The sequence below is a fragment of the Leifsonia sp. GW821-FHT13C05 genome, from assembly GCF_058806515.1.
In genome coordinates this window covers 1-56,822 of record NZ_JBXAPT010000006.1, presented here as the reverse complement: position 1 = coordinate 56,822, position 56,822 = coordinate 1, and the positions used below count along the sequence as shown (strand labels likewise).

Here is a 56,822-nt window from a genome sequence, read left to right as displayed (position 1 = left end):
GCCTGCCGTGCTCCGAGTGCTGTCACAGGTAGTCTCCCGTCCAGTGGTGGGCCGATGGATGCTCGGCCGTGGCGAGCGCGTCGGCGAGCGTCCCGTCGAGCGGGTGGATCATGCCGGTCCCGTCCGGCTGCCAGACGGCGTCGCCGCTGACCGCATCCACGAGGGCGTCGAACGGCTGGCCGCCCGGCAGGTCGAACTCGATGGTCGCGACTCCTCCGGCCGCCGCGAGATCGGAGCACACCGTGCGGCCGATCGCGGAGAGGGCCTCGACGCTGCCGCCCGCTTCGAGCACGGCAGCGTCGGCGCCGCCGTGCTGCGTGCCCGCCGTGCGGACGATCGCGTACGCCGCCTCCCTGGCGTCGCGTCCGGTCGCGAGGTAGACGTCGGCGCCCGCATACCAGCCGTATGCGCGCCGCCAGCCGAGTTCGTCGCGCACCGCACTGAGCGGCAGCGCCGCCGTCGCCGCGTCGTGGATGGTGGAGAGGCGTTCCGGCGCGAGGCCGGAGATGGGCCGTCTGCCGATCCCGCCCGGGCGCCCGCCGTCGCCATCCGGGGATGCGAGCGACCCGATTCGGCGTCTGCGCTGCTGGAACACCGCGAACCCCGCGCCGCGATAGACGTGCGGTGTGCCGGTGAAGAGGAGCGCCCAGTCGTAGCCGGTGCGCCTGCCGTACGCCACGGCCTCGTCGGTCAGCATCCGCGCGACGCGCTGGCCGCGTGCCCGCGTGGCGACGGCGACGTTCGCGAGCCCGAGCACGCGCGCGATCCTTCCGCCCGCGCTGCGCAGGCCGTGATCGAGCAGATACACGCTCCCGATCACCCCGCTGCCGTCCTCGGCGACGATGGTGGAGGCGTGCCTGTTCGGATCGAGCTCCCACTGGGCGAGCATCCCCGGCTCCGCGAAGGCCTCCGCCCAGAGCGCAGCGATCGCCGCGTCGTCCGACGTGGATGCTGTCCGCAGCGTCACCGTGCCCGTCATGCCCGCGCTCCCACGGTCTCCGGCAGCGCGCCGCGTGCGACGGCGGCCGCCAGGAGGGCGGTGCGGTACACAGCGAGCGTGCGCTCCCGGCCGACCGGCGCATCCCCGCCCGCCGCGAACCGGACCACCGCCGCGGCGAGCGCCGCGTACCCGAGGTCGGACGCGTCGCCGAGCGCGAGCGTGTGCACACCGCTCTCCGCCACGATCCGCACGCTGTACTCGTCCGGGCCCGGCACACCGCTGACGGAGACGGTCACCGGCACACCGCCCGACGTGCGCGCCCAGACCAGCCCGGCCGACTCGGAGCGCGTGTCGAGCGCGCCGCGCTCCACCGTGCCGCCCACGATCTCGACGCCGTCGCCGCCGGTCACCAGGTCGAGCAGTTCGAACGCGTGGATGCCGATGTTGAGCAGGGTGCCGCCCGCGCCGTCCTGTTCGTCCTGCCAGCGACGCTCCGGCGTCAGGAACCCGCCGATGTCGTGCTGCGCGGCGACCTGGATGCACAGCGGGCGCTCCGCGCGCATCCGGTCGGCGAACGCGACGGCCTCCGGCGCGAACCGGAGCACGGACGAACTGGCCCAGCGCGCGGCGCCTCGCAGCTCCTCGAACCTGCGAAGGCCGGCCGCCGAGGTCGCGATGGTCTTGTTCAGGAAGACCGGCACCCCGGCGGCCGCGCAGGCGGTCGCCACGTCGGCCGCGCGGGCGGTGCGCGGGGTCGCGACGACCACGTCAGGGCGGAGGGAGAGCAGCGCGTCGAGGTCTGCGATGACGGGCGCGCGGAAGCGCTCGGCGAAGGCGGAGAGCCGGTCGGCGTCGTCCGCGTCCCAGACCCCGGCGACCTCGGCGCCCAGGGCGGTGAGGTTCGCCGCATCCGTGAAGGGATGCGAGTGCGCGACCCCGGCGAACGCGACGCGCACGCTCATGCCATCCGTTCCAGGTCGGCGGCGGAGACCGCGTGCAGCAGGCTCTCCCCCGCGCAGAACCGGCCGACCTCGTCGACCACGATGCGTCCCTGCCGCAGCCGCCCTTCGACTGTCCCCGCCGCCTTGTGCGGCACCAGCAGCACGTTCGGAAGCGTTCGCAGTTCGTGGCCGGCGGGCAGCGGCTCGTCGTCGAACACGTCGAGGGCCGCGTCGATCCTGCCGGAGCGCAGTTCGGCGATCATGGCCTCCTCGTCGACCAGCCACGACCTCGCCGTGTTGACCAGTGCCGCGCCGTCCGGCATCGTCGCGAGCTCCGCCGCGCCGATCATCCCCCTGGTCTCGGGGAGCGACGGGGCGTGCAGCGCGACGACCCTGCTCTCAGCGAGCAGCGTGGACAGCGGAACGAGCGTTGCGCCGAGCGCCTCCGCCTCCGCGTCGTCGATGGTGGGGTCTGCCAGCAGCACGCGTGCGCCGAGCGCCCGCAGCATCCCGAGGTAGGCACGCCCGGTGCGCGACGCCCCCACCACGCCGACCGGCGCATCCAGCAGCTCGTGCCTGGCCGGCGCGTCCTCGGCGTCCGCCCACTCTGCGCCGGCGTGCAGCGCGTGATCGAACCGCGGGATGCGATGCAGCAGCGCGAGCGTGAACGCCAGCGAGACCTCGGCGACCGATCTGGCCATGCCCGCGCCGGCCTGCGTCACGGCCACGCCGCGCTCGAAGCACGCCTCGGACACGAACGGCTTCACGCTCGCCCCGGTGTGCGCGATCAGCCGCAGCGACGGCAGGCGGTCGAGCAGTCCGTCGTCGAAGCGCGGTGCGCCCCAGGCGATGACGACCACCTGCACGGTGGCCAGGTCGAACCGGGCTGCGGCGTCCTCGACGGACTCGGCGACCGCGAGACCGTCGCCGGCCAGACCTGCCGCGGCCGCACCGAGCAGTGCGAGGTCGTCCTCCGTGAAGAACTCGGCGCGGAGCCCGGAGGGCACGGCCACGATGACGGACGGGGATGCGGTCATCAGCGCAGCCACTCGTCGCGGTGCTCCGCGATGAACGCGTCGTCGTTGAGGTGCGGGTACTGCCGCCGCACCCGTTCGATCTCCTCCGCCTGCCCCGGCGACAGCGTCTCGTGCTCGTCGAGGCACCAGATACCGTCGAGCAGCCCCTGCTGGCGCAGCATCTCGTGCACCCCGGCGATCACTCCGGCGAACCCGTTGGCCGGGTCGAAAACGGCGGAGTTGAGGTCGGTGAGGTCGGCGGCCAGGCCGCTGAGCTCCGCTCCGGCCTCGCGGTCGCCGTCCGCCGCCCGGTGGGCGAGCGCCAGCACCTGCGTCGCCGCACGCGTGCCGACCGCCCACTGCCCGAGCAGCCCTCCGACGAAGCGCGCCTCGCGCATCCCGGACGGCGTCTCGACGTGGTGGACGGCGGTGAGGTCGGCGACGATCGCGTCGTCGTTGCCGGTGTAGAGGCTCACGGCGTCCGCACGGTCGGACTCCGACACACCGCGCACGAGTTCGGCGGTGCGGTACCGGTCGAACGGAGCGGCCTTGACGGCCACCACCGACGGCAGATCGGCGAATCTGCGCCAGAACGAGCGCGAGAGCACCGGCCCACCGATGGCCTCCTGCAGGTAGAAGCCGACCACCGGCAGCACCTCGCCCACGGCGCGCGCGCGTTCGATCAGCGCGTCCTCGTCCGCCCCGGCGACCCGGGGGCTGAGCAGCACGGCGTGGTAGCCGAGCCCGGCGGCCAGCTGTGCTTCGCGCACCGCCTGGGCGGTGTCCCCGACCACTCCGGCGATCCTGACCAGCGGGCGGTCCGCCTCCCTGTCGAGCACGTCGGCGGTGAGAGCGAGCACCGGTTCGAGCAGTCCGCGCTCCGGTTCGTGGATCTCGAACTGCGTCGTGTGCACGGCGATGGCGATGCCGCCCGCTCCGGCAGCGAGGTAGTAGCGGGTGAGCGCGCGCTGGCGGCGCTCGTCCAGCTTGCGGTGCGCATCCAGAGCCAGTGGATGCGCGGGGACGACCGTGCCGCGCGCGAGCAGTGCGGCGATCTCCTCCGGGAGGGCGGGAGCGGTGAGCGGTGTGCCCTGCACGTCAGAACCTCCCGTCCCTGACGGCCCACTTCGTGGGTTTGCCGGAAGTGGGGAGCCCGCGGGAGAGCCAGTCCGCCTGCCACTCCACGAGCGTGCCGGCCGGAACGGACGGGTAGCCGAACAGCTCGAAGCACCGGCCGGCGTTGTTGAGCAGCGCCGTCGGCGCCTCCGTGCCGTCGAACTGCACCTCGCGGTCGAACAGCTCCCCGAAGCGCTGCGCGACCGCCCGCACGGAGAGCTGCTCCGGCCCGGTCAGGTTGACGGTGAAGACCGACTCGCTGGCGTGCCGCATCGACCGGAGGACCACCTCGTTGGCGTAGCCCTGCCACACCACGTTCGCCGTTCCCGTCGTCAGCGACACCGGCTCTCCGGCGAGCACGGTCGACGCGATGTCCGCCAGCACCCCGTAGCGGAGGTCGATGGCGTAGTTGAGCCGCACGACGGAGACCGGCGTCGCGCGGGTGAGCGCGGCGAACTCGAACACGCGCTCCCTGCCGAGGCACGACATGGCGTACTCGCCGACGGGAGCGGGCGTATCGGTCTCGACCGACCCTCCGCTCGCCGGCGAGACGAACGGGTAGACGTTGCCGGTGGACATCGCGGTGATCGCGCTGTCCCTGTACCGCCTGGCCACCCGGTCGGGAAGCGCGGCGTTGACCTCCCACGCCCAGGATGCGTTGGTCGCCGCCCCGAACTTCGCGCCGACCATGAACACCACGTTCTGCGCATCCGGCAGCGTGGCGAAGTCGTCGTCGGAGAGCAGGTCGAACGGCACGGTCGTCACGCCCTTCTCCTCCAGGCCGCTGCGCGCCTCCTGGTTCGAGAACCGGGAGACGGCGTAGACGATGTCGGACGAGCGGCCGGCCTGGTCGAGGGCGTTGCGGGCGAGCCTGGACAGGCTCGGGCCCATCTTGCCGCCGGCGCCGAGGATGACGATGTCGCCGGACGACTCCGCCAGGTCGGCGACCAGCTCGGGGCGCGGGGTGGCGAGGGCGTCTTCGAGCTCGATCTCTGAGGTGAACATGGCTGCCTTTCCTGCTGGACGGCCGGTCATCCCTTGATGCCCGCCGATGTGACGCCTTCCTGCACGTAGCGCTGAGCCACGGCATAGGCGAAGAAAATGGGGACGAGCGCGACGACCGAACCGGCGAGCATCACGCTGAGCGGCACGTTCTGCTGCTGCAGCGACGCGACGCCGACGGTGAGCGTCCACATGTCGGAGCTCTTGGCCATGATCAGCGGCCAGAGGAAGTCGTTCCAGTGCCAGAGGAAGATGAAGACGCCGAGGGTGGCGAGCACCGGTTTGCAGAGCGGGAGCACGATCGTGAGGAAGATCCGGAACTCGCCCGCTCCGTCGATCCTCGCCGCCTCGAACAGCTCGTCCGGGAGGCCCTGGATGAACTGGCGCATCAGGAACACCGCCTGCGCGTTCGCGAGCGTCGGCAGGATCAGACCCCAGTACGTGTCGACGCCGCCCAGCTTCGCCAGCACGATGAACGTGGGGATGAGGGTCACGTGGAACGGCACCATCACCATCGCGAGGAACGACCAGAACATCGTCTCCTTGCCGCGGAACCGCTTCTTCGCGAACGCGTAGCCCGCCATCGCGGACAGCAGCAGCACAGCGACGACGCTGACCAGGGCGTAGATCAGCGTGTTGCCCACCCAGACCAGGATGTTCTGCCCGCCGAGCACCTGTTCGTACGACGCGGTGGACAGGTTCCACGGCATCAGGCTCGCGGGGAAGTCGACGGCCAGGCCGGGCTTCAGGCTGAGGATCACCATCGCGTAGAACGGGAAGAAGCACACGACGGCCGCGATGGTCAGCCAGATGTAGCGGACGACGAGGCCCATCCTGCTCGGCTCGAGCGCCCGGTACGCACGCCTGCTGCGCGGGATGCGCTGGGTCGCGGCGGTCATTTCTGCCTCCCGATCACGCGGCGCTGGATGAGCGCGACGACGAGTGTCATGACGAACAGGGCGACGCCGATGGCGGCGGCGTACCCGTAGTCGGTGTACTTGAAGCCCTGGTCGTAGAGCATGTAGACGAGCGAGTAGCTGCCGTGCGCCGGGCCGCCCTGGGTCATCACGTAGACCAGGTCGAACACCTGGAACGACGCCGTCGTCTCGATGACGGCGAGGAAGAACACGGTCGGCTTGAGGTACGGGAGCACGATGAACCTGAACCGCGCCCACGCGCTCGCCCCGTCCATCAGCGCCGCCTCCTCCAGCTCTCTCGGCACGTCCTGGAGCGCGGCGATGACGATGAGCATCCCGTAGCCGAACCGGGACCACACGCCCACGATCACCAGCGCGGGGATGACCAGGACGGTCGAGTTCAGCCACGAGCCGCCCAGACCGAGCGGCGTCATCAGCGTCGACCACGGGCCGTCGCTGGAGAAGATCCACTTGAAGATGGCTCCCGCGAGCACCAGCGAGGTGATCACCGGGAGGAAGAAGACCGAGCGGAAGATCCGCGAGCCGCGGAACGCCCTGCGAACACCGAGCGCCATCGCGATCGACAGGGCCACCGAGATCGGCACGGCCAGCACGGAGTAGATCAGCGTGACCCGCAGCGCCTGCCAGAACACCGGGTCGGCGAACATCCGCTGGAAGTTGCCGACGCCCTTCCAGTCGAGTTCTCCGGAGATGTCGTAGTCGAAGAAGCTCAGGCCGACGCCGGCCAGCGCCGGTCCGAAGCGGAACGCCAGGAACAGCAGGAACGCGGGAAGCACGAAGAAGAGACCGATGCGGGCCTCACGCCTGGCCAGGATGCGCTTGGTCAGGCCGGGCGGTCGCCCGGCGTCTCTGCGCTGCTCACGCTGCTCGCGCTGCTCCGGCGGTCTGGACGCCGCCGGGGCCGGTCTGGTCGTTGTCACGGGGATTCCTCCTCCTTCTCGGGGCGGGGATCGCTCCCCGCCCCGAGCAAAGGGCTTGTTACTTGATGAGCGGCTGGGCGGCGGCTGCCGCATCCTTCAGCGCCTGCTTCGGCGTCTTGGTGCCGAGCAGCGCCGCCTGGATCTCCGGTGCGAGAACACCCATCACCGCGCGAGCACTCGGCTGCAGTTCGCCGACCCTGCTGGTCGGGATGGTCTTCTCGATGGCGCTCTGGATGGGGTCGTCGGCGTAGAGCTCGCCGGTCGACTTCAGCGGGGAGAAGAAGTTGGACGCCAGGTCGAACTTCTTGGAGTTCTCCGCGTCGGTCGCGTACGCGGCGAACTCGCCGGCTGCATCCTTCGACGTCGCGCCCTTCAGCATCGCCAGGGAGCCGACGGTGCCGTAGGAGACGGACTCCTTGTCTGTGAGCGGCGGGAGGATCTTGATCGCGTCCTCACCCCAGAACGAGGTGACGTCCGCCGGGCCGGACTGCCAGGTGCACGCGACCTTGTTGCTCGCCAGCGCGGTCTGCTCGAGGCTCGGCATCGTGGAGATGAGGTCCTTCTCGATGTAGCCGTCCTTGGCGAAGCCGGAGATCAGGCTGAGCGCCTTCTCGCCCGCCGCGCTGTCGAAGGCGACCTTGCTTCCGTCCTTGTTGTAGACGGAGCCTCCCGCCTGCCAGAGCAGCGGGTAGAAGGTCATGTTGAGGGTCACATCCGGCGAGCCGAAGTAGTTGGTGACGTAGATGCCCTTCTCCTTGAACTTCGGGGCGAGGGCTTCGAGGTCGTCCCAGGTCTTGGGGTACTCCGTGATGCCTGCGGCGTCGAACGCCTTGGCGTCGCACATCAGCGCGTTGGCACTGGTGAGGATCGGCGCCCCCATCAGCTTGCCGTCGATGGTGATCGACTTCGTGACGTTGTCGAGGATGTCCTTCTTCTGTGCGGAGGGAAGGTACGCATCCATCGGCTCGATCGACTTCTGGTACGTGGAGAGCTGATCCGGGATGAGGTACACCAGGTCGGGCCCCTTGCCTGCCGCGATCGCTGTCGCCAGTGACTCGTCGCGGTTGGCCCAGGGGTAGATCTCGTACGTGACGGTGATGTTCTTGTGCTCGGCCTCGAACGCCTTGATCGTCGAGTCCCAGAAGGTCTTGTGCGCCTTCTCGTCGGCGATGACCGGGTAGATCCACATCGTGACGGTCTTCTTGGAGGTGTCGGACTCGCCGGACCCTCCGCTGCAGCCCGCCAGAGCGATCGCTGCCGTCGCTGCCACGGCGGTCGCCGTGATCATTTTCTTGTACCGCATGCTGCTCCTTCTCGGTGGCGCGACACGGATGTCGCTCGGGTGGGGTGGAACGCTGTCAGGCTCGGGGAACGGACTCCACGGTGCCGTGGTGCCGTGACCGCTCTGCGGCGAAGACGGCGAGATGGCTGTCGAGCGACTCGCGCGGTCCTGACCGGATGTACGACGGGTCGCCGGTGGCGACCGCTGCGACGAAGGCGTTCATGACGCCGCCGTCTCCTCCGCCGTGGTCTCCCCCGGCGTTGGCCGCACCCGTCGGCGCCGTCTCGTAGACGGCGGACTCTCCGGTGCGGAAGTCTGTGACGGTGACCCGCTCCCCGTCGCCGTCGAGCATCCCGTGCGAGCCGAAGAGCTGGGTCTTCCTGTGCTCCTGCTCACTGAACGCGGTCATGACGAAGGTGCCGGCTGTTCCGTCCTCGAACTGCAGGGCGACGACCTGGTTGTCGACGACCGTGTTGTCCGCGGCGTAGACGCAGACGCCGTATGGACCGGTCCTGAGTGCCTCGATCACTCCGGCCTCCGTCGCGTCGTCGGTGATGACGGTGACCGGCCAGACCGCTCCCTCGTCGCGCACGACCGGGAGGTAGAGCTTCTGCGCCGCGTACGGGCAGCTGTTCTGGAGCGGGCAGTCGAGGCACCGGTCCGCGGCTTCCGCCGGACGGTTCTCGTGGCGGAAGTGATGGCGGGAGCCGAAGCTCGCGACACCGGCGATGCGCTTGCCGGTGACGTACCTGATCCAGTCGAGGTCGTGGCTGGACTTCGCCAGCAGCATCGGGGCCGCCAGGTCCTCCCTGCGCCACGGTCCGCGCACGTACGAGTGGGCCATGTGCCACCAGCCGACGGGCTCGAGGTGCTGCACGTTGATGATGTCCCCGAGCACCCCGGTGTCCACGATGCTCTTCACCAGATCGGTGTACGGCATGTACCGCATCACGTGACAGACGCCGAACAGCACTCCGCTCGCATCGACGGCATCGACGATGCGCCTGCTCTCCTCCTCGGTGGGGGCGAGCGGCTTCTCCATCAGGATCGCGTAACCGCGCTCGGCGCAGGCGATGGCCGGTTCGACGTGCTGCCTGTCCTGGGTGGCGATGATGACCGCGTCCGCGATCCGCTCCGGCAGGGCGAGCAGCTCACGCCAGTCGTCGAACTGCCGGATGCCCTCGTCCCCCTGCGAGACGAGCTCGCGCTGGAACGCCCGCGGGTCTGCGACGGCGACGAGCTGCGCCCTCTCGGGGTTGGCGTGGATCCAGCGCGTGTACGACTGCCCCCTGTTGCCGGCGCCGATCAGTGCGATGCGCACCGATCGTGTGCTCTCTGGGGTGTTTTCCATCGCTCCTAGGCCTTCTCTTCATCGCTGCGGCTGTGCCCGGGAGGGTTCGCCGTCGAACGCTCCCACGATAGCATTATTGCTATAGCATGTAGCAAATGAAAGGTCGGGAAGCAAGATTTACCCGCTCGAAACATTGAGAAGGCGCAGAGAGAGATGGCGCGAATCCATCCTCGCGTCCTATAGCTTGTAGCAAAGCATAATCACGGTGGTTCGCAGGAACAGGCCGTCGGCCGGCGTCCGCCAACGGAGGAGAACGATGACACTCGGGAGCGTTTCCGACAGGAACATCTCGGCGAAGGTGGCCGACGAACTGCGCGAGGCCATTCAGAACGGCACGTTCGAACCCGGCGAGAGACTGGTCGAACGCAAACTGGCCGACCGGCTCGGCGTCAGCCACATCCCGGTCAGGGAAGCCCTCGCGAAGCTCGCCGAGGAGGGACTGATCGAACGGACGCCCCGCCGGGGAGCCCGCGTCGCGCTGCTCACCGACAAGGAGCTCGCCGAGATCTCCAGCCTCCGCATCGTGCTCGAACAGTACGTCGCCCAGCGCGTGCAGCAGACCTGGACCCCGAAGACGGAAGCGCAGCTGCGCAAGGTCGTCGACTCGATGGTCGCCGCCGCGGAGCGCAAGAACATCGACACGATGTTCGCCCTCGACCGCCGCTTCCACGAGACTCTCTGGGAGATGGCGGACAACCGCACGCTCCTCACCATCGCCTCCCAGCTCCGCAGCAGGATCAACGGGTTCCTCCGCGCGGCGAACGCCAGCCTCGCCCCCGACGAGCTCGTGGCCCACGCCCGCTCGCACGACGCCCTCGTGGATGCGCTGGCGAGCGGCGACACCGACCGTGCAGCCCAGGCGATGGCCGACCACGTCGAGATCGCCGCGCGACGCATCACGACGAGCGTGGTGGACGACGAGGGAAATCCGGCGAGCTAGCCGTGGGCCGGCCGGCGCCGCTTGCGCGCCGTGCGCGACTTCCGCAGCGCCTCGATGTCGGAGCGCAGCGCATCCATCCGCTGCTGCCGCCCACGCTCGTCGCCGCCGACCGACTGCACGCGCACCGTCTCCTCCACCACAGACGACAACTCCCGCCAGGCGTCCTGGCGGGAGTGCTCGACGATGTCTGCGAGGTAGTCGGGGTCCGCTGCGCGTGAGCGGAGGGCCCGCGCCGTCGCCTTCGCGAGGGCCTCGCGTCTGCGGAGGTTGAGCGAGTCCGCCGTGCGGTAGTCGTGGGTGTGCTCCGCACGGCCGTCCTGCACCTCCGCCCACGCCTGCTCGCGCACGATCCTGGCCTCGGAGGCGTCCGCCTCCTCCGCCAGCCGCAGCACGGCCTCCGCTGCGACCTCGCGGTAGTGCTCGGCGTCGAAGGCGCGGTCGGTGGTGAGGAGTTCGGTCATCATCCGGTTGCGGACGGCCATGCGCACCGCGTAGTCGGCGATGAGCAGCCCCTCCTCGAGCGCGTGCTCCAGGGTGGTGGGCCGCGGCGATTCGATGGCTGCCGCATCGAACGGCCGCATGTCCACCCGGCGGCCCCGGCGGAAGATGCCCATCGAACCCCCTTTATCGCTGCATCCAGTGTGGCACCGGACGCGCGACCGGCGTCAGGCCGCCGGGACGAGCTCCTGCTCCGGCTCCCCGGCGATCGGCACGGGAACAGCCGCGTGATCGTCAGCCGCCGCCGCGATCCGCGATGCCCGCATCAGCACGATCGCCACCACGGTCACCACGAGCGCCCCGGCGGACAGCAGCCCGGCCACGACGAAGCCGTCGCTGTACCCGGCCTCGGTCGGCAGTCCGTCCGCCGCCGTCGACCCGGTGACCAGCGCGGTCATCACGGCAGCGCCGATGGCGGAGCCGACCGTTCGCAGGTTGGCATTCATCCCGCTGGCCACCCCGGTCTGGGTCGCAGGGACGCTCTGCACGACCACGCTGGTGATCGCCGCGTAGACGAGCCCGAGTCCGATGCCGAACACTCCGGATGCGACCGCCACCTCGGCCAGGCTGCTGTGGAACAGGCCGAGCGACACCGCGGCCACGGCCATCAGCCCGGCGGCGATCACGATCTGGGCGCGGAAGCCCACCCACCGGGCGAGCGGTCCGCTGAGGAAACCGGTGACGGCCATCGTGACGAGCATCGGGAGCATGAGCATCCCGGATTCGGCGACGGATGCGCCGAGCCCGTACCCGGTCGAGACCGGCGTCTGCACGAAGCGCGGGAAGAAGGCGAACACCGCGAACATCGATGCACCGACGAAGACGGCTGCCGCGTTCATCGTCCACACCCCGTGCTCGCGCATCAGGCGCATGTCGACCAGCGGCGTGCGGGAGCGCAGCTCCACGAGGATCCAGGCGGCGAGCAGCACGGCGGCGAGCACGAGCAGGCCGATCACGGCCGGCGACCCCCAGCCCCACTGCGCTCCCGTGCTGAGTGGGAGCAGGAGGGCGACGAGCCAGCCGGACAGCAGCACGGCCGACCACGGGTTGACCCCTCCTGCCGCGCGGGTGGGCGATTCGGGGATGAACAGCATGGCGAGCACGGCGCCCGCGACGGTGAACACCGCGGGGACCAGGAACAGCCCGCGCCAGCTCAGGACGTCGGCGAGCGGCCCGGCGAGGACGGTGCCGAGCCCGCTGCCGATGGCGATGATGGAGGCGATCGCGCCGATGGCGGACGGCAGCCGGTGTGCGGGGAACTCGTCGCGGATGATGCCGAAGGCGAGCGGGAACATGGCGCCGCCGAGGCCCTGGATGATGCGGGCGCCGATCAGCACGCCGATAGTCGGCGCGACGGCGGCGACCACGCTGCCGAGCGCGACGGCCAGGAGGGCGAGGACGAGGATGCGGCGCTTGCCGACCATGTCTCCCACCCGGCCGAGCAGCGGGGTGGCGACGGCGGCGGAGATGAGCCAGGCGGTCATCGTCCAGGTGACGCCGGAGGTGGTGGTGCCGAGGTCGGTCTGGATGACGGGCAGCACGGGGACGACGAGGGATTGCAGAGTGGCGAAGGAGCCTGCGCTCAGCGCCAGGACGGCGAAAGTGAGGCTGGGGCGGGTTCGAGACATTGAGTTCTTCCGTTCTCGAGGGATGTGCCGAGATATCGGCTAGAATGGAGGCTGGCTCCGATCGGAGGCAACCTCCGCTTTAAAGACATTAGCGGAGGGCCTCTCCACTTTGCAACCCTTCCGGAGGAGAATTGGCCAGCACCACCCCGACCGCCGTGTCGAACCGCCCGCTCAGGGCCGACGCGCGCCGCAACTTCGACGCGCTGCTCGCCGCCGCGCGTGAGGCGTTCGCGGCCAACGGCACCAGCGCATCCCTCGAAGACATCGCGCGCAGGGCCGGGGTCGGCATCGGCACCCTCTACCGCAACTTCCCCACCCGCGACGCCCTCGTGGAGGCCGTCTACGTCGACGAAGTGGATGCGGTCGTCGCCGCGGCGGAGGCCACCACCTCCCTCGAACCGTGGGCGGCCGTCGAGACCTGGGTGCGCAGGTTCGTCAGCTACATCGGCACCAAGAAGGCCCTGGTCGACGGCCTGAACAAGGACTCCCCCGTGCTGCTCACCTGCCGCACGTCCTTGTACGACGCCGGCGAGCCGCTCCTCGAACGCGCCAAGCAGGCGGGCGAGATGCGCGACGACGCGCAGATCCAGGATGTGGTCCGCATGCTCTCCGGGATCGCCAGCGTCGCGTTCGACGACGACGAACAGCGCGACCGCGTGATCGCCATCGCAATGGACGGCCTCCGACCCCGCTGACCCCCTCCGCGGGCCGTCGGCCGCGGACGTAGCCCTCTAGGATTGGATATATGGAACTCGGCTTCTACGCGGTCATTGCAATCTCGGTGATCGTCGGTGTCGCCGCGTTCGCGAGGAAGCTCGGCGTCGCCGCGCCGATCATCCTGGTCCTGGTGGGTGTCGGGCTCTCCTACCTGCCCGGGGTGCCGGAGATCGAGGTCCCGCACGAGATCATCCTCGACGGGCTGCTGCCGCCCATCCTCTACGCGGCGGCGATCAGCGTGCCGCTCACCGATTTCCGGCGCAACCTCGCGCCGATCGCCGGGCTCTCCGTGATCCTGGTGATTATCACGGCGTTCGCCTCCGGCTTCCTCCTCTACACGATGCTGCCCGACCTCAACCTGGCCGCCGCCGTGGCGCTCGGTGCGATCATCAGCCCTCCGGATGCGGTGGCCGCGACCTCGATCGGACGCAAGCTCGGGCTCCCTCCCCGCCTCCTGACCGTGCTCGAAGGCGAGGGGCTGGTCAACGACGCGACGGCCCTCGTGCTGCTGCGCACCGCCATCGCCGCGGCCGTCGGCGCGCTGGCGACCCCGTGGGCCGGCGTCTTCGACTTCTTCTACGCCGTGGTGGTCGCCCTGGTGATCGGCCTGGTGGCCGGCATCGTCTCCGTCTGGGTGCGCTCCAAGCTGAACGACCCCGTGCTCGACACCGCGCTGTCGATCGCCGTGCCGTTCGCGGCGTTCATGCCCACGGAGGCCGCGCACGGCTCCGGCGTGCTCGCCGTGGTGATCGCCGGCCTGTACACCGGCCACTCAGCGCCGAAGCACTTCACCGCCCAGGCCAGGATCACCGACCGCATCAACTGGCGCACCATCCAGTTCCTGCTGGAGAACGGCGTCTTCCTGCTCATCGGCCTCGAGATCCGCACCCTCGTCGCCGACGTCGAGCACCCCGAGATCCTCAGCGTCTGGGATGCGGTGGGCATCGGCCTGCTCGCCACGCTCGCCCTCGTGATCATCCGGTACATCCTGATCGGTCCCCTCGTGCTCGCGCTCCGGCAACGCGCACGGCTGGCGGAGAACGCCACCTTCCGGGAGTGGCTGATGATCAGCTACTTCCGCGACCATCCGGTGCGCACCAGGCGCGAAGCCTTCCGCAAGCAGCGCCTCGAAGCCCGGTACGCGCGACGCCGCGCCGACCTGGAACAGCTCAGGCAGGAGGACATCGACTGGCGGGGCGGTGTCGTGCTCGGCTGGTCAGGGATGCGCGGAGTGGTCACCCTGGCCGCTGCGCAGTCCCTGCCGGACGACGGCAGCATCCCGTACCGGCCCCAGCTCATCCTGATCGCGTTCACGGTCGCGGTGGTCAGCCTCGTGGTGCAGGGCGGGACGCTGCCCTGGCTGATCCGCCTGCTCAAGATCGAGGGCATCGACACCAAGTCGGACCGCCAGCAGCTCGCCCGCCTGCTCGACGACCTCAGCAACGACGGCCTCGCGGTGCTCGACGACCCGGAGGGCGCCGCCGGCGTCGCAGACCCGATCGACCCCGAGGTGGTCGAACGGGTGCGCCAGTCCTCCTACCTCCGTGCGGAGTCGGCCTGGGAGCGCATCCTGATCAACGACGTCCCGGCAGACAGCCGCCCGCACCAGCTCTACCGCACCCTGCGTCTCGCCGTGGTCAACGCCGAACGCGACAGGCTGCTCGAAGAGCGGACGCGCGGCGCATACCCCTCGCGCATCCTGGAAGAGGCAGAGTCGATGCTCGACCTGGAGGAGACCAGGCTGCAGTCCCGCAACGTGCGGCACTGACACGCGCGGCAAATGCCAACATTTTTTGAATCATTCAAAACAGGCTAGGCTCGTCCGCATGGACACGGCACAGCTCGAGAGCGCACTGCGCGCCTCTGGGCTCCGGGTCACGGCGGGCCGCGTCGCGGTTCTCGGGACCCTTGCCACTCACCCCCACGCGAACGCCGATACGGTCTTCCGCAGCGTGCTCGACGCGCTGCCGGGGACGTCGATCCAGAACGTGCACAACGTTTTGGGCGACCTGACCGAAGCCGGACTCGTGCGGCGCATCGAGCCCGCCGGCTCGCCGGCGCTGTACGAGCGGCGCATCGGCGACAACCACCATCACGTCGTCTGCACTTCGTGCGGAGCCGTCGCCGATGTGGACTGCGTCGTCGGCCACGCGCCGTGCCTCACCCCGTCGGATGCGTCCGGCTTCGCGGTGAGCACGGCCGAGGTGACGTTCTGGGGGCTGTGCCCGTCCTGCCAGGAGCGCGCGGCGAAAGCCCCGTCGCGCGTCGAGTGACGAAGGAGATTGCATGTCGGAGAACTACACGACCACCCAGACCGGTACCCCGGTCGGCAGCGACGCACACTCGCTGACCGCAGGAGAGAACGGCGTCACCGCGCTGCATGACCGCTACCTGGTGGAGAAGCTCGCGCAGTTCAACCGGGAGCGCATCCCGGAGCGCATCGTCCACGCCAAGGGCGGCGGAGCGTTCGGCACCTTCGTGGTCACCGGGAACGTGTCGCAGTACACCAAGGCCGCCGTGTTCCAGCCGGGCACCACCACGGAGACCGTGCAGCGGTTCTCGTCGGTCGCCGGCGAGCAGGGCTCCCCGGACACCTGGCGCGACGTCCGCGGCTTCTCGGTGAAGTTCTACACCTCCGAGGGCAACTACGACATCGTCGGCAACAACACCCCCGTGTTCTTCATCCGCGACGGCATCAAGTTCCCCGACTTCATCCACTCGCAGAAGCGTCTGCCGGGCTCCGGGCTGCGGGATGCTGACATGCAGTGGGACTTCTGGACCCTCTCCCCCGAGTCCGCGCACCAGGTGACCTACCTGATGGGCGACCGCGGCATCCCGCGCTCGTGGCGGCACATGCCCGGCTACGGCTCGCACACCTACCAGTGGATCAACGCGGCCGGTGAGCGCTTCTGGGTCAAGTACCACTTCCACGCCATGCAGGGCAACGAGGAGATGCACGGCGCGGAGGCGGAGGCCATCGCCGGTGCGGATGCCGACTACTACCGCCGCGACCTCTACGAGGCGATCGAGCGCGGCGAGTTCCCCGCGTGGAAGGTGTCCGTGCAGGTCATGCCGTTCGAGGACGCGAAGACCTACCGGTTCAACCCGTTCGACCTCACCAAGGTGTGGCCGCACAGCGACTACCCGCTGATCGAGGTGGGCGTTCACACGCTCAACAAGAACCCGGAGAACTTCTTCGCCCAGATCGAGCAGGCGGCGTTCTCGCCGGCCAACACGGTCCCCGGCATCGACATCAGCCCGGACAAGATGCTGATGGCGCGCGTGTTCTCCTACCCGGACGCCCAGCGATACCGCGTCGGCACCAACTACAACGAGCTGCCGGTCAACGCCCCGGTCGCTCCGGTGCACAACTACTCGCAGGACGGCGCCGGCCGTCACGGCTTCAAGGCCGCGACCGCCCCGGTGTACGCGCCCAACTCGAAGGGCGGACCCGTCGCCGACGCGGACCGCGCCGGTGAGGGCTCGTGGGAGTCGGACGGCGCCCTGGTGCGTTCGGCGGCGACCCTGCACGCCGAGGACTCCGACTTCGGCCAGGCGGGAACCCTCTACCGCGATGTCTACGACGCCGCGGCCAAGGAGCGCTTCCTCGAGACCATCACGGGAGCGGTCGGCGGCGTGAAGAGCGCCGAGATCCGCGAGCGCGCCATCCAGTACTGGACCAACGTGGATGCGACGCTCGGCGCCGCCCTCCGCGCCAACCTGGAGAACGGCGGGACGACCCCGGACGAGTCCGCCGAGTACGTCGGCGTCGCCGGCTAGTCCAGCGCGTCCAGCGCCTCCACCGGAACGGCCCCGGATCGCCTCCACGGCGGTCCGGGGCCGTTCCCGTCTGCGACCGGTGCGACTAGGAGGGCACGACCTCGGCGAGCGCCCCGGATTCGAGCGCGACCCACACCGTGCCGTCCGGTGCGACGGCCAGGCCGTGCGGCTCGGAGTCCGCGGTCGGCAGGTCGTGCAGCGTCAGGTCGCCCGCCGCCGTGGCGTGCGCGAGCTGGTTCGCTCCCCAGAGCGTCGCCCACACGCCGCCGTCGCTGTCCGCTGCCACCGCGTGCGGCTTCGCGCCCTGCGCCAGCTGCACCGTGCTCAGTTCTCCCCGGTGGATGCGCGCCAGCGCGTCCCCGAGGATCAGCGCCACCCACACGCCGCCGTCCGAGGCGACCGCGATCCCGACGGGACCGGACGGGTCGCCCGGCAGCTCGGTGAACGCGATCGCCGCATCCCCTCCGCGCACGTGGCCGACCAGCCCGGCGGCGTTGAGGGTGAACCAGAGGCTGTCCCCCGTCGTCGCGATCATCGACACGAACGAGCCTTCCCGCCCCACAGGGAACTCCTCCACCCTGCCGAGGATGTCGATGCGGCCGAGGGCGTCGGCGCCCAGCTCGGTGAACCAGGCCGTGCCGTCGTCGAGCGCGACCACGCCGAACGGCTGAGCATCCGGAGTCGGCACGGCGACCTCGCCGATCAGCTCGACGCGCGCATCCCGCACCCCGAGGTGCACCAGGCGGTTGCCCGTGCTGTCGGTCACCCACACCGTCGACTCGGTGGCGGCGGCCAGCAGCGACGGCTGCGACCCGTCGCCGAGCGACAGGTAGGCGACCGTGCCGTCCGGGGACAGCCGCCCCACCCTGCCGCCGTGCACGAGCGTGAACCACACGCCACCGTCGCGGGTGACGGCGACGCCGTACGGGCCGTCGCCCGGCTCGCCGACCGGATGCTCGATCACGCGCACCGCCGAAACCTCCGCCGTCACAGCGTCGCGGTGATCGTGCGGTCGTACACCGTGCGGCCGCCGACGCCGATGCGGTCGTCGCCCTCGATGGCGGTGACCAGCTCGGAGCCCTCGCCCTGGCTGATGTGCAGGTCGCGGCCGAGCCGCGCCGTCAGTGCGATGGCGGCGGCGCCGGTGGCCTCGTCCTCGATGATGCCCATCGCCGGGGCGAACATGCGCGAGCGCAGGTGGGCGACCGACTCGTCGATCCAGGCGTACGCGTAGTGCTTGCCCTCGGTGAACGCGTACGCGTCGAGCGCATCCACGTCGGCCGGGGACTCCAGCGGCAGCCACTCGAACGTCGGCGCCCACTCCGCCTCCGCCGTGATCCAGGTGGGCTCGTCCTCCGAGCCGTACGTCACATCCACGATCCCGGCGGGCTCGCGCAGCATCGTGATCGGCGTGCCCTGCTCGGAGAGCCACCAGGCGGTGCCCACGCTCGGGTGACCGGCGAACGGCAGCTCGGCGGCCGGGGTGAAGATGCGGATGGTCGCGACGCGGCCGAGTTCGCCGTCCTCGCTCAGCGCATCCAGGAACACCGTCTCGCTGAAACCGAGCGCAGAGGCGATCGCCTGCTCCCGCCCGGCCGTCGCCGTCGAACTGCGCACGATGCCCAGCTCGTTGCCGTTCGCGCCACGATCGTCCGTGAAGACGCGCACCACCACTACCTCGATCGATTCGTCCATGCAGCCAGCCTCCCACGAACGCGGCGCGTGCGGATGCTCCTGCGTATAGTGGGGGTGCTCGAAGCAGTGAGGAAGCGCATACATGGGCCGGAATCCGACCGTCTACGATGTTGCGACGCACGCCGGTGTGTCCATCGCGACGGTGTCGCGCGTGTTCAGCCGCCCGGACACCGTGAAGCAGGAGACGCGCGAACGCGTGCAGGCCTCCGTGGATGCCCTCGGCTACGTCCCGAGCGGAGCCGCCCGTGGACTCGCCGCCCGCAAGACGGGGGTGCTCGGCCTGTTCTTCCCCGGCCTCGACGCGATGGACGACATCTCCGACGTGCCCATCGACGGCGAGGACGACGACGCCAGCCGCACCACGATCATCCGGGATGTCGGCGGCGTCGCGGACACCAGGCCGCTGAACCTGTACTTCGACGAAGTGCTCCGCGGAAGCGAGCTGGAGGCGTGGCGCAACGGCTTCGTGCTGCTCGTCGGCGTCGGCCGCGGCACCACGTCGGCCGAGACGGTCAGGGAGATGGCCGGCCGCGTCGACGGGCTGGTGGTGCTGGCGGGGAGCGCGAGCGAGGACGAGCTGGCGCAGCTGGCCAGGCGCATCCCGGTGGTCGTGATGGCGGGGGCCCGCGGCGGCGACACGTTCGACCACGTCTCCGTCAGCAACAGCGAGGGGATGCGCGCCCTCGTCGGCCATCTCGTCGACGATCTCGGTGTGCACGATCTCGTGTACGTCGCGGGAAGCATCGACTCGCCGGACGACGCGGAGCGCTGGGACGGCTACCGGTCGGCCCTCGCTGAGCGCGGGATGCCTGCGCCGGACGCCCCGCTGCTCCGCGGCGACTTCACCCGCGACGGCGGCCGCAGGGTCGGCCGCGAACTGCTCGCCTCCGGCACGCTGCCGCGCGCTGTGGTGTGCGCCAACGACCAGATGGCGCTCGGCGTCATCGACGCTGCGCGCATCGGCGGCGTGGAGGTGCCGGCCGACCTCATCGTGACCGGTTTCGACGGCATCGACGCCGGCCGGCTCTCCACGCCGCGCCTCACCACGGTGAAGCAGCCGATGGAGCTGCTCGGCCGCGCGGCCGTGCAGCTCCTGGTGCGGCGGCTCGCCGACCCCACGCGCCCTGCGGGCTCCGTCCGTCTCCCCGTCGAGGTCTACCTCCGCGAGAGCTCCGAGCCCGCCTGACGCCCAGAGACAGCGGGTCAGGCGGCGAGGACGACGCTTTCGAGGAGGAGGTCGGTGACGGTGTGCGGGGTGCGGCCGCCGACGCAGACGAAGAAGACGAAGTCTTCCTGCGCGTCGACCGTGATGACCGCATCCACCGCGTGCCAGACGTCCTCGGGCAGGGCGGCGAGGCTGAGCATCTCGAACGAGCGCCGTTCGGCGTCGCGCGCGGTGCCCTGCACCGTGTAGAACGCGTCGACGCTGGCGTCGTCGCTCGGGTCGGCGAGCCAGCCGACGAGCGGCGTGGCCGTCGCGGCGCTGATCGGGAGGACGGGGAACAGTGCGGCCGTCAGCCGTTCGATCGAGACGCCGCTCGCGAGCCCGGCGCTGCGGGAGGCGTCGAGCGATGAGATGGCGATCCACCGGCCGGGGGCGACGTCGTCGACCACGGACAGGAGGGGTGCGGGCATAGGGGTGTCAGAGATTGTGGACATGGAAGTTCGGGTACTTTCCATTGAATTCACGCCGATTGATGGGTCACGGAGACGCTTCCCTAGCACGTTCCCCCATGCACCGCATCGAACAGACGAAGCGGGTAAACGCTCTCGACGGTGCCGAGAGGACTCCACCGGCTTTTCGGGAAGCCGATGACGTACCCCGACTATAGCGGTCTGTCCTCCATTGTGCGGACCCCCATTCGGGGGCATCTTGCAAAACTTAATGTATGCGCTTACAGTGGTCGGCGTACCAACAAGGATGGTGGCAATGACGCACACGAAACACACCGGCGCCCGGCGCCGGGGACTCGCGATGCTCGCGACGCTGGCCGCGGCCGCGCTGGCCCTCTCGGGCTGCAGCATCAAGATCCAGAGCCAGCAGGACCCGTCGATCCCGGCGGACACCATGCTGCTGGCCGCAGACAAAGGCACTCCGATGATGGAGCGCAACTTCAACCCGTACCTCGTCAACAAGAGGGCGGCGTCGAGCTACATCTACGAGCCCCTCGTGGTCATCAACGTGCTCGACGGCAAAGGCACGCCCTGGCTGGCCTCGAAGATCGATCTCCCCGACCCGCAGACGATCGACTACACCATCCGGAGCGGTGCGACCTGGTCGGACGGTACACCGTTCACCGTCCAGGATGTGAAGTTCACCCTCGACCTCATCAAGAAATTCCCGACGCTCGACCTCAAGGGCGCCTGGCAGCACATCAAGAGCCTGGAGGTGAAGGGCGACCACCTGATCGTGCACCTCAAGGAGGCGGACGCTCCGGCATCCGACATCATCTCCCAGACGCTCATCGTGCCCCAGCACATCTGGAAGGACGTCAAGAACCCGGACACCTGGCGCGACCCGAACCCGGTCGGCACCGGCCCGTACACGCTGGGCAACTTCTCCTCGCAGCAGTACACGATGGACAAGAACGAGTCGTACTGGCAGGCGGACAAGGTCGAGGTGAAGCACCTCGTGCTCCCCTCCGCCACCAGCGAGCTCGACATCGCCACCAAGGGCTTCGACTGGGCGTACGCCTTCATGAGCGACGTGCAGGGCACCTGGGTGTCCGCCAACAAGAACAACAAGTACTGGTTCCCGCCGGGCGGCGTCATCAGCCTGATGCCCAACCTCACGGTGAAGCCGTTCGACAACCTGGATGTGCGCCGCGGCATCGCGCTCGCCCTCGACAGGGACAAGATCGCCGACTCCGCCACCGAGGGCTACATGAAGGCGGCGGGACAGACCGGGCTCATGCTGCCCAACCAGCAGGCTGAGCTCGACCCGAGCATCCCGGACCAGGGGATCATCTCCCAGAACACCCAGGCGGCGCTGGAGGCGTTCGCGAAAGCCGGATACACCAAGCAGGGCGACAAGCTGGTGGATGCGAACGGCAAGCAGTTCGCGTTCTCCATCACCACCGCGAACGGATACTCCGACTGGCTGCGCGCGGTGCAGGAGGTCCGCAAGGAGCTCGGCGCCCTCGGCATCGACGTCTCGATCAAGCAGCCGCAGCCGCCGGGATATCAGGCGGCCATCCAGAACGGCGACTTCCAGGTGGCGATGGGCGGCATGGGAGGCGGCATCATCTTCCAGGCGTTCAACGGTCTGCTCTCCAGCGAGTTCGCCACCCCGATGGGGAAGGCGACCGCCAGCAACTTCGGCAGGTACAGCAACCCGGCGACCGACCAGCTGCTCCAGGAGTACAAGGTCACCACCGACGAGACCGCCCGCCTGCAGCTCAGCCACGAACTGCAGCGCGTCGTCTACGACCAGCTGCCCGTGATCGGCCTCTACTACGGCGGCCTCTGGGGGCTGTACAACGACGCCAAGTTCACCGGCTGGCCGGATGCGAAGAACCCCTACGCTCCGCCGCAGACCTACGACCAGACCCCGCTGCTCGTCTTCACCCATCTGAAGCTCCGGAAGGACGGTGAGTAGGCCGATGGCGTACGCGCTCCGCAAGCTCGGCCTGTTCGTCCTCACCCTGTGGGCGGCGGTCACGCTGAACTTCATCCTGCCGAGGCTGATGCCCGGCTCCCCCACCGACGCCGCCATCGCGAAGCTCTCGCAGAACGGCCCGGTCACCGCCGCCACCCGCGCGGCCATCGAGGCGCAGCTCGGCGTTCCCGGCGGCAACCTCTGGGATCAGTACGTGAGCTACCTGCACCAGGTGGTCACGTTCGACTTCGGTGTCTCGTACACGTTCTATCCGCAGAGCGTGTCCGAGCTGGTCGGCCAGGCGTTCCCATACACGATCGTGCTGCTCGGCATCGTGACCATCGTGGCCTTCGTGCTCGGCACCCTGCTCGGCGTGCTGGCCGCCTGGCGCCGCAACACCTGGCTCGATTCGCTGCCGACCCTGACCGGCACGTTCGCCAGCACCTTCCCGTACTTCTGGACGGCGCTGCTCCTGCTGTTCTTCCTCGGCTATGTGCTGCACTGGTTCCCCACCTCCGGGGCGTTCGGCCCGACGGCGACGCCGGCGTGGAGCTGGGACTTCATCGTCGATGTGGCGTACCACGCCGTGCTTCCCGCGATCACCATCCTGATCACGTCGATCGGCGGCTGGATCCTCGGGATGCGCAACGCCATGATCAACACCCTCGGCGACGACTACGTGACGTTCGCGGAGGCCAACGGTCTCAAGGGCCGCACGGTCGCCATGAAGTACGCGGCCCGCAACGCGATCCTGCCGAACCTCACCGGGTTCGGGCTGGCCCTCGGCGGCGTGGTCGGCGGCTCCATCCTGGTGGAGCAGGTGTTCGGATACCCGGGCATCGGCTTCCTGCTGTTCAACGCGGTGATCGGCCAGGACTACCCGCTCATGCAGGCGCTGTTCCTCCTCATCACCGTCAGCGTTCTCGTCGCCAACTTCCTCGTCGACATTCTGTACGGCGTACTCGACCCAAGGACCCGCCGATGACCACGACACAGAGTTTCAAGTCCATCACCACGGACGCGGCCTCCGCATCCGGAGGGTCGAAGCCGCCGCACAGGCTCGCATTCATCGGGCGAGCGGCGTCGACGCTCTGGTCGAACTGGAAGTCCAGGCTCGGCCTCATCATCCTGGCGTTCTTCGTGCTCGTCGCGATCTTCGCCCCGCTGCTCGCACCGTACGGCGCGACGCAGGACGGCTTCCCCCGCAACGCGGACTCGAGCCCCGAGCACTGGTTCGGCACCACCGCCGCCGGAGAGGACGTGCTCAGCCAGCTCATCTACGGCGCTCGGGTGAGCGTGGCGGTCGGCTTCATCGCCGGCTTCCTCTCCACGGTCGTCGCCGTGCTGATCGGGCTCAGCTGGGGCTACATCCGGGGCTTCGGCGCCGAGGTGGTCAACTTCTTCGTCAACCTCTTCCTCGTGATCCCCGGCCTTCCGCTGATGATCGTGATCGCCGCATACCTGCAGAACGGCGGCCTGTTCATGATCGTGACGGTGATCGTGATCACCGGATGGGCGTGGGGCGCCCGCGTGCTGCGCAGCCAGACGCAGTCCCTGCGGTCGCGCGACTTCGTCACCGCCGCCCGGTTCTCCGGCGACCGGCCGTTCCGGATCGTGTTCAACGAGATCCTGCCCAACATGACCTCGCTCATCACCGGCAGCTTCTTCGGAGCGGCGACGGCGGCGATCCTGGCGGAGGCCGGTCTGGAGTTCCTCGGACTCGGAGACTCCTCGATCGTCAGCTGGGGCACCATCCTCTACTGGGCGCAGAACTCCAACGCCCTCCTCACCGGCCAGTGGATCCTGCTGTTCGCCCCCGGTCTCTGCATCGCGCTGCTCGCGATGAGCCTCACGCTCATCAACTTCGGCGTCGACGCCATCAGCAACCCGCGCCTCCGCGAAGGCCGCCCCGCGAAAGAAAAGAGCGCACGATGAGCGAGCTTCTCGAGGTCCGCGACCTCTCCGTCATCTACGAGTCGGCCGGGCAGACGCCCGTGCAGGCGGTCGACCACGTCTCGTTCACCGTCGGCGCCGGCGAGTTCATCGGCCTGGTCGGCGAGTCCGGCTCCGGCAAGTCGACGCTGGGCTTCGCGCTCACCCGGCTGCAGAAGCCGCCGGCGCGCACGAACGGCGGCGAGATCCTGTTCGGCGGGCAGGACATCCGGGAGCTCGACGCCGAGCAGCTGCGCCGTCAGCGCCAGGGCGGTTTCGCGATGGTGCTGCAGTCCGGCATGAACGCCCTCAACCCGGTCCGCACGATCCGCAAGCACTTCGCCGACATCTTCCGCGCCCACGGCCACGTGCCGAAGGAGCGGTGGGACGCCAGGATGCGCGAACTCGTGGGCAAGGTCGGGCTGACAGAGCAGGTGCTCGCCCGTTTCCCCGGCGAACTCTCCGGCGGGATGCGCCAGCGCGTCTCGATCGCGCTCGCCCTGTCGCTCGAACCCCGCCTGATGGTGTTCGACGAGCCGACCACCGCGCTCGACGTGCTGGTGCAGCACGCGATCATGGACACGATCACCGAACTGCAGCAGTCGGAGGGCTTCACCGCCATCCTGATCAGCCACGACCTGGGCGTCGTGCTCGAAGCGACGCAGCGCGTGCTCGTGATGCACGACGGACGCATCGTGGAGGACGCGTCGAGCAGACAGATCCTCGAGGCACCGCAGCACGAGTACACGCGGATGCTGCTGAGCCACTACGCCGACCCGCGCGCCGAGGTGGTGGAGCTGCCGGGGTTCCCCGCGAGGCGCGATAGTGCAGGCACGACCGGTGCCGGCGCATCCGGCTCAGGCGCGACCACGGCGGTGCGCGAGCGCGACGGCCGTGCCGCGCAGGCGGCCATCGTGGTCGACGGCGTCTCCAAGGTGTACCCGGCTCCCCGCCGCGGCGAGAGCGAGGTGACCGCGGTCGACAACGTCTCGTTCACGCTCGAACCGGGCCAGTCGCTCGCGCTCGTCGGCGCATCCGGCTCCGGCAAGTCGACCATCGCCAAGCTGCTCACCGGCGTCGAGAAGCCGACCTCCGGCACCGTCACCTTCGGTGACGCGGATGTCGCGAAGCTCGGCCGACGCGGCGTGCGCGACCTGCACAAGAACGTGCAGATGGTGTTCCAGGATCCGTATGCGGCCCTCAACCCGCTGCACACCGTCGAGTACGCCCTGACGCGTCCGGTGGTCAACTTCACCGGTCTGCACGGCTCTGCCGCCCCCGCCCGCGTGCTCGAACTGCTCGAGACGGTCGGCCTCGCGCCGGTCGAGCAGTTCGCCTCCAAGCTGCCGCACCAGCTCTCGGGCGGGCAGCGGCAGCGCGTCGTCATCGCGCGCGCTCTGGCCAGCGACCCGCAGGTGCTGATCGCCGACGAACCCGTCTCCATGCTCGACGTGACCCTGCGCGCCGGGGTGCTCGCCCTGCTCGAAGACCTCAGGGAGCGGTGGGGCGTCTCGCTGCTCTACATCACGCACGACCTGCTCTCCGCGCGGCTCGTCACCGACGACATCATGGTGCTCAACGCCGGTCGCGTCGTCGAGCGGGGCAGGACGGCGGACGTGCTGCGGCACCCGTCGGATCCGTACACGGTCGAGCTGCTCGACGCCGTCCCGAACCCGGCCCGCGCCAGGGAGGCGCTCGCATGACCGCCGCCCGGTTCTCGCCGATTCCCGCGTTCGGTGCGCTGCCCATCCCGGACGGCGTCGAGGTGGTCGGCATCCCCGCCGCAGTCGGCACGCTCACGGCGCTGCACGCTCCGGCACGGGATGCGGCCGGCACGGTGCTCTTCGTCCCCGGCTTCACGGGGTCGAAAGAGGACTTCCGCACCTTCCTCCCCCTGCTCGCCGCGCAGGGCTGGGACGTCTGGGCGTACAGCCAGCGGGGCCAGGCGGACTCCGCCGCCCCCTCCGGCATCGACAGCTACCGGCTCGACGCCCTCGCCGCCGACACCGTCGAGGTGGCGCGCCTGATCGCCGACGGCCGCCCCGTCCACCTGATCGGCCACAGTCTCGGCGGCGTCGTCGGACGCGAGGCGGTCATCGCCGCACCGGAGGCGTTCGCCTCGTACACCATGCTCTGCTCCGGCCCCACCGGCTGGCCCGGCCGCCACCAGGAGACGACGGACACCGTCACCGCCTCCGGTTCGATCGGGATGTGGAACCGCGACAACCCGCACACCGTCGGGCAGCCGGACTCCGCTCTCACCGCCGACGAGGCTTTCCTCCGCCTGCGCGCGAAGCGCACGTCGAGCGAGAACCTGCTCGCCGGGGCCGAGATCCTGCGCGCAGACCACGACACGACGGACGCCCTGCGCGCATCCGGAGTCCCCGTCCTCGTCGCTCACGGCGAGTTCGACGACGCGTGGCCCATCCCGATGCAGCAGCACATGGCGGAACGGCTCGGTGCGAGCTACGCCGTGATCCCCGGCGGCCACCACTCCCCCCAGCTCGAAGCGCCGGAGGCCACCGCCTCCGCGTTGGACGCTTTCCTCTCGACCATCCACTGAAACAGGAGAACTGTGCTCACCTTCCCCGACGGATTCCTCTGGGGCGCTGCCACCGCTGCGCACCAGATCGAAGGCAACAACATCAACAGCAACTGGTGGGTGCTCGAGCACACACCGGGCACGACCATCGTGGAACCGTCGGGAGACGCGATGGACAGCTACCACCGCTACCGCGAAGACATGAAGCTGCTGGCGGACGCCGGACTGAACACCTACCGGTTCAGCGTCGAGTGGGCGCGCATCGAACCTGAGCGCGGCTTCGTCTCCCGCGCGGAGATCGACCACTACCGCCGCATGGTGGACACCGCCCACGAGTTCGGCCTGAAGCCGGTGGTGACGCTCATGCACTTCACCGTGCCGCGCTGGTTCGACCGCGACGGCTTCTGGCGGGCACCGGATGCGGCGGACCTGTTCGCGAGGTACACCGAGCTCGCGCTCCCCATCGTCTCCGACGGCGTCGAATACGTCTGCACCATCAACGAGCCGAACATCGCGGCGATGCTCGCGGGTGGAGAGGACGCGGCCAACCTGGTCGCGTACGGCCTGCCGAACCCGGACCTCGGGGTCGCGGATGCGCTGCTCGCGTCCCACAAACGCTCCAGGGAGGTGCTGTCGCAGGTTTCCGGGCTGAAGTCGGGCTGGACCATCGCGACCCAGGCGTTCCGCTCCAACGGAGAACCCGGCTCGGAGGAGATGCTGCGCGAGTACGGCTACCCGCGCGACGACTGGTACCTGGAGCAGTCGGCCGGCGACGACTTCGTCGGAGTGCAGGCGTACACGCGCACGTTCATCGGCCCGAACGGACCGCTGCCGGTGGCCGACGACGTCGAGACCACGCTGACCGGCTGGGAGTTCTACCCGCCCGCCGCCGCAGAGGGCGTGCGGAGCGCGTGGGAGCTGTCCGGCGGCGTCCCGGTGATGATCACCGAGAACGGGATCGCGACCAGCGACGACGAGCGCAGGATCGCGTACACGGACGCCGCGCTGCGGGAGCTGCACGCCACCATCGAGGACGGCATCCAGCTGGAGGGCTACCTGCACTGGAGTGCCCTCGACAACTACGAGTGGGCGAGCGGCTTCCGGCCGACCTTCGGCCTGATCGCCGTCGACCGCGAGACCTTCGTCCGCACCCCCAAGCCGTCGCTGGCCTGGCTCGGCTCCGTCGCCCGCGCCAACGCCCTCTAAGTAAAAATCGAGTCCGGACTTATGCACGCGACACGCCGAGCGTGACCGTGCATAAGTCCGGACTCGTTTGCGTCTAGCTGGCCGGGATGAGGGTGTACTTCGTCGAGAGGTACTCGTGGATGCCCTCCGCGCCGCCCTCACGGCCGAGGCCGGACTGCTTGATGCCGCCGAAGGGGGCCGCCGCGTTGGAGACGAGGCCCGTGTTGAGCCCCATCATGCCGGTGGCGATGGCGTCGATCATGCGCTGACCGCGCGCCAGGTCCTCGGTGAAGACGTAGCCGACCAGGCCGTACTCGGTCTCGTTGGCGCGGGCGACGCCCTCCTCCTCGGTGGCGAACGTGGTGATCGCGAGCACCGGCCCGAAGATCTCCTCGCTCAGGATGGTGCTGCCCGGCTGCACGTCGGTGATCACCGTCGGCTCGAAGAAGTGCCCGTCGCCCTCCGGCGCGTTTCCTCCGGTGAGCACGCGGGCGCCGCGGGAGACCGCATCCCCCACCAGCTCCTGCATGGATGCGACGGCCTTGGCGTCGATGAGCGGCCCGATGGTCACGCCGTCCTCCGTGCCTCGGCCGAGCCGCAGGGCGTTCACCTTGGCGGTGACCTTCTGCGCGAACTCGTCGGCGACGGACTCGTGCACGATGAACCGGTTGGCCGCGGTGCAGGCCTGGCCGATGTTGCGGAACTTCGCGAGCATCGCGCCCTCGACGGCCTTGTCGACGTCGGCGTCGTCGAACACGACGAACGGCGCGTTACCGCCGAGCTCCATCGAGGTGCGCAGCACGTTCTGCGCCGCCTGCGCGATCAGCCGCTGCCCGACCGGGGTCGAGCCGGTGAACGACAGCTTCCGGAGGCGCGGGTCGGCGATGATCGGACCGGACACCGTGCTCGACGTGCTCGTCTGCACGACGTTCACGACACCGGCCGGCACGCCGGCGTCTTCGAGCAGCTGCGCGAAGAACAGGGTGGTCAGCGGGGTGAGCTCCGCCGGCTTGACCACGACCGTGCATCCCGCGGCCAGCGCAGGCGCGATCTTGCGGGTGGCCATCGCCAGCGGGAAGTTCCACGGCGTGATCAGGAAGCACGGCCCGACCGGGCGCTGCGAGACGACCATCGTGCCCGTGCCCTCGGGGTTCTGCCCGTAGCGACCGCCGATTCGCACGGCCTCCTCGCTGAACCAGCGCAGGAACTCGCCGCCGTACGTGACCTCGCCGTTGGCCTCGGCCAGCGGCTTGCCCATCTCGAGCGTCATCAGCAGGGCGAAGTCGTCGCGGCGCTCCTGCAGCAGGTCGAACGCCTTCCGCAGGATCTCTGCGCGGGTGCGGGGCGGGGTCGCCGCCCACGCCTCCGCGGCCGCGTCCGCCGCATCGAGTGCCCGGATGCCGTCCTCCGGCGTCGCGTTCGCAATGCGCTTGATCACGCGTCCGGTGGCCGGGTCGCTGACCTCGATGGGGTCGCGCGTCCCCTGCTCCCAGCGCCCGTCGATGTACAGGCCGTCCGGCACGCGCGAGAGCAGGTCACTCTCCCGCTCGGACAGGGTGGATGCTGTGGTCTGCTCTGCGATGCTCATGCGTTCTCCAATGCTTCCGCGACGATGTCGAGTCCTTCGATGAGGAGGTGGTCCGGGATGCTCAGCGGCGGAAGGAACCGGATGACGTTCCCGTAGGTTCCGCAGGTGAGCAGCACGACGCCCGCGGCGTGGACGGCGGCCGCGACGGCGGAGGTGAGTGCAGCATCCGGTTCGCCGCTCTCGTCGACCAGCTCGATGGCGACCATCGCGCCGAGGCCGCGCACCTCTGCGACGCGCGGGTCGGCATCGCGCAACGCACCGAGCTTCTCGAACAGGATGGCGCCGATCTCGCGGGCGCGCGCGGCGAGGTCGTCCGTCTCGTACGTCTCGATCGCGGCGAGCGCCGCGACGCAGGCGAGCGGGTTGCCTCCGTACGTTCCGCCGAGGCCGCCGACGTGCGGGGCGTCCATGATCTCGGCGCGGCCGGTCACGGCGGACAGCGGAAGGCCGCCCGCGATGCCCTTGGCGGTGACGATCAGGTCGGGCACGATGCCGAACTGCTCGGAGGCGAACATCGTGCCCGTGCGGGCGAACCCGGTCTGCACCTCGTCGGCGATGAAGACCACGCCGTTCGCGGCAGCCCACTCCGCGAGCGCGGGGAGGAAGCCGTCCGCCGGCACGATGAAGCCGCCCTCGCCCTGGATCGGCTCGATGATGATGGCGGCGAGGTTGGAGGCGCCCACCTGCTTCTCGATCATGGTGATGGCACGTTTCGCGGCCTCCGCCCCGGTCAGGCCGCCGTCGCGCAGCGGGTAGCTGAGCGGAGCGCGGTAGATCTCGGGCGCGAACGGGCCGAAGCCGTTCTTGTACGGCTGGTTCTTGGCGGTCAGCCCCATCGTGAGGTTGGTGCGGCCGTGATACGCGTGGTCGAACGCGACGACGGCCTGCTTGCCGGTGTAGTGCCTGGCGATCTTGACCGCGTTCTCCACGGCTTCGGCGCCGGAGTTGAAGAGGGCGCTGCGCTTGGCATGGTTGCCGGGCGTCAGCCGGTTGAGCGCCTCTGCCACCTCGACGTACGAGTCGTACGGGGTGATGGTGAAGCAGGTGTGGGTGAACTGGGCGACCTGCGCGGTGACGGCCTCCACGACGCGCGGCGCCGAGTTGCCGACGCCGGTCACGGCGATGCCCGAGCCGAAGTCGATCAGCGAGTTCCCGTCGACGTCGACGAGCACACCTCCGCCGGCGGCGACCGTGTACACCGGCAGCGTGGTGCCGACGCCCGCCGCGACGGCCTGGGCTTTGCGCTCGGCGCGCTTGCGCGACTCCGGACCGGGGATGGATGTGACGAGCCTGCGCTCCTGAGGGAGCGATGGCCCGCCGAGGACGGCGGAAGGGGTCTCGACGATGCTCATGCTGGAATCGTAAGGACGCGCCCGACGCAGGCCATCAGCCACGTTGTACAATCGCCTCGCCGGTTTTGTACATACTGGCGGATCGGAGTCGCTCGTGCCCGCCACCGTCGCCCAGCTGCTCGCCCGGCAGGATCTCGGGCTGCGGCTGCTCACCCCGAGCGGGGCCGCCGAGCTGGATGCGCGCATCCACTGGGCGCACAGCTCCGACCTCGAAGACCCGACGCCGTTCCTCGCGCCCGGCCAGGTGCTCCTGATCACGGGGGCGCCGGACGACGTCGAGCCGTACGTGTCCCGCCTGGTCGCGCACGGCATCGCCGGCCTCGGCTTCGGCACGGAGGTGGTGCGCGCCGGGACGCCGGACGCCTTGGTCGACGCCTGCACCCGCCACGGCCTGCCGCTGTTCGAGGTGCCGTACCGCACGCCGTTCATCGCCATCGCGCGGTTCGTCGCCGATCGGGTGGCGGCGGACACCTACGCCCGCAACACCTGGGCGCTCCGCGCATCCAGGGCCATCTCGCTGGCGGCGCTCCGACCGGATGCGCTCGGCGCGGTGCTCGCGGAACTCGCCAGGCAGATCGACCGCCCTGTCGCCCTCGTCGGCGCGGACGGCGAACTGGACAGGGCGTATCCGCCCGGCGGACTGTCCACGCAGGATCGCGCGGCGATCACGACGGCGGCCGAGCCGCTGCTGCGGGCGCGCCGCCGCGCGGCGGGGACCGCGGGTGGTGGATCGGGCGACGGGGCGGGCATTCGAGGCGACGGCGCGGGCGGCGCCGCTGACGGATCGGGCGCCACCGACGTCGGCGCGAGCGCGACGTTCGCCCTGCAGACCCTCGGAGCCGCCGGGCGGCTGCGCGGGGTGCTGGCCGTCGGCTCGGCGGGCCTCGACCAGGCCGCGCAGCAGGTGGTCACCGGCGTCGTGGCGCTGGCCGGCCTCGCGCTCGAACAGAGCAGGGCGACGGATGCGGCGCGGACCCGCCTGCGCACCGCGGTGTGGCGGGCGCTGCTCGCCGGGGACAGGGCGCTCGCGGAGACGGTGGCGGAGCCGGTGCTCGGCGCGCTGCCCTCCGGCCCCGTGCGCGTGGCCGTGCTCGGCGGCACGGCCATCGCCTCCGCCGCCGACGTCCTCGAGTCGCGGCCCGGACTGTTCTTCGCCCGCGACGGGCACGACCTGGTGGTGCTCGAAGAGGACGCTGCCCCGTCCGGCCTCCCGGAGCTCGCCGCCCGTTTCGACCTCCGCGGCGGCATCTCGGCGGCCGGACCGCTCACCGAGCTGGCGTCGGCGCTCGCGCAGGCCTCTGCTGCGCGCGACCGGGCGGACGCCGACCGGCCCCTCCGACGCTTCGACGACATCGCCGGCGGCGGGATGCTCGCCCTGCTCGACACCCCGGACGCCCGCGCCGTCGCCACGGCGGCCATCGCCCCGCTCGGCTCGGCCGACGCCGACCTCCCCCGCACCCTCCTGGTCTGGCTCGACCACAACGGCGTCTACGACGTGGCCGCCCGCGAGCTCGGGATGCACAGGCACACCCTCCGCACGCGCGTCGCGGAGGCAGAGCGCATCCTCGGCGTCGACCTCGGCAGCTTCGCCGCCCGCGCCGACCTCTTCGCGGCGCTCCGCGCCGCGCACGCCTGACCGGCCCGACCAGCCTCCCCAGCCCGACCTTCCGGACGCACGACTGAGCGGGGTGGACGGCTCAACGTCCACCCCGCTCAGGGTCATGCTCGGTGTCGCGGGATCAGCGCGTTCCGTATGCCTTCCTTCGACGGATCAGCAGCAGCACGGCACCCGCGAGCAGGAGCAGCCCGCCGATCCATCCCGCCAGCGTGGCGACGGTCGAACCGGTGTTCGCCAGCCCGTCTTTGTGCCCGGCCGTGGTCGACCCATCCCGGCTGCCGTTCGACGATCCACCACCATTGACGGCAGGCGTCTCCGTCGGGTTCGCCGGCGGCTGCGTAGCCGGAGGTGTCGTCACCGGCGGCGGCGTGGTCGGAGGTGTCGTCTCCGTCGGCTGCGCCGGCTTCGGAACCTCGACCGTGTCCGTGTCCGTCGAGCTGCACCGAGCGTCGTCGGCGCATCCGTGCTCGGTGGTCACGGTCGCCGTGTTGACGATCGTGTCCCCGTCCTCCAGGCCGTCCACGACCCGCGCCGTCACGCTGACGACCTGCTCGCTGTGGGCGTCGAGGGTTCCGAGCTCCCAGGTGATCGTCCTGGTCTCCTCGTCGTACGCACCGTCGTCGGTCGCCGAGACGAACTCGACGGTGTCCGGCAGCACGTCCGTGACGACGGTGAGCGGCGCATCCCAGGCCGCACCGTTGGTCACGGTCAGGTCGTACGTGAGGTCCTGGCCGATCGCCACGACCTCTTCGTTGTCGTCCTTCGCGATCGAGACGTCCGGCGTGTGATCGACGTCCTCGGTGCGGCAGTCGTCGTCGACGATGCAGCCTTCTGCGGTCTCGACGGTCGCGGTGTTCGTGATCGTCGATCCGGCCGGCGTCGTGGCGGCGACGGTCGCGTGGACCTGCACCACCCGTCCGCTGCCCGGAGCCAGGTCGCCCAGGGTCCAGGTGACGGTCCTGGCTGCCTCGTCGTACACGCCGTCGTCCGACGCGTCGACGAACTCCAGGTGCTCCGGAAGCGTGTCGACCACGGTCACGCCGGTGGCGGTCGCCGACGACGAACCGTTCTCGACGAACAGGTCGTAGCGGAGGGTCTCCCCGTTGCCGACCGTGGTGCGGTTGTCGTCCTTCACGATGCTCACGCTCGGCGGCGTCCTGTCGACGTCGCTGGCCGCGCAGGCCGTGAGGCAGTCGAACGTCCCGGTGATGGTCGCCACGTTCGCGATCTCCGTGTCCGGAGAGATGTCGTCCCAGACGGACGCCGTCACTTCGAGGATGCGCGTCTCGCCCGGTGCGAGGTCGCCCAGCGCCCAGGTGATCACCCGGTCGTCCTCGTCGAACGCGCCGCTGTCCGTGGCGCCGACGAAGTCCAGCTCGGCGGGCAGTGCGTCGGCGACGGCCACGGCCTTCGCGACGGCCTGCGCTGCGGTGTTGGTCACGGTGATCGCGTAGGTGATCGACTCACCGGGATGCACGACGGTCAGACCGTCGTCCTTCGTGATGGTGACTCCGGCGCGGACGAGCCCGGCATCGAGCGTCGTGACGATGTTCGCCCCTTCACCGTTCCTGACCGGGTCGGCGATGGTCACCGGTGCGGTGGCGACGCCGACGCCCGTGAAATCGGAGTCGGCGGCCGTGTCGGTGCCCGCGTGGTGCGCGGTGAACTCGTACTCGGCCGGCAGCCCGACGATCGCGACGCTCCACGTGCCGAGCGGCACGGTGAACACGTACTCGCCGTTCTTGTCGGTGCTGGTGCGCACCGGTTGGCCGTCCGCTCCGGTGACCGGCTGGCCGTTCTCGTCGCGGAGTTCGAGCGTGATGCCGGGGACGCCGACCTCACCAGCGTCCTGGACACCGTTACGGTTGGCGTCGAGCCAGACGCTGTCACCCAGCTGCCCGGCGACGCGCCGCGCGCCGACGACCGGCGCCTCGGACGCGAGCACCGCTGCCGTGGCGCCCGCGTTGGTGACGCGCGACGTCTGCCAGGCGACGTTGTTGTTGGCGACCGCCGCAGGATCGGTGATCGCGAGGTCGTTCGCCCCGCTCAATGCCGGCGCGATGGTTCGGTACTCGATGTATTCCGGCGTGAGTGCCGGAGCGAGGTCGGCGAAGACCACCCTGAGTGCCCTGACGCTCGCGGGATCCTCCGGCAGGGTCGCCGACCAGTCGGCGTCGCAGCCGGCAGGCAGCGCCTGGCCGGATGGGCGGTCGAACAGCTCAGGACGGCACGGGTTGTTCGACGTCGAGTACTCGATGGTCGCGCCGGCCGGCATCGACAGGATCGAGCCGAACGTCACCTCCCACGCGCTCCCGCGCTCTGCGCCTTCCAGGACGCCGCTGATCGCCGTGTCGCCGACGTGCGGCAGCACGTCGTAGATGACGAGATCCTTGAGCGCGGTATTGTTCGGGTTGGTCACCGCGAGGCGGTAGTCGACGTGGGTTCCGTTCCCGTCGAACGTCGCGTTCGTCAGTCCGCCGCGGGTCCAGTCCGCGTCGAGCGCTCCCTTGACCGTCTTCTCGATGGCGGCGCCGGCGCTGGCGAGGACGGTCCAGCCGACCGTGCTCTCCGACACCATCTCCTCCGTGTCGCCGTTGCCGTTCAGGTCGTCGGCATCCGTCGCCACGCCCGTGCCCTTGTTGCTGAGGGTGTAGTCCATGTCGAACAGCACGGCGCGCTGGGCATCGTCGTTCGCGTGAGCGCCCTCGGTCGCCGCCAGGGTGACATCCGTGTCGAACGTCACCGTCGGCTGGGGGTCTCCAACGCCGAGCGCCGTGCCTTCCGGCCAGGTCCAGGTCAGCGTCCGATGGCTCCGACCACCGATCGTGACGGTGCCCTGCTTCAGCGTCGGCTTGCCGACCGCATCCAGGTTGGTCCAGCTGATGGTGGATTCGTCGAGCTCCAGCCCGATCGGCAGGACGTCGACCAGCATCGGTCGCAGCGGCACCTTGCCGTTCGCGCCGTTGGCGATCGTGATCGTCCAGGACGCGGCGACGCCGGGGCGCAGACCGCTGACATCGGAGGCCGCAACCTTCACGACCTGCGGATCCGGCGACGGGGAGGCGAAGTACTCGGCTGCCGCGCGCGGCGACCCCGTTCCGGCGATCCCGGCGACCGGGCTGGCGCCCGGCGCGAACTCGGCGCCGTAGAACGGCACGTAGGTGTTGGCCATCGTGAGCAGGCCGGTATCGGCGAACGCCTGCGTGTTCACACCGCGCACCGCCCACCAGTCGCCGACATTGTCCTCGCCGATACTGACGATGCGGAGGTCGGTGACCACCTCGCCGACGGGAAGACCGAGGGTCTCCTCGTTCGGCGCACCGCTCGGACGGTGGATGTTCAGGCGGAACGGCTCGACCTTGTCTGCCGGCTTGACGTAACGGTGCGTCTGCGGCATCACGCCGTTCCAGGTGACGACCTCCACCTGCACGAGGTGGCTCGCCGTCCTCTCGTCGAAGCGCAGCTGCTCCGTACTGAAAGCGGGGTTCGTGCACTGGTCGGACGGGATGCTGATCGCACCGGGGAACGACATGCCCAGCGGATCGCTCGCCGGCATGGCGGGCGAGACCGCTTGCCCGCCGACGAGACACGGCATCCGGTCGAGGACGACGGCCGGACGCAGATTCGCGGAGTCGTAGCCGGGGACGTTCCCGTGCCAGTGCGTCAACATCCCCCACTGGTACTCACTCGTCGTGTCCGAGTGCAGATAGTTGTTGTGCGAGGCGTTCTTGTTGGCCACGAACTCGTATTGCCGCTCGCTGTCCGGCGCGAGGAAGGTGTGGTTGCGCTGGTCGAACGCGGAGAGCTTCGTGCCGTCGAGCGCCACGGCGGTGGCCTCCACCTTGTTCTGGAACGCGTTGATCAACTCGCCCTTCGGGATCGACTGGACGAACGTCTCGTCGGAGTAGATCACGGTGAGCTCGCGGACCTGCGTGGGATTCATGCAGTCGTCGCGCGCCGGCGCCGGAGTGGTCCAGGTGACGGTCACTGCGATCGGATCGTAGACGCCGCCATCGGAGGCGGAGACGAAGGTCGTCCCCTTCGGAAGCGAATCGACGAGCACCAGGTCTGTGTAATCGAGCGCGCCGAGGCTGGCCGCGTTCGGGTTGCAGCCGTAGATGGCATAGGTGACCGGTTCGTCCGGTCGCACCAGGGTCTCGCGGATCGGCGTCTTCATCTGCTTGACGACCGTGAGGGCAGACTTCGCCTCGACGACGACCGGCCGCGCAGTGGTGACCTGCGTCGTCACCTGTCCGTCGGGCGCTGCAGCGTCGGCGTAGCCGAGTCGGATGGTCGCCGGGAACGTCGTTCCGGGGAGCGTCGTGAAGTTGGCTACCGGCCAGGAGATGGTGAACTCGCCGCTCTCGCCGGGGCCAAGATCGCGCAAACCGATGGTGAGCGGCGATCCGGTGGCGGAGACGATGTGCGCTCCACCGCCGAGAACCGCTTCGCCGCCGAACGCGGCAGGCTCGCCGTTCGGCCCGGTGCCGCCCGGTGTCGGGACCGTGAAGGTCGGAGCGATGCAGCTGTCCGTCGTCAGGTTGGAGCATTGATAGGCGACCCGGTAGACCGCTTGGCCGCCGGACTTCACGGTGTCGTCGATCGCCTCGATGGTCGCGGACATGGCGGCGGAGGAGGCCAGAGCCGGCAGGGCGGGGAGGGAGGCGGCGAGCAGCGCTGAGAGCGCGATGGCCGCCCACCCGATCCGCTTCTTCCGCGTCCCTAGCCGCGAAGAATATGTCACGTTCATGAGGCATTATTACCACATTGTGGATGCATATATTTCATATATACTGATGTTCGTTGGGGCGGAGTCCGAACCTCCCACCCCTGCGGGTGTACGCGGCACGCGCCCGTACAACAGAATGGACGGATGACTACTCCCCTCTCCGGAACGCATTTCGGCCTGACCGCCGGCGACTACCACGCCACGATCGCCTCCGTCGGTGCATCGCTGCGCACGCTCGAGTACAAGGGGCGGCCGCTCGTCGTGCCCTTCGACGCGGACGAGGTGCGCCCGGCATACCGCGGGGCGACGCTCGCGCCGTGGCCGAACCGCGTGGTCGACGGGAAGTACACGTTCGCCGGGGTCGAACAGCAGCTGCCTCTCACGGAGCCGAACCGCGGTCATGCGCTGCACGGTCTCGCGACCTGGCTCGACTTCGCCGCCGTCGACCGCTCGGCGAGCAGCGTCACCTTCACCGCCACCATCGAGGCACAGGCCGGCTACCCGCACCGCGTCGACGTCGTGGTGGCCTTCGAACTCGACGAGGACGGCCTGCATACCGCGGTCACCGCGACGAACACCGGACACGACGACGCCCCCTGGGGCACCGGACCCCACCCCTACCTGGTGGCGGGCGACGGACGCGTCGACGAGTGGACCCTGACCCTTCCCGCGGCCACCGTCCTCACCGTCACGGAGGATCGCCTGATCCCGGTCGGCCTCGCCGACGTGGCGGCAGAGGGAGACGGCGTCTTCGACTTCCGCGAACCGCGGCCGATCGGCGACACATTCATCGACCACGCCTTCACCGGGCTGCAGCGCGACGAGACGGACACGGCGACGGTCTGGCTGCGCGCCGCGGACGGAAGCGGAGTCGCGATGAGCTGGGACGACGCCTGCCCGTGGGTGCAGGTCCACACGGCAGACACCGACGACGAGGCAACGAACCGCATCGGCCTCGCCGTCGAGCCGATGACCTGCCCGCCGGACGCCTTCAACTCCGGCACCGACCTCGTCGTCCTCGCCCCCGGCGCCTCCACGACCACCGGATGGACCATCCGCGGGATCTGACGCAGGCATCTGACGGAGGCATCTGGCGCAGACGAAGGGATGCCCCCAGCTGAACCCGAAACAGCTGGGGGCACCGACGCGGCGCTAGGACGCTCGCGCAATCCGGACGGTGCCCGTACCCGTTCAGGCGATCCGTCCGTTCGAGGGCCGGATTACTCACGGTCTCGTTTGGTCCATCCTACATGCCGGATGCCAAATTTTACGACGGTGTCCGCGCTATGAAGGCGTTTCAGGTCATCAATGCCCGAAGTCGTCACGCCCTGCCAGGCGCGCGCGCAGCGATCCGAGGAGGAGTTCGACCCCGAGGTCGAAGGCGCGATCGGCCCGCACATCACCCGGCTCGCCAGTGTCGACCAGGCGGGCGAGGGCCGTTCCCTGCCGCGCCCGCCACACCTGCGGAGGGGCGGACAGGTCGAGCCCTGATCCGAGCGCGAACGCATCCAGGATCGCCACGATCACCAGCACGTCGCCCTCGGGGAACCCGGCGTCGAGCAGCGCCTCAGCGAGCGCTTCGTAGTAGCCGAGCACGGTCGCGTCGGTGACCGGCTTGCCGACCAGCAGCGGCAGTACGAGTGGATGCGCGGAGAACATCGCGCGCTGCTCCCGCACCACGTACTCCACCACCGCATCCCAGGCCAGGCCGTCCGGCACCACGATGGCGGCGCGCTCCGCCAGCCGCCCGCGCATCAGCTCGACGATCGCATCCCGCCCGTCCACGTGGTTGTAGAGCGACGACGGCGTGACGCCGAGCTGCCGGGCGAGCGCGTTCACACCGAACGGCTTGCCGGCGTCGACGAGCTCGATGGCGGCGTCCGCGATGCGGTCGGGACTCAGAATGGGCGATGACGGCCGTGGCATCTCTGCTCCCCCTCTTCCGTCGGTGACGTCTCCTGTGCATAATAAACGAACACTATTCGTTTTAGCACGTTCCTCGAACGGGATGGCCCAGATGACTTTCGCACTCGTCCGCGCGACGACCCCGCCCACCTCCCTCGCCCGCGTCGCAGGCAGCCGCGACGACGCCGCTCCCCTGCGCATCGGCGTCGTGCAGCACGCCTGGCAGCCGGACATCGCCGCCCTCACCGCCGAGCTGGACGAGGCCGTCGCCCTCGCGGCCGCGGAGGGAGCGCAGATCGTCTTCCTCCCCGAGCTGACGCTCTCCCGCTACCCGGCGGACACCCTGCCGGACGGCCGGGCGGACGTGCTCGCCGAAGACTTCGAGACCGGCCCGACCCGCGCGTGGGCGGCAGCGGCCGCCGCGGCGAACGACGTCTTCGTGCACGCGTCCCTCTACGAGCGCACCGGGGACGACGACGGACGCGGCCTCAACACCGCCATCGTCGTCGCTCCGACCGATGAGATCGTGGCGAAGACCCACAAGCTCCACATCCCGGTCACCGCCGGATACTACGAGGACAAGTACTTCCGCGCCGGGCCGGCAGAGACGCCGTATCCCGTGCACAGCATCCCGGGCATCCCGGCCAAGCTCGGGCTGCCGACCTGCTGGGACGAGTGGTTCCCCGAGGTCGCACGCGCGTACAGCCTGCAGGGAGCGGACGTGCTCGTGTACCCGACGGCCATCGGGTCGGAGCCCGACCACCCCGAGTTCGACACGCAGCCGCTGTGGCGCCAGGTGATCGTCGGGAACGGCATCGCCAACGGCACCTTCATGGTCGTCCCGAACCGGACGGGCTCGGAGACGCGCCCGGACGGCACGCCGGGCAACACCTTCTACGGCTCGTCGTTCGTGAGCGACCCGTACGGCCGCATCCTCGCCGAGGCCCCGCGGGACGAGGAGGCCGTGCTCGTGGTCGACCTCGACCTGCCACAGCGCTCCGACTGGCTGGAGCTGTTCCCGTTCCTGTCGACCCGCCGCCCGGACACGTACAGTGTGCTCGGCACCGACGGCACCGGCTCCGCGACCGAGGCCGCGGGGACCGCCCGATGAGCTGGCGGATGCCGCACGAGGGCGCCCGGCACGAACGCACCTGGCTCGCCTTCCCGACCGCGGGATACACGCTCGGCGACACGGCCGAGGACGCCGAGGAGGCGCGCAGCACCTGGGCGGCCGTCGCGAACGCGATTGCCGAGTTCGAGCCGGTGTCCGTCGTGATCGACCCGCGCGACCGCGCCATCGCCCCGCGCTACCTCTCCGGGGACATCGAGCTGCACGAGGCGCCGCTCAACGACGCCTGGATGCGCGACATGGGCCCGACGTTCGTGTTCGGCGACGACGGAGAGCTCGGCGCCGTCGACTGGGTGTTCAACGGCTGGGGCGCCCAGGACTGGGCGCAGTGGGACCTGGATGCGCGCATCGGCAGCGTGGTCGGCTCGCTGGCCGGAGCATCCATCGTGTCGAGCGCCCTGGTGAACGAGGGCGGAGGCATCCACGTCGACGGCGAGGGAACCGTGCTCGCCACCGAGACCGTCCAGCTCGATCCCGGCCGCAACCCGGGCATCACGCGCGCCGAGGTGGAGGCGGAGTTCGCGCGCACCATCGGCGCGACCACCACCGTCTGGCTGCCGCGGGGCCTCACCCGAGACTCGGAGCGTTTCGGCACCCGCGGTCACGTGGACATCGTCGCGGCGTTCGCCCGGCCGGGCGTCGTGCTGCTGCACACCCAGCGCGACAGCGAGCATCCCGACCACGCGGTGACGCGCGAGATCCGGGAGACCCTGGAGGCGGCACAGGATGCGGCGGGCAGGCCGTTCGAGATCGTCGAGGTGCCCGCCCCGGCGACCCTCCGCGACGACGACGGCTGGACCGACTACAGCTACATCAACCACCTGCTCGTCAACGACGGCGTGATCGCGTGCAGCTTCGGCGACGACAACGACGAGGAGGCGGCCGGCATCCTCGCCGACGCATACCCCGGCCGTCGCGTGGTGACCGTGGATGCGCGCCCGCTGTTCGCCCGCGGCGGCGGCATCCACTGCATCACGCAGCAGCAGCCAGCCCGCTAGTCGAGCCGGGCTACGCGCGCGCGACGATGGCCGCCGCCGTCTCCCGACCCACCCGGATCGCGCCGTCGACGTGCTGGTATCCCTTGCCTGCCATGTCGCTGCAGGAGAAGTGGATGGGCCCGACCGGCGTGCGCAGATCGGCGCCGTAGCGCGCCAGCCCGCCCATGTCGAAGCTCGCGGCGTACGCGCCCCTCGTCCACTCCTCGCTGCCCCAGTCGCTCTCGTAGTAGACCACCGTGTCGAGCGCCTTCGGGCCGTAGTAGTGCGACAGCGATTCCAGGATGCGCGCCTTCCGCTCCTCCGGAGACAGGCGGAACACCGCATCCGCCGCCTCGTCGGACACGAAGCCGACGAGGGTGCCGCGCTGGTCGCCGTCGTAGCAGTTGTCGTACGCCTCGTGGACGAGCTCGTACGGGCTGAACGCGGTGCCCGAGTATCCGTCCTCGCGCCAGAACGGCGTCTCGTAGACCGCGTGCACCTTGATGACGAAGCCCATCGAGAGATGCTGGTGGAGCTGCTGCTGGAGGCGCGGCAGCGGCGGCTCGTAGGAGATGCGGCTGATCAGCACGGGCGGGAGGGCGAGGATCGCGAACCGTGCCTTCACCTCGACGCCGTCCGCGATGGCGGTCACGCCCTCCTCGTTCCAGCGCATCGTGCGCACGGGCGCGTTGAGGTGCAGGTCGTCTCCGAGGCGCTCCGCGAGCAGCAGCGGAACCTGCTGCAGGCCGCCCTTCACCCGCTTGTCCAGGATGAAGTCGGCGTCGACCAGGTGGGAGAAGCTGCCGGCGGAGGCGGCCATCAGCAGCGCCTGCAGCGCGGAGAACGAGTGGGCGGGCTTGGTGAGCATCGCGCCGGCGATGAACATACCGATGTTGAGGCGGGCCTCCTCGTCGTCGGTCTGGGTCTCGAGCCAGCGTCGGAACGAGATCTCGTCCAGCTCCTCCGCCTGCGGGTGCTCCCAGGGCCGGTCTGGGTCAATCTCCGCCACCAGCGCGTCGAGCTTGTCGATCAGGCTGACGATCTCGTGCTCGGTCTTCGGGGGCACGGGGAAGATCTCGCCGTCGAACGTGCGGCGCTCCCCGGTGGGGCTGATGTAGATGTTCGTGCCGTCGCGGTAGCGCTCGTACGTCTCGAGGCCGAGCTCGTCCAGGGTGGCGATCAGCGCATCCTGGTCGGGTGAGACCCACTGACCGCCGATCTCGAGGGTGACGCCGTCGACGTCGTCCGTCCACAGCCGTCCGCCGACGCGGTCGCGCGCTTCCAGGACGGCGACGCTGAGCCCGGCCTTCCTCAGTTCGGTGGCCGCCGTCAGCCCGGATGCTCCTGCTCCGACGATCACGACGTCGCGTTCGATGCTGCTCATGGTGTGTCTCTCGTTCACCGGGCGCGGCGCCCATCCACTGGCCTGGCCGATGGATGAGCGCCGCGACGTTCGTGGACTCAGCCGCCGATGCGGATGAGCTTCTTGTTGACGAACTCGTCGGCGCCGAACCGGCCGAGCTCACGGCCGGAACCGGAGCGCTTGACGCCGCCGAACGGCAGCTCGGCGCCGTCGGCGAGGACGACGTTCACGAACACCATCCCGGCCTCGATGCGGTCGGCCACCCTGTCAGCCTGGGCCGGGTCGGTCGTGTACAGGTAGGAGCCGAGCCCGAACGGGGTGTCGTTGGCGATGCGCACGGCGTCCTCCTCGTCCTTCGCACGGAACACCTGCGCGACCGGTCCGAAGAACTCCTCCTTGGATGCCGGGTTGTCCTCGGACACGTCGGTGAGCACGGTCGTCTCGAAGAACGCGCCGTTGCGGCCTCCGCCGCGCACCAGGGTCGCGCCGTTCTCCACGGCCCGCCTGACCTGCTCGTCGAGGTTCTCCGCCGCGCGGAGCGACGAGAGCGGCCCGAGCGCCGAGTCGTCGCTGGTCGGGTCGGTGGCTTCCACCTCCGCGAGCTTCTCGGTGAACTTGGTCAGGAACGCGTCGTACAGCTCGTCGGCCACGACGAACCGCTTGGCGGCGTTGCAGGACTGGCCGCTGTTGTCCAGCCGCGCGTCGACCGCGTTCTGCACGGTCGCATCCAGGTCGTCGGTGGACAGCAGGATGAACGGGTCGGAGCCGCCCAGCTCCAGCACGACCTTCTTCAGGTTGCGCCCGGCGATCTCGGCGACCTTCGCGCCTGCACGCTCCGAACCGGTGAGGGAGACGCCCTGGACGCGAGGGTCGGCGATGACCTGCTCGATCTGGTCGTGACCGGCGTAGATGTTCACGTACGCGCCCTCGGGGAAGCCGGCATCGAGCATCATCCGCTCGATCGCTGCGGCGGACTCCGGGCACTGCTCCGCGTGCTTCAGCAGGATGGTGTTGCCGATGATCAGGTTGGGCGCTGCGAAGCGGGCCACCTGGTAGTACGGGAAGTTCCACGGCATGATCCCGAGCAGCACGCCGAGACCGGAGCGGCGGATGACCGCGGAGCCGTCCCCGCCGAGCAGCGTGATCGGCTCGTCCTTCAGGAACTCGGCGGCGTGGTCGGCGTAGTACTCGTAGATGGCGCCGGCGAAGTCGACCTCGCCCAGCGCCTGCTCGATCGGCTTACCCATCTCGCGCACGATGATCTCGGCGAGTTCCTGCCTGCGCTCGACGTGCAGCTCACCGACGCGACGCACGAGGACAGCCCTGTCCTCGACGGTCGTGCTCTTGGCCCAGGTGCGGTATGCGTTGTCGGCCGCCGCGATGGCCGCCTGCAGGTCGGCATCGCTGATGGTGTCGTAGGTCTTGACCGTCTCACCGGTGGCGGGATTGGTCACGGCATAGCTCATAGCGTTCCTCGTTCTCGTGTGGTGGTGCATGGTCGACAGAGACGACACTAGATGCGCGCCGCCGGATGCGCACCTGTCACCCTGGATTGCCGGCGGCCGGGATCAGCGCTTCGCGGCCGCCACGACCGCATCCACGGCCGCTTCCGCTGTCACCGTCTTGGCCTGCGCTTGGGCGTCGGTCGTCTGGTCCGTCGCGATCGTGGTGGCCGAGATCAGCAGGTTGCCCCACACGGCCTGGACGACGGTGCTCACCGCGGACAGGTTCTGCCCTGCAGCCTCGATGGACATCGTCTGGCGCAGTCCGACGGTGGTGTGTGCGGTGGTCGTGGCGGTGGCCTTCGCCGTCGTGACCTTCGCAGAGACCGACTTGCCCGCGACCTCGAACGACAGCGACACCGTGCTGCACTGGTCGAGCACGCTGTCGACGGTGGTGGTCCACGACGCCTTCTGCGCGGAGGTCAGCGGCTTGCCGGCGAAGGATGCGGCCGTCACCGCGCCCGTGGGGGTGCGGAACTGCGCGGCGATCGCATCCTCGGGCACCCCGCCCTGCATCGTCGTCGCCAGCAGGTCGCCGCACGCCTGCGGAGAGTACGTGACGTTCGACCCGCCGAGCAACTGGGCGAGTCCGGCGGCCCCGCCCACCTTCGCGGCGGCGTCCTTCAGCTCGCTGTCGGTGACAAGGGTGCCGTCGACGCCGAGCGCGGTGCCCGCCCTGTCCAGGATGTTCGCGAGATCGCGGGCGGAGTATGTGCGCTCCGAGGCGCTCGCGCCCGCGCTCGGGCCGGTGCTTGCGCCTGGGTCTGTTCCCGCTGTGCGCCCCGTCGCAGAACATCCGGCGAGGAATGACGCCCCCACCGCCAGCACGCACACAACGAAAACGGACCGACGACGTGTCTTCACCAGATTCTCCCCCGCGAGACGAGCGCCGCCGGGTCGCGGCGCACGGACACCTCCACGCTACCCGAGATGCCCGAGATGCCCGGCGGGGCCCTGTATCGTGATTCTCCCCATCGCCACTGATCTGGAGAACGAGTGACCTTTCGTACCGTGCCCGCGTTCCTCCTCGCCGCCGCGGCGCTCGTCCTCACCGGCTGTGCTGCGTCCGGAGAGGGCGAAGCAGCGACCTCAGCGCATCCGGCCCCTGCGCATCCGGCCGTTGCACTGCCCGCAGCCGGCGCCCGGTTCGACTACCAGCTGGGCGGTGCGTACACGCCGCCCGAGGGGGTGACCGTCGTCGAGCGCGACCGCACGTCCGAACCGTCGGGTGCCGGCTACGACATCTGCTATGTCAACGGGTTCCAGACGCAGCCGGACGCGTCGAAGGCGTTCGCGGCCGAGCATCCCGAGCTGGTCGTGCAGACACCGGATGGTCCGCTCGTCGACGAAGGATGGCCGGACGAGTACATCTTCGACACCTCGACAGAGGACAAACGAGAGTCGCTGGCCGCGATCGTCGGGACGTGGATCCGCGGGTGTGCGGACAGCGGCTTCTCCGCTGTCGAGATCGACAACCTCGACTCGTACACGCGCTCCGACGGCGCCCTTTCGGTCACGGACAACCTCGCTCTCGCCGCCGACTACGCCCGGATCGCCCACGACGCCGGCCTGGCGATCGCGCAGAAGAACACGGCAGATCAGTCGGCCTAGCTGAAGGCCGCCGGGTACGACTTCGCGGTGACGGAATCGTGCTTCCAGTTCTCCGAGTGCGAGTCGTACACCGACGTCTACCCCGTGGTGCTGGACATCGAGTACACCGACGAACTCGGCGAGGATGCGTTCGGTCGCGCGTGCTCGAGTTCGGAGCGACCGCAGACCATGATTCTGCGGGACCATTCGCTCGTCACCCCCGACGACGACGGGTACGTGTACCGCAGCTGCTGAGTCGGGGCGGGAGCGTCAGGACCGCGCGAGGAACGGGTCGATCGCCGCCCACGTCGCTGCGGGCGCTTCCAGGTGGGGAAGGTGCCCAGCTGCGGGGATCTCGGCGAACTGCGCACCGGGAATCGCGTGGGCGACCGCCCGTCCGTATGCCGGGGTCACGATCCGGTCGCTCTCGCCCCACACCATCAGGGCGGGATTCCGGATGCCGCCGAGCCGGCCGAGCAGGGCAGGGTCGCTCATCCCGGCACCCGCGATGACGGCCATCGTGCGACCGTTCGACTGCTGCACGGCGCGCTGCGCGTCTGTCGCCAGAGCGGGATCCCGGTAGCCGCGCTCCGGATCGTGCCAGGCGAGCTCGGCGAGGCCGCGGGCGTCGAGGGCGAAGAAGTCCGCGACCGGCTCGCCGTCCACCACCGCCCCGACACCGTCGATATCGACCACGGCGCCGATCAGGCCGGCGTACCGCTCGTCCGCGGCGGCCTGCACCGCCATCTCGAGGGCGAGCCAGCCGCCGATGGAGGAGCCGATCAGCACGACGTCGCGCTCACCGCCGGCGAGCAGGCGCCCGAGGTAGTCGGAGGCGAGGTCGGCGACGGAGGCGATGGAGGGTGGGAGCGGCGTCCCCTCCCACCCCGGGTGCGTCGGGGCGACAGCGTGCATGGTCGGCGCGAGGTGCCCGACGATCGGAGCGACGGTCTGCGGTCCGCCCCCGCCGTGGAGCACGAGCGCCGTGCGCGACGCGGGGTCGCCGGCCTGGACGAGAGGGAGGTCTTCGAACGGGGACATGGTCATCATGCTCCTAAATCAACATGTTTATTTACGGATGTTGATACGCTAGCACTGTGACGACGAACCTGGAAGTGCTCGGCCAGACGATCAAGCGCGCGCAGTACCGCAACCACCGCACGATGGACGCCGCCCTGCGCGACGTCGGGATCAGCCTCGTGCAATGGGACGCGCTGCGCGCCATCGAGCGCATGCCCCACGCCTCCGGGCACGACCTGGCAGTAGCGACCTTCCAGAGCGACCAGTCCTTCGGCACTCTGGCGACCCGCCTCGTCTCCCGCGGCCTCATCTCCCGAACGGCAGGCAGGGGCCGCCGCATCGAGCACGCCCTGACCGACGCGGGTCGCGCGGCGCTGGCGGACGGCTACCGGGTGGCGTCCGGGGTGCTCGACGACCTCTTCGCGCCGCTCGACGAGGAGCAGCGCGCGACGCTGCTCGCGGTGCTGCAGGTGCTGACGACGGATGGGGCGGAGTCTCCGGGGCCGATTCTCATGCGTCGGTGATCAGCCCTCCGGGGCCGCGAACAGCGCATCCGGTTCGAACTCGGTGGGCGCTGCCGGACGACGAAGACGAGCAGGATGGCGCGGTAGAGGCCGAAGCGTCAAGCGAGGGCCGCCGCCAGGTACGGGGCAGAAGCGCTGGCGGCCGCACCGGCGACCTCCTGGGGTGTCCCAACGGCGACGACCGTCCCGCCGAGCTCGCCGGCGCCGGGGCCGAGGTCGACGACGTAGTCGGCGGTGGCGACGACGCGCATGTCGAGTTCGACCACGACCACCGTGTTTCCCGCATCCACCAGGCTCTGCAGGTGTTCGATCAGGCGGTCGGCGTCTGCGCAGTGGAGGCCGGAGGTCGGTTCGTCGAGCACGTACAGGGTGTCTGCGCGCTGGGCACGCTGCAGCTCGGAGGCGAGCTTCACCCGTTGCGCCTCTCCACCGGACAGTTCGGTCGCCGGTTGCCCCAGCCTCAGGTAGCCGAGTCCGACATCCATGAGCGCCGTCAGGGAGCGCATGATCTCGTTCTCGCCGCCGAAGAAGTCATGGGCCTGCTCCACCGACATCGCGAGGATCTCGGCGATGTTCCGGTCACGCCAGGTGATCTCGAGCGTGTCGTCGTTGTACCGGGCGCCGTGGCATTCGGGGCAGACCGTGTACACCGATGGCAGGAACAGCAGCTCGACCATCACTGCACCCTCGCCTTCGCAGGTCGGGCAGCGGCCCCCGGCCACGTTGAAGGAGAACCGGCCGGGCCGGTAGCCTCGCGTGCGCGCCTCAGGGGTCTCGGCGAAACGACGCCGGACATGGTCGAACAGGCCCGTGTATGTCGCGACGTTGGAGCGCGGGGTGCGGCCGATGGGCTTCTGGTCGATGTTGACCACCCGGCGGACGCCACGAAGGTCGCCGGACACGGTGCCTTCGAGCAGTTCAGGGCCGTCGGCGAGGAGGAGGTCGTCGGATTCCGGAGCACTGTCGGCCAGGTCGACCGGGCGGCCGAGGTGGTCCCCGAGCAGCGCGGGGAGCACCTGGCTGACCAGGCTGGACTTTCCCGAACCGGACACTCCCGTCACCGCAGTGAAGGCCCCGAGTGGGATCGAGACCGACACGTCGCGCAGGTTGTTGCGGGTGATCTGCTCCAGCGTCAGCCATCCTGTCGCCGCGCGCGGAGTCCGTGGAGCGAGCCCGCGCCGGCCGAACAGATAGTCCCTGGTCACCGACTCATCGACGTCCGCCAGCCCATCCGGTGCTCCGCTGTAGAGGACGCGACCGCCCCTTTCGCCCGCTCCCGGACCGATGTCGACCAGCCAATCCGCGTGCCGCATCACGTCGACGGAGTGTTCGACGACGAACAGGCTGTTGCCTCGTTTCTTGAGCCCCTCGAGGATGCCCAAGAGGGCGTTCACATCCTGCGGGTGGAGGCCGGCCGACGGTTCGTCGAGCACATATACGACCCCGAACAGCTCGGAGCTCAGCTGGGTGGCGAGCCGCAGTCGTTGCAGCTCGCCTCCGGACAGGGTCGGCGTCGTGCGGTGCAACGACAGATACCCCAGCCCGAGGTCGATGATGGGGCGCAGGCGCTCCATCAGCTCGGCGGCGAGGCGGGCAGCCGCCGCGCGCTTCTCCACCGCCTGGTTCGGGTTCCGCACCAGGTCTGCGAGCCGTACGGAGAGCTCGCGCAGCGGAAGCCGGGAGAACTCGGCGATGTCGAGTCCTTCGAACGTCACGGAGAGCGCCTCCGGCTTGAGCCGCTTGCCGTGACACACCGGGCACACGGCGGAGGTGAGATATTCCGCGACCCGCCTCTTCATCGACGCGCTCTTGGTCGTGGCGAACGTGTCGAGCACGTAGCGGCGGGCGCCCACGAAGGTCCCCTGATAGCTCGGCTCCATCCCTGCGGAGATCGCCCTCCGCGTCTGCTCGGGAGTGAACCCCGCGTAGACCGGGGCGGTCGGGCGTTCCTCGGTGAAGAGGATCCAGTCGCGATCCTCGCGCGGAAGGTCGCGCCAGGGCGTGTCGACGTCGTAGCCCAGGGACACCAGGATGTCCCGCTGGTTCTGCCCGTGCCACGCCGTCGGCCAGGACGCGATCGCCCGCTCCCGAATCGTGAGCGATGGGTCGGGGACCATCTGCTGCTCGGTGACGGCGTACACCCGGCCGATGCCGTGGCATTCCGGGCAGGCGCCCTGCACGGTGTTGGCCGAGAAGTCCTCCGCGTAGAGCATCGGCTGACCGTCCGGGTAGTCCCCGGCCCGCGAGTACAGCATCCGCACGAGACTGGACAGCGTCGTGATGCTGCCCACCGTCGAGCGGGGGCTGCGCCCACCGCGCTGCTGCTGGAGCGCCACCGCCGGCGGCATTCCGGTGATCGAGCCGACGTCCGGGACACCGGCCTGGTCGATCAGACGCCGGGCGTACGGGGCGACGGACTCCAGGTACCTGCGCTGCGACTCCGCGAAGAGCGTCCCGAAGGCCAGGGACGACTTCCCCGACCCGGACACCCCGGTGAACACGACCATCGCATCGCGCGGGACGGTGAGGTCCACGTTCTGCAGGTTGTGCTCGCGGGCGCCGCGCACCCGAACATCCGGCTGAACATCCGGCTGAATCGCGGACGGGTCTTCATTCGTCATGGTCTCCCGACCCCTCCTTCACCGCCGGATGCTCACAGCGTCGACGCCCGAGAAGGCGCGCAAGCCGATCCACCCCATACTCCCCGGGAGGGCGACGAATCGGTAGGGGGAGACCCCAGACCCACGGGGATGCGACCACCGGCGGGAACCAAAAAAGCCCCGAGATGGCGAGATCTCGGGGCCAGTAGCGGGAGCGGGACTCGAACCCGCGACACCACGATTATGAGCCGTGTGCTCTAACCACCTGAGCTACCCCGCCGCTGCCTCCCGCTGTCGTGCCGGGAGGAGGGAGCCCCCTGTGGGAATCGGACCCACTACCTCTTCCTTACCAAGGAAGTGCTCTACCAATGAGCTAAGGGGGCGAAGCCTGCGCAGCTTCCGCTTCGCGTTTTTGGCAACCGTACGAGGATACCATCTGCGCGAGGGTGGTTTGTACACGCGCACGCCCCCGGCCCGGAGTGGCGACCACCCCGAGCCGGATGCCGTGGGTCAGGCCGCGTCGCGCTCCTCGGAGGCGCCGGACAGCGCATCCAGTTCGTCGTCGGTGAGGTCGAGCGTCACCGACGCGAGGAGGTCGGGGAGCTGGTCGAGGGTGCGCGCGCTCGCGATCGGGGCGACGACCGTGGGCTGTGCCGCCAGCCAGGCGAGGGCGACGGATGCGACGGACACGTCGTGGGCGGCCGCCACGCTGTCGAGGGCATCGAGGACGGCGCGGCCGCGGTCGTCGAGGTACTTCGACGCCCCGGCGGCGCGGGCGCTGTCGACCGTGACGCCGTCGCGGTACTTGCCGGTGAGGAAGCCGGCGGCGAGCGCGAAGTAGGGAACGACGCCGAGGTTCTCGCGCTCGGCCAGCGCGCGGTACTTCTGCTCGAAGTCGCGCTCGACCAGGTTGTAGTGCGGCTGCAGGGCGACCGCGCGGTGCAGGCCCTCCGCCTCGGTGATCCTGAACCACTCCTCGATGCGCTCCGGAGAGTAGTTGGAGATGCCGATGTAGCGCACCTTGCCGGCGTCGACCAGGCTCGAGAGGGCGGCGACGGTCTCCTCCAGCGGAACCGTCTCGTCGTCGAAGTGTGCGTAGTAGAGGTCGATGTGGTCGGAGCCAAGACGTTCGAGGGATGCGTCCGCCGCGCGCAGGATGTTGTCGCCCGCGAGCCCCTTGAAGTCGGGGTGCTGGCTGACCTTGGTGGCGAGCACGACATCGTCACGGTTGCCGCGCGCCTGGAACCACTGGCCCAGGATGCGCTCGCTGTCCCCTCCGGTGTTGCCGGGCACCCACGCCGAGTATCCGTCCGCCGTGTCGACGAAGTTGCCACCCGCAGCCACGTAGCCGTCGAGGACGGCGAACGACGTGTCCCGATCGGCCGTCCATCCGAAGACGTTGCCCCCGAGCGAGAGGGGGAAGACCGAGAGGTCGGACGATCCGATGGTGCGGCGTGGTGCTGTCATTCGTATTTCTCCTTCGATGGCGTCGATTGACGGTGCTCTCACGCTAACGCGGAGTGCTGACGGCTATTCCGGGATCGTCTGAAGATGTGGAGAAGTTACGGCGGATGCCTACTGTGGAGAGATGCAGATCTCCGCGCGCCCCGATCGCGCCGACCTGACCGCCGATTGCGCGCGGTGCGTCGGCCTCTGCTGCGTCGCCCTCGCGTTCGCCCGCTCCTCCGAGTTCGCGTTCGACAAGGCGGCAGGCGACCCGTGCGTCAACCTCGACGACGGCCACCGTTGCCGCATCCACCCGGAGCTGCGCGAGCGCGGCTTCTCCGGATGCACGGTCTTCGACTGCTTCGGCGCCGGCCAGCAGGTCACCCAGCACACCTTCGGCGGAGGCGACTGGCGCGAGCGCCCGGAGCTGCGCGGCGAGATGTTCGCCGTGTTCCCGATCATGCGCCAGCTGCACGAGCTGCTCTGGTACCTCGACGAGGCCATCCTGATGCCCGCGGCGGCCCCGCTGCGACAGCGACTGGATGCGGCACGCACCGAGGTCGCGCTGGTCGCCGACTCTCCCGCCCACCGCATCCTGAGCGTCGAGGTGGACGACCTGCGGGCACCCGTCGCCGAACTGCTGCGGGCCGCGAGCCGTCTCACCCGCGAGGCGAACGTCGCCGCTGCACCGCGCGATCAGCGCCTCACCCCCGGCGCCGACCTCGTCGGGGCGAACCTCGTCGGACGCGACCTGCGCGGCGCCGAACTCCGCGGCGCCCTCCTGATCGCCGCCGACCTGAGCGGGTCCGACCTGTCGTACGCCGAGCTGATCGGCGCCGACCTGCGCGACGCGAACCTCCGCGGCGCCGACCTGCGCACGGCGATCTACGTCACCCAGGTGCAGGTCAACGCGGCAAAAGGGGATGCGCGCACGCTGCTCCCCGCAGGACTCGTCGCCCCGTCGCACTGGGCGGTCTAGAGCGCGCCGACCCCCGGCAGCGTCCACGCCGTGAACGCCGGTCCGCTTGAGGTGAACCGGATGCCGTCCTCTCCGCCGGAGACGATCGCATCCCCGACCAGCGGCGTCGCTGCGGCCACTCCACCGAGAGCGGCAGCATCCACCGTGAACGACACGTCGGCCCGCGCTGCCAGCACCAGCACCGACTCATCCTCCGCCTCGCGCACGAAGGCGAGCGCGTCGTCCCCGACGTGCAGCCACCGCATCCCGCCGCTACTGAGCGCCGGGTGCGCGCGGCGCAGGCCGATGAGCGTCGCGTAGAGGTCGACGGAGGCTGCGGCGGTGGTGTGTTCCGTCCCCCACGGCAGCGGCGTCCGAGATGCCTCCCCGTCGATCCCGGTCAGCCCGAACTCGTCGCCGGCGAACACCACGGGGATGCCCGGCAGCGTCACCGAGAGGCCGAGCGCGACAGGCACGGTGCCCGGCCGGGCGTTGGTCAGGAAGCGCGGGGTGTCGTGGGTGTCCAGCGCGTTCATCGTCCCGAGCCTGGTGCGCCACGGGAATCCGGCCGTGAACTGGCGGTGCGCTGCGAACACCTGCCCGCCCGTGTACGTCGGGATGGTGCCGAACGGCAGCCCGAAGTAACTGGATGCGCTGCCCTCCTCCGACAGCCAGCCCCAGACCGGCCTGGTGAAGTTCGCGTACGTCATGGCGCCGTGCCAGGCGTCGCCCTGGAAGTCGCTCGACGCGTCGTTGGTCGACTCGCCCAGCAGGATCGTGTCCGGGTTGACGGCGAGCATCGTGGCGCGGATCATCCGGCGGACCGACTCATTGAGGTCCTGGTCCCCGTACCGCCCCGTCATGTTGGCGACGTCGATGCGCCAGCCGTCGAGGCCGTACGGCTCCTGCAGCCAGCGGCCGACCACCGAGTCCGGTCCCTCGATGAAGCGGCGGCGCAGCTCGTTCGAGTTCCAGTTCAGCTTGGGCAGGCTGGGGACGCCGAGCCAGGAGACGTACTGCGTGTGCTCTTCGTTCAGCCAGAGGAAGAACTCGCTCTCCGGCGCATCCGGGTTGCCGTACGCGGCCGTGAACCACTCGTGGCCGACGCCGCAGTGGTTGGAGGTGAGGTCGCCGATCACGCGCAGGCCGCGCTCGTGGGCGGCGGCGGTCAGACGCGCGAGCGCCTCGTTGCCGCCGAGCAGCGGGTCGACCATCGCGAAGCTGGAGGCGTCGTAGCGGTGGTTCGAGCTTCCCGGGAAGACCGGCGTGAGGTAGATGGTGGTGATGCCGAGGCGTTCCAGGTGGTCGAGGTGCTCGATCACGCCGTCGAGGTCGCCGCCGTAGAACTGCTGCGACCGGCCGGGCGGCACGTCGTCCACCGGGTCGGACCAGGCCGCGGGGATGGCCCAGGCCGGCGCGGGCCGGGAGTCCGCGGCGGCCGAGCGCGCGAAGCGGTCGGGGAACACCTGGTAGAGCACTGTCTCCTTGACCCACGCCGGCGGAGCGGAGAACGCGACGAGCTTGAAGTCCTCGGAGTCGAGCGTCTCGATGTCGTGCACGCCGGTGGCGTTCACCCACACCTTGCCGCCGTCTGCGCGGGAGATGAGGAACCGGTAGCCGTGCACCGGGTTCTCGACGATGACCGGAGCCTCCCACCAGTCCCAGCCGTCCGCGGACGCGACGAGCTGCGCGTCGGAGAACCGCGGCTCGTGGTCGGGGTTGGAGCGGGTGCGCACTGCATCCACTGCTCCCCAGCTGTGCGGGATGCGGAGCCGCACCTGCACGTGGTCGCCGAGCGACGCCTCCTGGGTCGACACGTGGAGCGGCGAGCCGTCGTGGTGGGGCAGGTGGAACGAGGTGGTCATTTGACGCTCCCGGCCGTGAGGCCGCCGACGATGTATTTCTGCAGGAAGAGGAAGAGCGCCATCACCGGAAGCGCGGCGAGGACCGCGCCAGCAGCGAAGATATCGTAGTTCTCGGAGAACTGCTGCGACACGAACTGGAACAGCCCGACCGCCAGCGTCTGCTTCTCCGGCGTGATCAGCACGGTGCTCGCGATGACGAACTCGTTGGTCGTGCCGAGGAACGACAGCAGCGCCACCACGGCCAGGATGGGCGCCACGAGTCGCAGGATGATCGTGAAGAAGATGCGCGCGTGCCCGGCGCCGTCGAGCTTGGCCGCCTCGTCGATGGAGGTGGGAACCGTGTTGAAGAACCCGTACATCAGGTAGGTGTTCACCCCGAGCGCTCCGCCGAGGTAGACCATGATGAGGCCGAGCTGGCTGTCCAGGCCGAGCGCGGGGAACACGTTGCCGATGCCGTCGAGCAGCAGGAAGATCGCGACCATCGCGAGCAGCTGCGGGAACATCTGCACGAGGAGCAGCGTCAGCAGGCCGATACGCCGGCCGCGGAACCGCATCCGGGAGAAGGAGTACGCGGCGAGCGCCCCGAGGAACACGGAGCCGACAGAGGTCGCGATGCCGATGACGAGGGTGTTGCCGAACCACGCGGCGTACGGCTGCTGCGGCAGCTGGAACAGGGTGATGTAGTTGGCCGGGTCGATCACCGAGAACGGAGCGTTCGCGGTCATCAGCGTGCCGCCGGGGCGCAGGGATGCGGAGAGCACGTAGACCAGAGGGAACGCGGAGAAGATCACCATGACCACGCCGACCACGTGCCGCCACCCTGTGGCGCGGAACCATTTCCCGAACGTCGGCCGACGGGATGCTGTCAGTGCTGGTGCGGTCATCAGGTCAGCTCCTCGAGGGCTTTGGTCTGGCGGAAACTGATCGCGGAGATGACGGCCACCACGATGAAGATGATGATCGACAGCGCGCTGGCGAGGCCGTAGTCGCGGTTGGCGCCGACGAAGGCGACCTTGTAGACCATCGAGATGAGGATGTCCGTCGCCCCGACGTTGATGCCGGCGCTCGCATCCTGCGGTCCGCCGTTGGTCAGCATGTAGATCAGGTTGAAGTTGTTGAAGTTGAACGCGAACGAGCTGATCAGCAGCGGCGCGAGCGAGACGAGCAGCAGCGGGAACTTGATCAGCCGGAACGATGCCCAGGCGCTCGCGCCGTCGACGCGTGCCGCCTCCTGGAACTCGTCGGGGATCGACTGCAGCGCACCCGTGCAGACCAGGAACATATACGGGAAGCCCATCCACAGGTTCACGAACAGGATGCTCGCCTTCGCCAGCCACTCGTTCGTCAGCCACGGGATCTCCGCCCCGCCGAACAGCACCTGGTTGACGAACCCGAACTGCGGGTTGAGCATCCCGGCCCAGACCAGGGCGGAGAGGAAGGCGGGGAACGCGTACGGCAGGATCATGGCGATCCGGTAGAACTTGCGGCCGCGCATCCGCATGTCGTTGAAGACGATCGCGAGGAACAGGCCGAGCACGAACGTGGTCGCGACGGAGAGGATGGCGAACGCGAACGTCCACAGGGTCACTCCGAGGAGCGGTCCGCGGATGGACTCGGTGGTGAATGCGCGCACGAAGTTGTCGAAGCCGACCGTGATCTGCCAGCCGGGCATCAGCTGCTTGCCGTTCGGCGCCGTGAAGGCACCCTGCCCGGTGTCCGAGTAGACGGTGCCGGTCTTGCTGTCCGTCATGGTCCCCGCCGCGGCGTCGTAGCTCAGCGTCGACCGGTAGAGGTAGGCGCTGCTGCCGTCCGACGTGCGCAGTGCTCCATCGTTGGGGTCGCTGCTGACGGCGACGCTCAGCTTCGCGATCTCGTCCTGCTTGTCGATCACCTGCGCGAAGTTCAGAGTGCGGTAGCCGGGAGCGGCCACCGCTGTTCCCTCCTCGTCGAGCGTCGCGCCGGACACCTTCTCGAGCGGGGTTTCCGCCGTGCCGACCTCGACGGAGCCGTCCGGATCCGTCACGAGGAACCCGAGCTGCCCTGCGCGCTCGACGACGCTCAGGCGGTAGGTCGGCGAGTCGGGAACCCTGGCCTGCGCGGACTGCAGGAGGGCGGTGACCGCGTCCTCCTTGGTGCTGTTGTGCCCTGTGCCGTAGTTGGTGAACGCGATGTAGCCGGAGTATCCGATCACGAACACCTGGAACACGAGCAGGAAGATCACGCCGGGCGTGAGGTATTTCGCCGGAAGCTTGCGCTTGCCGAAGTAGATCCAGTTGACGACGAGCGTCACCGCGAGCACGATGCCGAACGGCAGCCAGCTCTTGTTGGCGAAGAGGACGAACAGCGCGTAGAGGCTGGTCGCGTCCACGATGCCGAGCAGCAGGATCTTCAGGATCAGCGTCTTCACGCCGACCGACGCCTCCTCCGCGACCCGCGCAGCGCGCAGGGAGCGCTTCGAGCGGGGAGTGGGGTCGTCTCCGCCGTCCGGACGCGACAGCTCGTCGCTGTCCGGTTCAGTTCGCTGGGTTGTCGTCATCGCGCGGCCCTCCTCGACCACGGCGGCGGGGGGGGGGGGGGGGGGGGGGGGGGGGGGGGGGGGGGGGGGGGGGGGGGGGGGGGGGGGGGGGGGGGGGGG

Annotated in this window: 46 protein-coding genes, 2 tRNA genes and 1 pseudogene (1 of these 49 running past the window's edge); 19 read left to right on the top strand and 30 right to left on the bottom strand. The window is 69.7% G+C overall.

All coding sequences use genetic code 11. The features are described 5' to 3' along the window. The 10 genes in view from AC1ROC_RS15780 to AC1ROC_RS15735 are tightly spaced (at most 58 nt apart) and all read right to left on the bottom strand, a layout consistent with a single transcriptional unit that may run on beyond the window. Positions 1–26, bottom strand: partial view of a hypothetical protein gene (locus AC1ROC_RS15780; RefSeq protein ID WP_493001283.1) — the 5' portion only. 1,354 nt of this gene lie to the left of the window's left edge; 26 of the gene's 1,380 nt are visible here — the first part of the coding sequence; its start codon is at positions 24–26; the stop codon falls past the left edge of the window. Beyond that, entirely contained in the window at positions 23–979 is a 957-nt protein-coding gene (locus AC1ROC_RS15775; RefSeq protein ID WP_493001281.1) for a GNAT family N-acetyltransferase, read from the bottom strand. Before AC1ROC_RS15775 ends, AC1ROC_RS15780 begins: the two co-directional genes overlap by 4 nt. Beyond that, positions 976–1,902, bottom strand: coding sequence for a Gfo/Idh/MocA family oxidoreductase (locus tag AC1ROC_RS15770; RefSeq protein WP_493001279.1), 927 nt, complete (start codon positions 1,900–1,902; stop codon positions 976–978). The genes AC1ROC_RS15775 and AC1ROC_RS15770 overlap by 4 nt, the downstream gene beginning before the upstream one ends. Further along, complete coding sequence (locus AC1ROC_RS15765; protein ID WP_493001277.1) at positions 1,899–2,918, bottom strand: hydroxyacid dehydrogenase; 1,020 nt, start codon at positions 2,916–2,918, stop codon at positions 1,899–1,901. Before AC1ROC_RS15765 ends, AC1ROC_RS15770 begins: the two co-directional genes overlap by 4 nt. Continuing rightward, positions 2,918–3,994, bottom strand: a complete 1,077-nt coding sequence (locus AC1ROC_RS15760) for a dihydrodipicolinate synthase family protein (RefSeq protein ID WP_493001275.1) — start codon at positions 3,992–3,994, stop codon at positions 2,918–2,920. Before AC1ROC_RS15760 ends, AC1ROC_RS15765 begins: the two co-directional genes overlap by 1 nt. A 1-nt stretch (position 3,995) precedes the next feature. Beyond that, on the bottom strand, positions 3,996–5,018 hold the full coding sequence (locus AC1ROC_RS15755; RefSeq protein ID WP_493001273.1) for an NAD-dependent epimerase/dehydratase family protein: 1,023 nt from the start codon (positions 5,016–5,018) through the stop codon (positions 3,996–3,998). Between the two features lie 26 nt (positions 5,019–5,044). Further along, entirely contained in the window at positions 5,045–5,914 is an 870-nt protein-coding gene (locus AC1ROC_RS15750) for a carbohydrate ABC transporter permease (protein WP_493001271.1), read from the bottom strand. Next, positions 5,911–6,873 carry a carbohydrate ABC transporter permease gene (locus AC1ROC_RS15745; protein ID WP_247597281.1) on the bottom strand — a complete coding sequence of 321 codons (963 nt, stop codon included), beginning with the start codon at positions 6,871–6,873 and terminating at the stop codon, positions 5,911–5,913. Before AC1ROC_RS15745 ends, AC1ROC_RS15750 begins: the two co-directional genes overlap by 4 nt. Positions 6,874–6,931: 58 nt before the next feature. Beyond that, complete coding sequence (locus AC1ROC_RS15740) at positions 6,932–8,176, bottom strand: extracellular solute-binding protein (RefSeq protein ID WP_493001268.1); 1,245 nt, start codon at positions 8,174–8,176, stop codon at positions 6,932–6,934. A gap of 55 nt (positions 8,177–8,231) precedes the next feature. Further along, entirely contained in the window at positions 8,232–9,506 is a 1,275-nt protein-coding gene (locus AC1ROC_RS15735) for a Gfo/Idh/MocA family protein (protein ID WP_493001266.1), read from the bottom strand. A 256-nt stretch (positions 9,507–9,762) separates the two neighbouring features. On the opposite strand from AC1ROC_RS15735, the gene AC1ROC_RS15730 reads away from it, so the two are divergent. Beyond that, on the top strand, positions 9,763–10,446 hold the full coding sequence (locus tag AC1ROC_RS15730) for a GntR family transcriptional regulator (protein ID WP_168688624.1): 684 nt from the start codon (positions 9,763–9,765) through the stop codon (positions 10,444–10,446). Here the strand turns inward: AC1ROC_RS15730 and AC1ROC_RS15725 are convergent. Next, a complete protein-coding gene (locus tag AC1ROC_RS15725; protein WP_168688623.1) occupies positions 10,443–11,060 on the bottom strand; it encodes a hypothetical protein in 618 nt (205 codons plus the stop codon). The two genes, AC1ROC_RS15730 and AC1ROC_RS15725, sit on opposite strands and share 4 nt — an antisense overlap. Positions 11,061–11,111: 51 nt before the next feature. After that, a complete protein-coding gene (locus AC1ROC_RS15720; protein ID WP_493001263.1) occupies positions 11,112–12,572 on the bottom strand; it encodes an MFS transporter in 1,461 nt (486 codons plus the stop codon). Positions 12,573–12,703: 131 nt separating this feature from the next. Between AC1ROC_RS15720 and AC1ROC_RS15715 the strand changes: the two genes are divergently transcribed. The 4 genes from AC1ROC_RS15715 to AC1ROC_RS15700 are packed head-to-tail and all read left to right on the top strand — an operon-like array spanning position 12,704 to position 17,069. After that, complete coding sequence (locus AC1ROC_RS15715; RefSeq protein WP_168688621.1) at positions 12,704–13,267, top strand: TetR/AcrR family transcriptional regulator; 564 nt, start codon at positions 12,704–12,706, stop codon at positions 13,265–13,267. 50 nt (positions 13,268–13,317) lie between these two features. Continuing rightward, positions 13,318–15,057, top strand: coding sequence for a cation:proton antiporter (locus AC1ROC_RS15710; RefSeq protein ID WP_085368674.1), 1,740 nt, complete (start codon positions 13,318–13,320; stop codon positions 15,055–15,057). A gap of 58 nt (positions 15,058–15,115) precedes the next feature. Then, a complete protein-coding gene (locus AC1ROC_RS15705; RefSeq protein WP_085368676.1) occupies positions 15,116–15,562 on the top strand; it encodes a Fur family transcriptional regulator in 447 nt (148 codons plus the stop codon). A 13-nt stretch (positions 15,563–15,575) separates the two neighbouring features. Beyond that, the gene (locus AC1ROC_RS15700) at positions 15,576–17,069 is read left to right on the top strand and encodes a catalase (RefSeq protein ID WP_085368677.1); all 1,494 of its coding nucleotides are present in this window, start codon (positions 15,576–15,578) and stop codon (positions 17,067–17,069) included. A gap of 85 nt (positions 17,070–17,154) precedes the next feature. Here AC1ROC_RS15700 and AC1ROC_RS15695 read toward each other — a convergent pair whose 3' ends face one another. Together AC1ROC_RS15695 and AC1ROC_RS15690 are read right to left on the bottom strand one after the other, a co-directional pair. Further along, positions 17,155–18,060, bottom strand: coding sequence for a Vgb family protein (locus AC1ROC_RS15695; RefSeq protein WP_493001259.1), 906 nt, complete (start codon positions 18,058–18,060; stop codon positions 17,155–17,157). Continuing rightward, positions 18,057–18,764, bottom strand: a complete 708-nt coding sequence (locus AC1ROC_RS15690) for a PhzF family phenazine biosynthesis protein (RefSeq protein ID WP_085368679.1) — start codon at positions 18,762–18,764, stop codon at positions 18,057–18,059. Before AC1ROC_RS15690 ends, AC1ROC_RS15695 begins: the two co-directional genes overlap by 4 nt. Positions 18,765–18,846: 82 nt before the next feature. On the opposite strand from AC1ROC_RS15690, the gene AC1ROC_RS15685 reads away from it, so the two are divergent. Then, positions 18,847–19,950, top strand: a complete 1,104-nt coding sequence (locus AC1ROC_RS15685; RefSeq protein ID WP_493001257.1) for a LacI family DNA-binding transcriptional regulator — start codon at positions 18,847–18,849, stop codon at positions 19,948–19,950. 17 nt (positions 19,951–19,967) lie between these two features. On the opposite strand, the gene AC1ROC_RS15680 is transcribed toward AC1ROC_RS15685, so the two are convergent. Continuing rightward, positions 19,968–20,399 (bottom strand): hypothetical protein, encoded by a 432-nt coding sequence (locus AC1ROC_RS15680; protein ID WP_493001255.1) that lies wholly within the window; start codon positions 20,397–20,399, stop codon positions 19,968–19,970. 295 nt (positions 20,400–20,694) lie between these two features. On the opposite strand from AC1ROC_RS15680, the gene AC1ROC_RS15675 reads away from it, so the two are divergent. Genes AC1ROC_RS15675 through AC1ROC_RS15650 form a run of 6 tightly spaced genes read left to right on the top strand, consistent with a single transcriptional unit; the run spans position 20,695 to position 28,042 of the window. Then, positions 20,695–22,362, top strand: coding sequence for an ABC transporter substrate-binding protein (locus tag AC1ROC_RS15675; RefSeq protein ID WP_493001253.1), 1,668 nt, complete (start codon positions 20,695–20,697; stop codon positions 22,360–22,362). A gap of 4 nt (positions 22,363–22,366) precedes the next feature. Beyond that, positions 22,367–23,347, top strand: a complete 981-nt coding sequence (locus AC1ROC_RS15670; RefSeq protein WP_085368683.1) for an ABC transporter permease — start codon at positions 22,367–22,369, stop codon at positions 23,345–23,347. Continuing rightward, positions 23,344–24,297 (top strand): ABC transporter permease, encoded by a 954-nt coding sequence (locus AC1ROC_RS15665; RefSeq protein ID WP_085368684.1) that lies wholly within the window; start codon positions 23,344–23,346, stop codon positions 24,295–24,297. The genes AC1ROC_RS15670 and AC1ROC_RS15665 overlap by 4 nt, the downstream gene beginning before the upstream one ends. Next, positions 24,294–25,997, top strand: a complete 1,704-nt coding sequence (locus AC1ROC_RS15660) for an ABC transporter ATP-binding protein (RefSeq protein WP_493001250.1) — start codon at positions 24,294–24,296, stop codon at positions 25,995–25,997. The genes AC1ROC_RS15665 and AC1ROC_RS15660 overlap by 4 nt, the downstream gene beginning before the upstream one ends. Continuing rightward, the gene (locus tag AC1ROC_RS15655) at positions 25,994–26,857 is read left to right on the top strand and encodes an alpha/beta fold hydrolase (RefSeq protein ID WP_493001248.1); all 864 of its coding nucleotides are present in this window, start codon (positions 25,994–25,996) and stop codon (positions 26,855–26,857) included. Before AC1ROC_RS15660 ends, AC1ROC_RS15655 begins: the two co-directional genes overlap by 4 nt. 12 nt (positions 26,858–26,869) lie before the next feature. Continuing rightward, the gene (locus AC1ROC_RS15650) at positions 26,870–28,042 is read left to right on the top strand and encodes a glycoside hydrolase family 1 protein (RefSeq protein WP_168688611.1); all 1,173 of its coding nucleotides are present in this window, start codon (positions 26,870–26,872) and stop codon (positions 28,040–28,042) included. 73 nt (positions 28,043–28,115) lie between these two features. Here AC1ROC_RS15650 and AC1ROC_RS15645 read toward each other — a convergent pair whose 3' ends face one another. Beyond that, positions 28,116–29,609 carry an NAD-dependent succinate-semialdehyde dehydrogenase gene (locus tag AC1ROC_RS15645; protein WP_493001246.1) on the bottom strand — a complete coding sequence of 498 codons (1,494 nt, stop codon included), beginning with the start codon at positions 29,607–29,609 and terminating at the stop codon, positions 28,116–28,118. Next, positions 29,606–30,961 (bottom strand): 4-aminobutyrate--2-oxoglutarate transaminase, encoded by a 1,356-nt coding sequence (gene gabT / locus AC1ROC_RS15640; protein ID WP_493001244.1) that lies wholly within the window; start codon positions 30,959–30,961, stop codon positions 29,606–29,608. Before gabT ends, AC1ROC_RS15645 begins: the two co-directional genes overlap by 4 nt. Positions 30,962–31,055: 94 nt before the next feature. Between gabT and AC1ROC_RS15635 the strand changes: the two genes are divergently transcribed. Continuing rightward, complete coding sequence (locus AC1ROC_RS15635; RefSeq protein ID WP_493001242.1) at positions 31,056–32,597, top strand: PucR family transcriptional regulator; 1,542 nt, start codon at positions 31,056–31,058, stop codon at positions 32,595–32,597. A 103-nt stretch (positions 32,598–32,700) separates the two neighbouring features. Here the strand turns inward: AC1ROC_RS15635 and AC1ROC_RS15630 are convergent, their stop codons facing one another. Continuing rightward, entirely contained in the window at positions 32,701–37,329 is a 4,629-nt protein-coding gene (locus tag AC1ROC_RS15630) for an SdrD B-like domain-containing protein (RefSeq protein WP_493001240.1), read from the bottom strand. A 123-nt stretch (positions 37,330–37,452) separates the two neighbouring features. Here AC1ROC_RS15630 and AC1ROC_RS15625 point away from each other — a divergent pair, with 123 nt between their 5' ends. Next, the gene (locus tag AC1ROC_RS15625; protein ID WP_493001239.1) at positions 37,453–38,376 is read left to right on the top strand and encodes an aldose 1-epimerase family protein; all 924 of its coding nucleotides are present in this window, start codon (positions 37,453–37,455) and stop codon (positions 38,374–38,376) included. A 237-nt stretch (positions 38,377–38,613) separates the two neighbouring features. Here AC1ROC_RS15625 and AC1ROC_RS15620 read toward each other — a convergent pair whose 3' ends face one another. Further along, complete coding sequence (locus tag AC1ROC_RS15620) at positions 38,614–39,234, bottom strand: TetR/AcrR family transcriptional regulator C-terminal domain-containing protein (RefSeq protein ID WP_179150738.1); 621 nt, start codon at positions 39,232–39,234, stop codon at positions 38,614–38,616. A 91-nt stretch (positions 39,235–39,325) separates the two neighbouring features. Here AC1ROC_RS15620 and AC1ROC_RS15615 point away from each other — a divergent pair, with 91 nt between their 5' ends. Both AC1ROC_RS15615 and AC1ROC_RS15610 read left to right on the top strand, forming a co-directional pair. Beyond that, a complete protein-coding gene (locus tag AC1ROC_RS15615; RefSeq protein WP_493001238.1) occupies positions 39,326–40,324 on the top strand; it encodes a nitrilase-related carbon-nitrogen hydrolase in 999 nt (332 codons plus the stop codon). Further along, positions 40,321–41,340 carry an agmatine deiminase family protein gene (locus tag AC1ROC_RS15610; protein WP_493001237.1) on the top strand — a complete coding sequence of 340 codons (1,020 nt, stop codon included), beginning with the start codon at positions 40,321–40,323 and terminating at the stop codon, positions 41,338–41,340. Before AC1ROC_RS15615 ends, AC1ROC_RS15610 begins: the two co-directional genes overlap by 4 nt. A 10-nt stretch (positions 41,341–41,350) precedes the next feature. Here the strand turns inward: AC1ROC_RS15610 and AC1ROC_RS15605 are convergent, their stop codons facing one another. The 3 genes from AC1ROC_RS15605 to AC1ROC_RS15595 all read right to left on the bottom strand — a co-directional run bounded on the left by AC1ROC_RS15605 (position 41,351) and on the right by AC1ROC_RS15595 (position 45,048). After that, entirely contained in the window at positions 41,351–42,703 is a 1,353-nt protein-coding gene (locus AC1ROC_RS15605; RefSeq protein ID WP_493001236.1) for a flavin monoamine oxidase family protein, read from the bottom strand. A 77-nt stretch (positions 42,704–42,780) separates the two neighbouring features. Further along, entirely contained in the window at positions 42,781–44,148 is a 1,368-nt protein-coding gene (locus AC1ROC_RS15600) for an NAD-dependent succinate-semialdehyde dehydrogenase (RefSeq protein WP_493001235.1), read from the bottom strand. A gap of 102 nt (positions 44,149–44,250) precedes the next feature. Next, positions 44,251–45,048 carry a hypothetical protein gene (locus tag AC1ROC_RS15595; RefSeq protein ID WP_493001234.1) on the bottom strand — a complete coding sequence of 266 codons (798 nt, stop codon included), beginning with the start codon at positions 45,046–45,048 and terminating at the stop codon, positions 44,251–44,253. 132 nt (positions 45,049–45,180) lie between these two features. On the opposite strand from AC1ROC_RS15595, the pseudogene AC1ROC_RS15590 reads away from it, so the two are divergent. Beyond that, positions 45,181–46,029: pseudogene (locus AC1ROC_RS15590) on the top strand (endo alpha-1,4 polygalactosaminidase). A gap of 15 nt (positions 46,030–46,044) precedes the next feature. Here the strand turns inward: AC1ROC_RS15590 and AC1ROC_RS15585 are convergent. Continuing rightward, on the bottom strand, positions 46,045–46,824 hold the full coding sequence (locus AC1ROC_RS15585) for an alpha/beta fold hydrolase (protein WP_493001233.1): 780 nt from the start codon (positions 46,822–46,824) through the stop codon (positions 46,045–46,047). Between the two features lie 47 nt (positions 46,825–46,871). On the opposite strand from AC1ROC_RS15585, the gene AC1ROC_RS15580 reads away from it, so the two are divergent. Beyond that, on the top strand, positions 46,872–47,318 hold the full coding sequence (locus tag AC1ROC_RS15580) for a MarR family winged helix-turn-helix transcriptional regulator (protein ID WP_493001232.1): 447 nt from the start codon (positions 46,872–46,874) through the stop codon (positions 47,316–47,318). Between the two features lie 98 nt (positions 47,319–47,416). On the opposite strand, the gene uvrA is transcribed toward AC1ROC_RS15580, so the two are convergent. The 4 genes from uvrA to AC1ROC_RS15560 all read right to left on the bottom strand — a co-directional run bounded on the left by uvrA (position 47,417) and on the right by AC1ROC_RS15560 (position 51,385). Next, positions 47,417–49,939 carry an excinuclease ABC subunit UvrA gene (uvrA, locus tag AC1ROC_RS15575; protein ID WP_493001231.1) on the bottom strand — a complete coding sequence of 841 codons (2,523 nt, stop codon included), beginning with the start codon at positions 49,937–49,939 and terminating at the stop codon, positions 47,417–47,419. Positions 49,940–50,124: 185 nt separating this feature from the next. Next, positions 50,125–50,198 (bottom strand) — tRNA-Met (locus AC1ROC_RS15570). Positions 50,199–50,229: 31 nt separating this feature from the next. Continuing rightward, positions 50,230–50,301 (bottom strand) — tRNA-Thr (locus AC1ROC_RS15565). 127 nt (positions 50,302–50,428) lie between these two features. After that, positions 50,429–51,385 (bottom strand): aldo/keto reductase, encoded by a 957-nt coding sequence (locus AC1ROC_RS15560; RefSeq protein WP_434951502.1) that lies wholly within the window; start codon positions 51,383–51,385, stop codon positions 50,429–50,431. A 121-nt stretch (positions 51,386–51,506) separates the two neighbouring features. Between AC1ROC_RS15560 and AC1ROC_RS15555 the strand changes: the two genes are divergently transcribed. Further along, a complete protein-coding gene (locus tag AC1ROC_RS15555) occupies positions 51,507–52,343 on the top strand; it encodes a pentapeptide repeat-containing protein (RefSeq protein ID WP_493001230.1) in 837 nt (278 codons plus the stop codon). Here AC1ROC_RS15555 and AC1ROC_RS15550 read toward each other — a convergent pair. Genes AC1ROC_RS15550 through AC1ROC_RS15540 form a run of 3 tightly spaced genes read right to left on the bottom strand, consistent with a single transcriptional unit; the run spans position 52,340 to position 56,723 of the window. Then, on the bottom strand, positions 52,340–54,187 hold the full coding sequence (locus tag AC1ROC_RS15550; protein WP_493001229.1) for a glycoside hydrolase family 13 protein: 1,848 nt from the start codon (positions 54,185–54,187) through the stop codon (positions 52,340–52,342). The genes AC1ROC_RS15555 and AC1ROC_RS15550 overlap by 4 nt on opposite strands. Then, positions 54,184–55,071 (bottom strand): sugar ABC transporter permease, encoded by an 888-nt coding sequence (locus AC1ROC_RS15545; RefSeq protein WP_493001228.1) that lies wholly within the window; start codon positions 55,069–55,071, stop codon positions 54,184–54,186. The genes AC1ROC_RS15550 and AC1ROC_RS15545 overlap by 4 nt, the downstream gene beginning before the upstream one ends. After that, entirely contained in the window at positions 55,071–56,723 is a 1,653-nt protein-coding gene (locus tag AC1ROC_RS15540; protein WP_493001227.1) for an ABC transporter permease subunit, read from the bottom strand. The genes AC1ROC_RS15545 and AC1ROC_RS15540 overlap by 1 nt, the downstream gene beginning before the upstream one ends. Between the last annotated feature and the right edge of the window lie 99 nt (positions 56,724–56,822).

What these genes read in the sequence shown, in the direction of transcription:
- AC1ROC_RS15775 (WP_493001281.1), bottom strand. Translation starts at nt 979, where the DNA reads ATGACGGGCACGGTGACGCTGCGGACAGCATCCACGTCGGACGACGCG.
- AC1ROC_RS15770 (WP_493001279.1), bottom strand. Translation starts at nt 1,902, where the DNA reads ATGAGCGTGCGCGTCGCGTTCGCCGGGGTCGCGCACTCGCATCCCTTC.
- AC1ROC_RS15765 (WP_493001277.1), bottom strand. Translation starts at nt 2,918, where the DNA reads ATGACCGCATCCCCGTCCGTCATCGTGGCCGTGCCCTCCGGGCTCCGC.
- AC1ROC_RS15755 (WP_493001273.1), bottom strand. Translation starts at nt 5,018, where the DNA reads ATGTTCACCTCAGAGATCGAGCTCGAAGACGCCCTCGCCACCCCGCGC.
- AC1ROC_RS15750 (WP_493001271.1), bottom strand. Translation starts at nt 5,914, where the DNA reads ATGACCGCCGCGACCCAGCGCATCCCGCGCAGCAGGCGTGCGTACCGG.
- AC1ROC_RS15740 (WP_493001268.1), bottom strand. Translation starts at nt 8,176, where the DNA reads ATGCGGTACAAGAAAATGATCACGGCGACCGCCGTGGCAGCGACGGCA.
- AC1ROC_RS15735 (WP_493001266.1), bottom strand. Translation starts at nt 9,506, where the DNA reads ATGGAAAACACCCCAGAGAGCACACGATCGGTGCGCATCGCACTGATC.
- AC1ROC_RS15730 (WP_168688624.1), top strand. Translation starts at nt 9,763, where the DNA reads ATGACACTCGGGAGCGTTTCCGACAGGAACATCTCGGCGAAGGTGGCC.
- AC1ROC_RS15725 (WP_168688623.1), bottom strand. Translation starts at nt 11,060, where the DNA reads ATGGGCATCTTCCGCCGGGGCCGCCGGGTGGACATGCGGCCGTTCGAT.
- AC1ROC_RS15720 (WP_493001263.1), bottom strand. Translation starts at nt 12,572, where the DNA reads ATGTCTCGAACCCGCCCCAGCCTCACTTTCGCCGTCCTGGCGCTGAGC.
- AC1ROC_RS15710 (WP_085368674.1), top strand. Translation starts at nt 13,318, where the DNA reads ATGGAACTCGGCTTCTACGCGGTCATTGCAATCTCGGTGATCGTCGGT.
- AC1ROC_RS15705 (WP_085368676.1), top strand. Translation starts at nt 15,116, where the DNA reads ATGGACACGGCACAGCTCGAGAGCGCACTGCGCGCCTCTGGGCTCCGG.
- AC1ROC_RS15700 (WP_085368677.1), top strand. Translation starts at nt 15,576, where the DNA reads ATGTCGGAGAACTACACGACCACCCAGACCGGTACCCCGGTCGGCAGC.
- AC1ROC_RS15690 (WP_085368679.1), bottom strand. Translation starts at nt 18,764, where the DNA reads ATGGACGAATCGATCGAGGTAGTGGTGGTGCGCGTCTTCACGGACGAT.
- AC1ROC_RS15685 (WP_493001257.1), top strand. Translation starts at nt 18,847, where the DNA reads ATGGGCCGGAATCCGACCGTCTACGATGTTGCGACGCACGCCGGTGTG.
- AC1ROC_RS15680 (WP_493001255.1), bottom strand. Translation starts at nt 20,399, where the DNA reads ATGCCCGCACCCCTCCTGTCCGTGGTCGACGACGTCGCCCCCGGCCGG.
- AC1ROC_RS15675 (WP_493001253.1), top strand. Translation starts at nt 20,695, where the DNA reads ATGACGCACACGAAACACACCGGCGCCCGGCGCCGGGGACTCGCGATG.
- AC1ROC_RS15670 (WP_085368683.1), top strand. Translation starts at nt 22,367, where the DNA reads ATGGCGTACGCGCTCCGCAAGCTCGGCCTGTTCGTCCTCACCCTGTGG.
- AC1ROC_RS15665 (WP_085368684.1), top strand. Translation starts at nt 23,344, where the DNA reads ATGACCACGACACAGAGTTTCAAGTCCATCACCACGGACGCGGCCTCC.
- AC1ROC_RS15660 (WP_493001250.1), top strand. Translation starts at nt 24,294, where the DNA reads ATGAGCGAGCTTCTCGAGGTCCGCGACCTCTCCGTCATCTACGAGTCG.
- AC1ROC_RS15655 (WP_493001248.1), top strand. Translation starts at nt 25,994, where the DNA reads ATGACCGCCGCCCGGTTCTCGCCGATTCCCGCGTTCGGTGCGCTGCCC.
- AC1ROC_RS15645 (WP_493001246.1), bottom strand. Translation starts at nt 29,609, where the DNA reads ATGAGCATCGCAGAGCAGACCACAGCATCCACCCTGTCCGAGCGGGAG.
- gabT (WP_493001244.1), bottom strand. Translation starts at nt 30,961, where the DNA reads ATGAGCATCGTCGAGACCCCTTCCGCCGTCCTCGGCGGGCCATCGCTC.
- AC1ROC_RS15630 (WP_493001240.1), bottom strand. Translation starts at nt 37,329, where the DNA reads ATGAACGTGACATATTCTTCGCGGCTAGGGACGCGGAAGAAGCGGATC.
- AC1ROC_RS15625 (WP_493001239.1), top strand. Translation starts at nt 37,453, where the DNA reads ATGACTACTCCCCTCTCCGGAACGCATTTCGGCCTGACCGCCGGCGAC.
- AC1ROC_RS15620 (WP_179150738.1), bottom strand. Translation starts at nt 39,234, where the DNA reads ATGCCACGGCCGTCATCGCCCATTCTGAGTCCCGACCGCATCGCGGAC.
- AC1ROC_RS15615 (WP_493001238.1), top strand. Translation starts at nt 39,326, where the DNA reads ATGACTTTCGCACTCGTCCGCGCGACGACCCCGCCCACCTCCCTCGCC.
- AC1ROC_RS15610 (WP_493001237.1), top strand. Translation starts at nt 40,321, where the DNA reads ATGAGCTGGCGGATGCCGCACGAGGGCGCCCGGCACGAACGCACCTGG.
- AC1ROC_RS15605 (WP_493001236.1), bottom strand. Translation starts at nt 42,703, where the DNA reads ATGAGCAGCATCGAACGCGACGTCGTGATCGTCGGAGCAGGAGCATCC.
- AC1ROC_RS15600 (WP_493001235.1), bottom strand. Translation starts at nt 44,148, where the DNA reads ATGAGCTATGCCGTGACCAATCCCGCCACCGGTGAGACGGTCAAGACC.
- AC1ROC_RS15585 (WP_493001233.1), bottom strand. Translation starts at nt 46,824, where the DNA reads ATGATGACCATGTCCCCGTTCGAAGACCTCCCTCTCGTCCAGGCCGGC.
- uvrA (WP_493001231.1), bottom strand. Translation starts at nt 49,939, where the DNA reads ATGACGAATGAAGACCCGTCCGCGATTCAGCCGGATGTTCAGCCGGAT.
- AC1ROC_RS15560 (WP_434951502.1), bottom strand. Translation starts at nt 51,385, where the DNA reads ATGACAGCACCACGCCGCACCATCGGATCGTCCGACCTCTCGGTCTTC.
- AC1ROC_RS15555 (WP_493001230.1), top strand. Translation starts at nt 51,507, where the DNA reads ATGCAGATCTCCGCGCGCCCCGATCGCGCCGACCTGACCGCCGATTGC.
- AC1ROC_RS15550 (WP_493001229.1), bottom strand. Translation starts at nt 54,187, where the DNA reads ATGACCACCTCGTTCCACCTGCCCCACCACGACGGCTCGCCGCTCCAC.
- AC1ROC_RS15545 (WP_493001228.1), bottom strand. Translation starts at nt 55,071, where the DNA reads ATGACCGCACCAGCACTGACAGCATCCCGTCGGCCGACGTTCGGGAAA.
- AC1ROC_RS15540 (WP_493001227.1), bottom strand. Translation starts at nt 56,723, where the DNA reads ATGACGACAACCCAGCGAACTGAACCGGACAGCGACGAGCTGTCGCGT.